This is a genomic window from Salipiger sp. D13 (genome assembly GCF_003703915.1).
GTDB lineage: Bacteria > Pseudomonadota > Alphaproteobacteria > Rhodobacterales > Rhodobacteraceae > Salipiger > Salipiger profundus.
This window is the reverse complement of sequence record NZ_ML112592.1, coordinates 1-54587: the sequence shown is the minus strand read 5'-3', so window position 1 is coordinate 54587 and position 54587 is coordinate 1. Positions and strand designations below refer to the sequence as shown.

At 69.2% G+C, this 54587-nt stretch carries 57 protein-coding genes, 1 tRNA gene, 1 pseudogene and 1 riboswitch (1 of these 60 running past the window's edge); of the genes and pseudogenes, 36 read left to right on the top strand and 23 right to left on the bottom strand.

The window, feature by feature from the left end; genetic code table 11:
* Positions 1-481 carry the 3' portion of a hypothetical protein gene (locus tag D6860_RS06995; RefSeq protein WP_229743234.1) on the top strand. It extends 32 nt beyond the left edge of the window, so only the last 481 of its 513 coding nucleotides appear in the window; its start codon lies beyond the left edge, outside the window; the stop codon is at positions 479-481.
* Between the two features lie 7 nt (positions 482-488).
* Here the strand turns inward: D6860_RS06995 and D6860_RS06990 are convergent, their stop codons facing one another.
* Positions 489-944, bottom strand: coding sequence for a DUF4174 domain-containing protein (locus D6860_RS06990; protein ID WP_229743235.1), 456 nt, complete (start codon positions 942-944; stop codon positions 489-491).
* Between the two features lie 148 nt (positions 945-1092).
* Between D6860_RS06990 and D6860_RS06985 the strand changes: the two genes are divergently transcribed.
* The 6 genes from D6860_RS06985 (at position 1093) to D6860_RS06960 (ending at position 7098) form a co-directional block, all read left to right on the top strand.
* Positions 1093-2025: a hypothetical protein gene (locus D6860_RS06985; RefSeq protein ID WP_076622132.1), complete on the top strand. Its 933-nt coding sequence runs from the start codon at positions 1093-1095 to the stop codon at positions 2023-2025.
* On the top strand, positions 1988-4117 hold the full coding sequence (gene scpA, locus D6860_RS06980) for a methylmalonyl-CoA mutase (protein WP_076622131.1): 2130 nt from the start codon (positions 1988-1990) through the stop codon (positions 4115-4117). Before D6860_RS06985 ends, scpA begins: the two co-directional genes overlap by 38 nt.
* A gap of 124 nt (positions 4118-4241) precedes the next feature.
* Entirely contained in the window at positions 4242-4865 is a 624-nt protein-coding gene (locus D6860_RS06975) for a VOC family protein (RefSeq protein WP_076622130.1), read from the top strand.
* A gap of 10 nt (positions 4866-4875) precedes the next feature.
* Positions 4876-5355: a GNAT family N-acetyltransferase gene (locus tag D6860_RS06970; protein WP_076622129.1), complete on the top strand. Its 480-nt coding sequence runs from the start codon at positions 4876-4878 to the stop codon at positions 5353-5355.
* A 41-nt stretch (positions 5356-5396) separates the two neighbouring features.
* Entirely contained in the window at positions 5397-6080 is a 684-nt protein-coding gene (locus D6860_RS06965; RefSeq protein ID WP_017468623.1) for a molecular chaperone DjiA, read from the top strand.
* Between the two features lie 10 nt (positions 6081-6090).
* Positions 6091-7098, top strand: a complete 1008-nt coding sequence (locus D6860_RS06960; RefSeq protein ID WP_076622128.1) for an endonuclease/exonuclease/phosphatase family protein — start codon at positions 6091-6093, stop codon at positions 7096-7098.
* A gap of 187 nt (positions 7099-7285) precedes the next feature.
* Here D6860_RS06960 and hisA read toward each other — a convergent pair whose 3' ends face one another.
* The gene (gene hisA / locus D6860_RS06955; protein ID WP_017469034.1) at positions 7286-8008 is read right to left on the bottom strand and encodes a 1-(5-phosphoribosyl)-5-[(5-phosphoribosylamino)methylideneamino]imidazole-4-carboxamide isomerase; all 723 of its coding nucleotides are present in this window, start codon (positions 8006-8008) and stop codon (positions 7286-7288) included.
* A gap of 134 nt (positions 8009-8142) precedes the next feature.
* On the opposite strand from hisA, the gene D6860_RS06950 reads away from it, so the two are divergent.
* Positions 8143-8529 (top strand): DUF2147 domain-containing protein, encoded by a 387-nt coding sequence (locus tag D6860_RS06950; protein WP_076622127.1) that lies wholly within the window; start codon positions 8143-8145, stop codon positions 8527-8529.
* A gap of 44 nt (positions 8530-8573) precedes the next feature.
* Here D6860_RS06950 and hisH read toward each other — a convergent pair whose 3' ends face one another.
* The 4 genes from hisH to fabA all read right to left on the bottom strand — a co-directional run bounded on the left by hisH (position 8574) and on the right by fabA (position 12102).
* Positions 8574-9209 (bottom strand): imidazole glycerol phosphate synthase subunit HisH, encoded by a 636-nt coding sequence (gene hisH, locus D6860_RS06945; protein WP_017469559.1) that lies wholly within the window; start codon positions 9207-9209, stop codon positions 8574-8576.
* Between the two features lie 77 nt (positions 9210-9286).
* Complete coding sequence (locus D6860_RS06940) at positions 9287-10078, bottom strand: enoyl-ACP reductase FabI (RefSeq protein WP_076622126.1); 792 nt, start codon at positions 10076-10078, stop codon at positions 9287-9289.
* Positions 10079-10107: 29 nt separating this feature from the next.
* Positions 10108-11337 (bottom strand): beta-ketoacyl-ACP synthase I, encoded by a 1230-nt coding sequence (gene fabB / locus D6860_RS06935; RefSeq protein ID WP_076622125.1) that lies wholly within the window; start codon positions 11335-11337, stop codon positions 10108-10110.
* Between the two features lie 255 nt (positions 11338-11592).
* A complete protein-coding gene (gene fabA / locus D6860_RS06930) occupies positions 11593-12102 on the bottom strand; it encodes a bifunctional 3-hydroxydecanoyl-ACP dehydratase/trans-2-decenoyl-ACP isomerase (protein ID WP_076622124.1) in 510 nt (169 codons plus the stop codon).
* A 190-nt stretch (positions 12103-12292) separates the two neighbouring features.
* Between fabA and irrA the strand changes: the two genes are divergently transcribed.
* Together irrA and D6860_RS06920 are read left to right on the top strand one after the other, a co-directional pair.
* Positions 12293-12712: an iron response transcriptional regulator IrrA gene (gene irrA, locus D6860_RS06925; RefSeq protein ID WP_017467888.1), complete on the top strand. Its 420-nt coding sequence runs from the start codon at positions 12293-12295 to the stop codon at positions 12710-12712.
* A gap of 120 nt (positions 12713-12832) precedes the next feature.
* Entirely contained in the window at positions 12833-13516 is a 684-nt protein-coding gene (locus D6860_RS06920; RefSeq protein WP_017467889.1) for an FAD-binding oxidoreductase, read from the top strand.
* Positions 13517-13547: 31 nt separating this feature from the next.
* Here the strand turns inward: D6860_RS06920 and D6860_RS06915 are convergent, their stop codons facing one another.
* Entirely contained in the window at positions 13548-14417 is an 870-nt protein-coding gene (locus D6860_RS06915; protein WP_076622123.1) for a hypothetical protein, read from the bottom strand.
* Between the two features lie 182 nt (positions 14418-14599).
* Between D6860_RS06915 and miaB the strand changes: the two genes are divergently transcribed.
* The 18 genes from miaB (at position 14600) to D6860_RS06825 (ending at position 31669) form a co-directional block, all read left to right on the top strand.
* Positions 14600-15907: a tRNA (N6-isopentenyl adenosine(37)-C2)-methylthiotransferase MiaB gene (miaB, locus tag D6860_RS06910; RefSeq protein WP_076622122.1), complete on the top strand. Its 1308-nt coding sequence runs from the start codon at positions 14600-14602 to the stop codon at positions 15905-15907.
* A gap of 232 nt (positions 15908-16139) precedes the next feature.
* Positions 16140-16751 carry an OmpA family protein gene (locus D6860_RS06905; RefSeq protein WP_017467705.1) on the top strand — a complete coding sequence of 204 codons (612 nt, stop codon included), beginning with the start codon at positions 16140-16142 and terminating at the stop codon, positions 16749-16751.
* A gap of 11 nt (positions 16752-16762) precedes the next feature.
* Positions 16763-17080, top strand: coding sequence for a hypothetical protein (locus D6860_RS06900; protein WP_017467706.1), 318 nt, complete (start codon positions 16763-16765; stop codon positions 17078-17080).
* Between the two features lie 151 nt (positions 17081-17231).
* Positions 17232-18212, top strand: a complete 981-nt coding sequence (locus tag D6860_RS06895) for a PhoH family protein (protein ID WP_076622121.1) — start codon at positions 17232-17234, stop codon at positions 18210-18212.
* A 98-nt stretch (positions 18213-18310) separates the two neighbouring features.
* Positions 18311-18790, top strand: a complete 480-nt coding sequence (ybeY, locus tag D6860_RS06890; RefSeq protein WP_076625214.1) for an rRNA maturation RNase YbeY — start codon at positions 18311-18313, stop codon at positions 18788-18790.
* Positions 18791-18826: 36 nt separating this feature from the next.
* On the top strand, positions 18827-19786 hold the full coding sequence (locus D6860_RS06885) for a hemolysin family protein (protein WP_076622120.1): 960 nt from the start codon (positions 18827-18829) through the stop codon (positions 19784-19786).
* Entirely contained in the window at positions 19779-21311 is a 1533-nt protein-coding gene (gene lnt / locus D6860_RS06880) for an apolipoprotein N-acyltransferase (protein ID WP_076622119.1), read from the top strand. The genes D6860_RS06885 and lnt overlap by 8 nt, the downstream gene beginning before the upstream one ends.
* A gap of 37 nt (positions 21312-21348) precedes the next feature.
* A riboswitch (SAM-SAH riboswitch) is annotated at positions 21349-21397 on the top strand.
* Positions 21398-21400: 3 nt separating this feature from the next.
* Entirely contained in the window at positions 21401-22579 is a 1179-nt protein-coding gene (metK, locus tag D6860_RS06875; RefSeq protein ID WP_076622118.1) for a methionine adenosyltransferase, read from the top strand.
* 98 nt (positions 22580-22677) lie between these two features.
* A complete protein-coding gene (locus tag D6860_RS06870; RefSeq protein WP_076622117.1) occupies positions 22678-23391 on the top strand; it encodes a tRNA (guanine(46)-N(7))-methyltransferase TrmB in 714 nt (237 codons plus the stop codon).
* Between the two features lie 127 nt (positions 23392-23518).
* Entirely contained in the window at positions 23519-24865 is a 1347-nt protein-coding gene (aroA, locus tag D6860_RS06865) for a 3-phosphoshikimate 1-carboxyvinyltransferase (RefSeq protein ID WP_076622116.1), read from the top strand.
* A complete protein-coding gene (locus D6860_RS06860) occupies positions 24862-25368 on the top strand; it encodes a hypothetical protein (RefSeq protein ID WP_076622115.1) in 507 nt (168 codons plus the stop codon). Before aroA ends, D6860_RS06860 begins: the two co-directional genes overlap by 4 nt.
* Before the next feature lie 57 nt (positions 25369-25425).
* Positions 25426-26055 carry a (d)CMP kinase gene (locus D6860_RS06855; RefSeq protein ID WP_076622114.1) on the top strand — a complete coding sequence of 210 codons (630 nt, stop codon included), beginning with the start codon at positions 25426-25428 and terminating at the stop codon, positions 26053-26055.
* Positions 26052-27044, top strand: coding sequence for an aldo/keto reductase (locus D6860_RS06850; RefSeq protein WP_076622113.1), 993 nt, complete (start codon positions 26052-26054; stop codon positions 27042-27044). The genes D6860_RS06855 and D6860_RS06850 overlap by 4 nt, the downstream gene beginning before the upstream one ends.
* A 229-nt stretch (positions 27045-27273) precedes the next feature.
* Entirely contained in the window at positions 27274-28950 is a 1677-nt protein-coding gene (rpsA, locus tag D6860_RS06845) for a 30S ribosomal protein S1 (RefSeq protein ID WP_076622112.1), read from the top strand.
* A gap of 327 nt (positions 28951-29277) precedes the next feature.
* Positions 29278-29559: an integration host factor subunit beta gene (gene ihfB, locus D6860_RS06840; protein ID WP_076622111.1), complete on the top strand. Its 282-nt coding sequence runs from the start codon at positions 29278-29280 to the stop codon at positions 29557-29559.
* An 8-nt stretch (positions 29560-29567) separates the two neighbouring features.
* Complete coding sequence (locus tag D6860_RS06835; protein WP_076622110.1) at positions 29568-29918, top strand: lipopolysaccharide assembly protein LapA domain-containing protein; 351 nt, start codon at positions 29568-29570, stop codon at positions 29916-29918.
* A gap of 114 nt (positions 29919-30032) precedes the next feature.
* Entirely contained in the window at positions 30033-30704 is a 672-nt protein-coding gene (locus tag D6860_RS06830) for a phosphoribosylanthranilate isomerase (RefSeq protein WP_076622109.1), read from the top strand.
* A 134-nt stretch (positions 30705-30838) separates the two neighbouring features.
* Entirely contained in the window at positions 30839-31669 is an 831-nt protein-coding gene (locus D6860_RS06825) for a transglutaminase family protein (protein WP_076622108.1), read from the top strand.
* Between the two features lie 127 nt (positions 31670-31796).
* On the opposite strand, the gene ykgO is transcribed toward D6860_RS06825, so the two are convergent.
* The gene (gene ykgO / locus D6860_RS06820) at positions 31797-31922 is read right to left on the bottom strand and encodes a type B 50S ribosomal protein L36 (RefSeq protein WP_007792261.1); all 126 of its coding nucleotides are present in this window, start codon (positions 31920-31922) and stop codon (positions 31797-31799) included.
* An 87-nt stretch (positions 31923-32009) separates the two neighbouring features.
* Positions 32010-32084 (bottom strand) — tRNA-Val (locus D6860_RS06815).
* 203 nt (positions 32085-32287) lie between these two features.
* Here D6860_RS06815 and D6860_RS06810 point away from each other — a divergent pair.
* Complete coding sequence (locus D6860_RS06810) at positions 32288-33154, top strand: N-formylglutamate amidohydrolase (RefSeq protein WP_076622107.1); 867 nt, start codon at positions 32288-32290, stop codon at positions 33152-33154.
* A gap of 10 nt (positions 33155-33164) precedes the next feature.
* Here D6860_RS06810 and lpxK read toward each other — a convergent pair whose 3' ends face one another.
* The 7 genes from lpxK to rbfA all read right to left on the bottom strand — a co-directional run bounded on the left by lpxK (position 33165) and on the right by rbfA (position 39141).
* Complete coding sequence (gene lpxK / locus D6860_RS06805; protein ID WP_076622106.1) at positions 33165-34157, bottom strand: tetraacyldisaccharide 4'-kinase; 993 nt, start codon at positions 34155-34157, stop codon at positions 33165-33167.
* Positions 34157-35392 (bottom strand): 3-deoxy-D-manno-octulosonic acid transferase, encoded by a 1236-nt coding sequence (locus D6860_RS06800; protein WP_076622105.1) that lies wholly within the window; start codon positions 35390-35392, stop codon positions 34157-34159. The genes lpxK and D6860_RS06800 overlap by 1 nt, the downstream gene beginning before the upstream one ends.
* Positions 35393-35397: 5 nt before the next feature.
* Positions 35398-35640, bottom strand: a complete 243-nt coding sequence (locus D6860_RS06795; RefSeq protein WP_076622104.1) for a DUF4170 domain-containing protein — start codon at positions 35638-35640, stop codon at positions 35398-35400.
* Between the two features lie 145 nt (positions 35641-35785).
* On the bottom strand, positions 35786-36568 hold the full coding sequence (locus tag D6860_RS06790; RefSeq protein WP_076622103.1) for an inositol monophosphatase family protein: 783 nt from the start codon (positions 36566-36568) through the stop codon (positions 35786-35788).
* Positions 36555-37901, bottom strand: a complete 1347-nt coding sequence (locus D6860_RS06785) for a TldD/PmbA family protein (protein ID WP_076622102.1) — start codon at positions 37899-37901, stop codon at positions 36555-36557. The genes D6860_RS06790 and D6860_RS06785 overlap by 14 nt, the downstream gene beginning before the upstream one ends.
* A gap of 98 nt (positions 37902-37999) precedes the next feature.
* Positions 38000-38740 (bottom strand): phosphodiester glycosidase family protein, encoded by a 741-nt coding sequence (locus D6860_RS06780; protein ID WP_083697725.1) that lies wholly within the window; start codon positions 38738-38740, stop codon positions 38000-38002.
* 5 nt (positions 38741-38745) lie between these two features.
* Complete coding sequence (rbfA, locus tag D6860_RS06775; RefSeq protein WP_017469257.1) at positions 38746-39141, bottom strand: 30S ribosome-binding factor RbfA; 396 nt, start codon at positions 39139-39141, stop codon at positions 38746-38748.
* 87 nt (positions 39142-39228) lie between these two features.
* Between rbfA and dapB the strand changes: the two genes are divergently transcribed.
* A complete protein-coding gene (gene dapB / locus D6860_RS06770) occupies positions 39229-40044 on the top strand; it encodes a 4-hydroxy-tetrahydrodipicolinate reductase (RefSeq protein WP_076622101.1) in 816 nt (271 codons plus the stop codon).
* A gap of 145 nt (positions 40045-40189) precedes the next feature.
* On the opposite strand, the gene D6860_RS06765 is transcribed toward dapB, so the two are convergent.
* On the bottom strand, positions 40190-40426 hold the full coding sequence (locus tag D6860_RS06765) for a DUF1674 domain-containing protein (protein WP_076622100.1): 237 nt from the start codon (positions 40424-40426) through the stop codon (positions 40190-40192).
* A 71-nt stretch (positions 40427-40497) separates the two neighbouring features.
* On the opposite strand from D6860_RS06765, the gene D6860_RS06760 reads away from it, so the two are divergent.
* The 4 genes from D6860_RS06760 to D6860_RS06745 all read left to right on the top strand — a co-directional run bounded on the left by D6860_RS06760 (position 40498) and on the right by D6860_RS06745 (position 45916).
* Positions 40498-41760 (top strand): RsmB/NOP family class I SAM-dependent RNA methyltransferase, encoded by a 1263-nt coding sequence (locus D6860_RS06760; RefSeq protein WP_076622099.1) that lies wholly within the window; start codon positions 40498-40500, stop codon positions 41758-41760.
* 94 nt (positions 41761-41854) lie between these two features.
* The gene (locus D6860_RS06755) at positions 41855-43603 is read left to right on the top strand and encodes a heparinase II/III family protein (RefSeq protein ID WP_093411763.1); all 1749 of its coding nucleotides are present in this window, start codon (positions 41855-41857) and stop codon (positions 43601-43603) included.
* A 23-nt stretch (positions 43604-43626) separates the two neighbouring features.
* Complete coding sequence (purH, locus tag D6860_RS06750; RefSeq protein ID WP_076622098.1) at positions 43627-45216, top strand: bifunctional phosphoribosylaminoimidazolecarboxamide formyltransferase/IMP cyclohydrolase; 1590 nt, start codon at positions 43627-43629, stop codon at positions 45214-45216.
* Between the two features lie 112 nt (positions 45217-45328).
* On the top strand, positions 45329-45916 hold the full coding sequence (locus tag D6860_RS06745; RefSeq protein WP_083697724.1) for a transglutaminase-like cysteine peptidase: 588 nt from the start codon (positions 45329-45331) through the stop codon (positions 45914-45916).
* A gap of 84 nt (positions 45917-46000) precedes the next feature.
* On the opposite strand, the gene D6860_RS06740 is transcribed toward D6860_RS06745, so the two are convergent.
* The 5 genes from D6860_RS06740 to dapA form a co-directional block, all read right to left on the bottom strand.
* Positions 46001-47314 (bottom strand): M16 family metallopeptidase, encoded by a 1314-nt coding sequence (locus D6860_RS06740; RefSeq protein WP_076622097.1) that lies wholly within the window; start codon positions 47312-47314, stop codon positions 46001-46003.
* Positions 47311-48681 (bottom strand): M16 family metallopeptidase, encoded by a 1371-nt coding sequence (locus tag D6860_RS06735; protein ID WP_076622096.1) that lies wholly within the window; start codon positions 48679-48681, stop codon positions 47311-47313. The genes D6860_RS06740 and D6860_RS06735 overlap by 4 nt, the downstream gene beginning before the upstream one ends.
* Before the next feature lie 187 nt (positions 48682-48868).
* Positions 48869-49396: a DUF3035 domain-containing protein gene (locus tag D6860_RS06730; RefSeq protein WP_017467526.1), complete on the bottom strand. Its 528-nt coding sequence runs from the start codon at positions 49394-49396 to the stop codon at positions 48869-48871.
* A gap of 53 nt (positions 49397-49449) precedes the next feature.
* Positions 49450-49926 carry a signal peptidase II gene (gene lspA / locus D6860_RS06725; RefSeq protein ID WP_017467525.1) on the bottom strand — a complete coding sequence of 159 codons (477 nt, stop codon included), beginning with the start codon at positions 49924-49926 and terminating at the stop codon, positions 49450-49452.
* A gap of 194 nt (positions 49927-50120) precedes the next feature.
* On the bottom strand, positions 50121-50996 hold the full coding sequence (gene dapA, locus D6860_RS06720) for a 4-hydroxy-tetrahydrodipicolinate synthase (RefSeq protein WP_076622095.1): 876 nt from the start codon (positions 50994-50996) through the stop codon (positions 50121-50123).
* A 131-nt stretch (positions 50997-51127) separates the two neighbouring features.
* Here dapA and D6860_RS06715 point away from each other — a divergent pair, with 131 nt between their 5' ends.
* A complete protein-coding gene (locus D6860_RS06715) occupies positions 51128-53077 on the top strand; it encodes a lytic transglycosylase domain-containing protein (RefSeq protein ID WP_076622094.1) in 1950 nt (649 codons plus the stop codon).
* A gap of 57 nt (positions 53078-53134) precedes the next feature.
* On the opposite strand, the gene D6860_RS06710 is transcribed toward D6860_RS06715, so the two are convergent.
* The gene (locus tag D6860_RS06710; RefSeq protein ID WP_076622093.1) at positions 53135-53686 is read right to left on the bottom strand and encodes an LOG family protein; all 552 of its coding nucleotides are present in this window, start codon (positions 53684-53686) and stop codon (positions 53135-53137) included.
* Between the two features lie 102 nt (positions 53687-53788).
* On the opposite strand from D6860_RS06710, the pseudogene D6860_RS25200 reads away from it, so the two are divergent.
* A pseudogene (locus D6860_RS25200) lies at positions 53789-54587 on the top strand (hypothetical protein); the annotation flags it as partial.

Sequence of the window (54587 nt, the reverse complement as noted above, 5' to 3'; positions counted from 1 at the left end):
GCTGCTGGCGGTGCCGCTCATGCTGTCGGCGTGCTTCTACGGCACCGAGGGGCAGCTGCGCGGAAAACTGTCCGACACGCTCTACCTGCGCGATACGCTCTACTTCCGCGACCGCCTGGGCTGCACGGCGGCCCTGTTCTCGATCTACACGCGCCATCCGAGACCCCGGGTGATGCGGGCCGGCGACGTGGCCGCGGCGCTGTCGCTGCTCGACCGGGGCAAGCCGGTGGCCTTCGAGACCGGGCTCAGCCCCGACGGTATCTCGCGCGCGGTGCTGGAACACGAGACCCGCAGCGGGCTGGGAATCGTCTCGGCCGGGGTGTCGGGGGCGACGCAGTGCCTCGAGCCGGCGCTCGAGGAACCGCTCTACAGGGCCATGCTCGACCCGCAGGTGGTCACGGTCTACGACCCGCAGGCAAAGGTGCTGGCGCTGATCGAATGGTCCGAGAAACGCGCCTGGGTGCTGCGCTCCTTCGACTGAGGGCGGCTCACTCGGCGGGCGGTTGCGGCGCGTTCAACCGGTCGCGCACCTCCTGCTGGCGCAGCGGCTGCTTGTCGATCGAGCGCGAGATTTCCCGCACGTGCCAAGGTGCCGGCTTGCGGAACAGGATCGTGCCGTCCTTGGCGATGAGCGCGAGCATGAAGCCGTTCGGGCGCAGCGCGCGGCGGATCGGCGAGCGGGCCGACGGGTCGGTGTCGGTGATGACCACCACGTCGCGGTCGACCAGCGCATCGAGTCGGTCGGTGACGAGTTGCATCTGCTGCACGAAACGCGGGTCCGCCGGGTTGTCGGCGAAGACCACGAGCGGCCGCTTGATCCAGAGGAAGTCTTCGAGTGTCGCCTCGCCAGCCGGGCGGATCGTCTCGGCCTCGGGGGTCTCGGCACCCTGTGCCGCACCGAGGCCGGCGGTGAGGGTCAGCCCCGCGAGCAGGGCGAGAAGCATGCGGCGTGTCATGCCTCAAGATATAGGCGCGCCGACCGGCGTCGCACAATGTTTCGCGGCGTCTGCGTCGAAATTTTCCTGTCTTAACCGCTTTCTCACCGGGAGGGCCGCATGATGACGCGATCCCTTCACACGGAGACGGCGGTTCATGGACATCATCCTGCACCCGGGCGCGCACCGCACGGGCACGACCACGTTCCAGTCCTACCTGCGGGGCGCAGAGGGCGCCCTGACGGCGCAGGGGCTGGTGGCGTGGGAGCCCCGGCGCACCCGCAAGGGGCTGTTTCACGGGCTCTTCGATCCGTGCCCCTGCGCCTGTCCGACGGGCAGGGCGGAGGGGCGCGTACGGCTCGCACTTTCGTCCGCCACGCGGCAGGGGGCCAAGGCGCTGATCGTGTCGGAAGAGAACATGCTCGGCACCCCGCGGGCCTGCCTGCGCGCGCGGCGGCTCTACCCGGACGCGGCGACGCGGCTGGCGCGGATGGGCGCGGCCCTTGGCGCGGTGCGGCGCGTGGTGCTGCAGATCCGCTCGCCAGAGATGTGGTGGGCCTCGACGCTGGCCTTCCTGCTGCCGCGTGGTGCCCCGCTGCCCGATCCATCAACGCTTGCCACGCTGGCAGAGGCCCGGCGCAGCTGGCGGCACGTCATCGGCGACATCCGCGCGGCGCTGCCCGAGGCCGAGATCGTGGTCACCCCCTTCGAGCGGCTGGTCTCGCGCCCCGATCTTCTGCTGCGCTGCGCCACCGGGCAGGCCGGCCCGGCGCTGCCGCCGGGGGGCATCTGGACGCACCGCAGCCCGCGGCTCGCAGAGCTGCGCGCGGTGCTTGCGGCGCGCGGCGAGGACCCTTTGCGGCTGCCCGAGGGCGAGGGGCGCTGGATGCCGTTCACGCCCGCGCAGGCAGCGGCGCTGCGCGAAAGGTATTCCGACGACCTGTTCTGGCTGCACGCCGGGGCGGGTGGTCTGGCCCGACTGACAGAGGACCCGGAGCACGGAGAGGACAGCGCAGCCTGGCCCCCGGCTCCACCAAGGAGAGGACAGGACGATGACAGCCAAACTGGACAACTGGCAGGCACTCGCTGAAAAGGAACTGAAGGGCCGCCCGCTGGAGGGCCTGAACTGGAAGACGCTCGAGGGCATCGAGGTCAAGCCGCTCTATACCCCCGCCGACATCGAGGGGCTGCCGCAGATCGACGAGGTTCCGGGTGTCGAGCCATTCACCCGCGGCGTGCGCGCGACCATGTACACCGGCCGTCCGTGGACGATCCGGCAGTATGCGGGCTTTTCCACCGCCGAGGAGTCGAACGCCTTCTACCGCAAGGCGCTGGCCGCCGGTCAGCAGGGCGTGTCGGTGGCCTTCGACCTCGCCACCCATCGTGGCTACGACAGCGACCACCCGCGCGTCGTGGGCGACGTGGGCAAGGCCGGCGTCGCCATCGACTCGGTCGAGGACATGAAGGTTCTCTTCGACGGCATCCCGCTCGATCAGATCTCGGTCTCGATGACCATGAACGGCGCGGTGATCCCGGTGCTGGCGAACTTCATCGTCACCGGTGAAGAGCAGGGCCACGACAAGTCGGTGCTGTCCGGGACCATCCAGAACGACATCCTGAAAGAGTTCATGGTGCGGAACACCTACATCTATCCGCCCGAACCCTCGATGCGCATCATCTCGGACATCATCGAGTATACCTCGAACGAGATGCCGCGCTTCAACTCGATCTCGATCTCCGGCTACCACATGCAGGAAGCGGGCGCGAACCTCGTGCAGGAGCTCGCGTTCACGCTGGCCGACGGCAAGGAATACGTGAAGACGGCGATGGATGCCGGCATGGACATCGACAAGTTCGCCGGCCGGCTGTCGTTCTTCTTCGCCATCGGCAAGAACTTCTTCATGGAGATCGCCAAGCTGCGCGCCGCGCGGATGCTGTGGTCGCGCATCATGACCGAGCTCGGCGCCAAGTCGTCGCGCTCGAAGATGCTGCGCACGCACTGCCAGACCTCGGGGGTGTCGCTGGCCGAGCAGGATCCCTACAACAACGTCATCCGCACCGCCTACGAGGCGATGAGCGCGGTGCTCGGCGGCACCCAGTCGCTGCACACCAACGCGCTCGACGAGGCGATCGCGCTGCCGACCGAGTTCTCGGCCCGGATCGCGCGCAACACCCAGCTCATCCTGCAGGAAGAGACCGGCGTGACCAAGGTCGTCGACCCGATGGCCGGCTCCTACTACGTCGAGAAGCTGACCGCCGACCTTGCCGAGGCCGCGTGGAAGCTGATCGAGGAGGTCGACGAGATGGGCGGCATGACCAAGGCGGTGGCCTCGGGCATGCCCAAGCTGCGCATCGAGGAGACCGCCGCCCGCCGGCAGGCCGACATCGACCGCGGCGACGACGTGATCGTCGGCGTGAACAAGTATCGGCTCGAGAAGGAAGACGAGCTCGACATCCTCGACATCGACAACGCCAAGGTGCGTGACGGTCAGGTCAAGGCGCTCGAGCGCATCCGCGCGACGCGCGACCAGGCCGCCTGCGACGCGGCGCTGGCCGAGCTCGAGCGGCGGTCGAAGGAGGGCGGCAACCTGCTGGAAGCCGCGGTGGAAGCAGCCCGTGCCCGGGCCACGGTCGGAGAGATCAGCATGGCGATGGAAAAGGTGTTCGGCCGTCACCGGGCCGAGGTGAAGACGCTCGCGGGCGTATACGGTGCCGCCTACGAGGGCGACGAGGGCTTTGCCGCCATCCAGAAATCCGTCGAGGATTTCGCCGAGGCAGAAGGCCGCCGTCCGCGCATGCTGGTGGTCAAGATGGGCCAGGACGGCCATGACCGTGGCGCCAAGGTCATCGCCACCGCCTTTGCCGACATCGGCTTCGACGTCGACGTCGGCCCGCTGTTCCAGACCCCGGAAGAGGCGGCGCAGGACGCGATCGACAACGACGTGCACATCGTCGGCATCTCGAGCCAGGCGGCGGGGCACAAGACCCTTGCGCCGCAGCTCGTCAAGGCACTGAAGGAGCAGGGGGCCGAGGATATCATCGTGATCTGCGGCGGCGTGATCCCGCACCAGGATTACCAGTTCCTGTATGACGCCGGGGTCAAGGCGATCTTCGGACCGGGCACCAACATCCCCGACGCGGCGCAGGACATCCTGAAGCTCATCGGCTCCTCGCGGGGCTGACGCGCCGCTGTTGTGACGTGTTTGGCGCGGGCCGGGGCAACCTCCGGCCCGCGATGCGTTTTTGCATTTGCTTGCCGGGGGCCGTGCCCTATCGTTCCACAGCTGAACGAACGACGGGCGGGGCATGACGCTGAAGCTGGAACTGGACCACATCGCGGTGCTGGGCGAGAGCCTGGAAGAAGCCGTCGCCCACGCCGAGTCGGCGGTGGGGATGCCGTTGCTGCCCGGCGGCACCCATCCACGCTACGGCACCCACAACCAGCTTCTCGGGCTGGGCGGCGTCTACCTCGAGGCGCTGGCCATCGACCCCGCAGCCGAGCCGCCGACCGAACCACGCTGGTTCGGGCTCGACCGCTTCAAGGGGCCGGCGCGGCTCGACAAGTGGATCTGCCGGGTGCGCGACATGGACGAGGCGCTGGCGGCGCTGCCGATGGCGGGCCGCCCGGTCGAGCTGTCGCGCGGGCGGCTGCGCTGGCTGATGTCGGTGCCCGGGGACGGGATGCTGCCCTATGACGGCATGTTCCCGGCGCTGATCCAGTGGCTGAGCCCGGTGCCCGCCGGGGCGATCCTCTCGGCGTCGGGCGCGCGGCTCACCGGTCTCGAGGTCATCCATCCCGAGGCCGAGGGGCTCGAGGCGCTGCTGGCGCCATATCTCGATGCGCCGCTGGTCCGGTTCGCGACCGGCGCCCGCCCCGCGCTGCGTGCCGAGTTGCGCACCCCGCAGGGCCAGCTTCGCATCCTGCAATGACCGTCCCGCGATGATCGTGCGCCCGGCCCGCGCGGAGGACGCCGCGCCGCTCGTGGCCCTCTGGAACCCGTGGATCCGCGACACGGCGATCACCTTCACCACCGACGAAAAAACCGAGGCCGGACTCGCGGCCGACATCGCCGCGCGCGGTCCCGCCTTCGTGGTGGCGGAGGACGGCGGCGCGCTCCTGGGGTTCGCGACCTTCTTTCCGTTCCGCGCGGGGCCGGGCTACGCCTGGACGAAGGAACACACGGTCATCCTCGCCCCCGAGGCAAGAGGTCGCGGGGCGGGACGCGCGCTCATGGCGGCGCTCGAAGACGAGGCGCAGCGGCAGGGGGTGCATGCGCTGATGGCCGGGATTTCGGCGGAAAACCCTGCAGGCGTGGCGTTTCACGCCGCCATCGGCTTTCACGAGGTCGCACGGCTGCCGCAGGTCGGTCGGAAGTTCGACCGCTGGATGGACCTTGTGCTGATGCAGAAATTTCCGTGATCCGTCCTGACACCGCCGCGCAGAGCGCGTAAACTCCGCCCATGTCGATCTGGACCCGCATATCCGAGGCGCTTTCCGCGCTGGCCAAGGGCGAAGGGCTGGGCGCGGTCTTCGACCGTCTCCGCCAGCCGCCCGAGCGCACCGTTGCCTTCACCATCGCGGTGATCGCGCTGTCTGCGAAGATGGCCAAGGCCGACGGCCGGGTCACGCGCAACGAGGTGGCCGCCTTCCGCGAGATCTTCTCGATCCCGCCGGAAGACGAGGCCGCCGCTGCGCGGGTCTTCAACCTCGCGCGGCAGGACGTGGCCGGCTTCGAGGAATACGCGCGCCGCATCCGCCGGATGTTCGACGGCAACAAGGGGCCGATCTGCGACCTGATGGAGGGGCTCTTCTACATCGCGGTGGCCGACGGTCAGTATCACCCGGACGAGGCCGAGTTCCTCGAGCGGGTGGCCGAGATCTTCGAGATCCCGGCGTCGCAGTTCCGTGCCATCCGCAGCCGCTTCGTGCCCGATGCAGAGCCCGATCCCTACGCGGTGCTGGGCGTCTCGCACGACGCGCCGCTCGCCGAGATCCGCCGCCAGTGGCGGCAACTCGTCCGCGACAGCCACCCCGACGTGATGCAGGCGCGCGGCGTGCCGGAAGAGGCGGTGAAGCTCTCCGAGAAGCGCCTCATCGACATCAACCGCGCCTGGGAGGAAATCTCGGCGCAGCGGGCCGCCTGAGCGCGAGCCGGTGCGGCTGGCCACCTACAACGTCGAATGGTTCGACGCGCTCTTCGACGACGCGGGAACGCTGCTGGCCGATGACCGCTGGTCTGCCCGGCATGACATAACGCGGGCGCAGCAGATCGAGGCGCTCGGCATCGTCTTCACCGCCGTCGATGCCGATGCTTGGATGATCGTCGAGGCCCCCGACAGCAACACCCGCCGCAACACCACCCGGGCGCTGAACGCTTTTGCCGAGGCCTTCGACTTGCGCACGCGGGCCGTGCTGACCGGTTTCCTGAACGGCACCCAGCAGGAGATCGCGCTGCTCTACGACCCGGCGGTGCTGACCGTGCGGCATGCGCCGGAGGGCACGCCCGGGGGTGAGGTGCCGCGCTTCGACGGGGTGTTCCGAATCGACCTCGACATCGACGAGACCGAGGACCGCGTGACCTTTTCGAAGCCACCGCTCGAGGTCGCGGCGGTCACCGCCCGGGGGCACGAGCTGCGGCTGATCGGTGCGCACCTGAAGTCCAAGGCGCCGCATGGCGCCGAGACCCGCGACCAGATCATGCGGCCGGGGATCGCCAACCGGCGCAAGCAGTTGGCGCAGGCGATCTGGCTGCGGCGGCGCGTCCGCACGCATCTCGAGGCCGGCGACAGCGTGATCGTGATGGGCGACCTGAACGACGGCCCGGGTCTCGATGAATACGAGCATCTCTTCGGGCGCAGCTCGGTCGAGATCGTGCTGGGCGACGGCGGGCCACGGCTCCACGATCCGAACGCCGTGGCGACGCTGGGCTCGAAGCTTGGGCCGCATCCGACCTCGGCGCGGTTCTACCTGAAGGGCGAGAAGCGGTTCCTGCAGGCGATGCTCGACTACATCATGGTGTCGCCGGACCTCGCGGCGATGGGGCCGCGCTGGCGGATCTGGCACCCGTTCGACGATCCGGTCTGCTGGAAGACGCCGGAATTGCGCGAGGCGCTTCTCGTGGCATCGGACCATTTCCCGGTGTCGCTCGACATCGACCTGTGAGGGCAGGGGCGGTGGGTTGGTAAACCCACCCTACGAGGCGCTGCGACAGGTCTCATGGGCGGGTTTCGATCATCGCCGGTCGGGACGCGGCTGCCGGGGCAGCTCGTGCAGGCCGTCGGACCGCAGCGCGATGGCGTAGGGCGAGTTTGCAACCCACCCCCGTCCGGGATGAACGGATAACCGGAGGTCAGACCTTGAGCAGCTTCAGCGCTTCCTTGAGGTCGATGGCCCCGTCGTAGAGCGCGCGGCCCGAGATGGCGCCATTGAGCGTGGCGCCGCAGTCGCGCAGCGCGCGCAGGTCCTTGAGCGACGAGACGCCGCCCGAGGCGATCACCGGGATCGTCACCGCGTTGGCAAGCGCTGCCGTGGCCTCGATGTTGGGGCCCTGCATGGCGCCGTCGCGGTTGATGTCGGTGTAGATGATCGCGGCGACGCCGGCGTCCTCGTAGCTCTTGGCGAGCTCCACGGCATCGACGTCGGTGACCTCGGCCCAACCCTTGGTGGCGACGCGGCCGTCGCGGGCGTCGATGCCCACGGCGATCTTGCCGGGGAAGGCGGCTGCGGCCTCGCGCACCAGCGCCGGGTTCTCGACCGCCACGGTGCCGAGGATGACCCGCGCCAGCCCCTTGTCGAGCCAGCGCTCGATGGTGGCCATATCGCGGATGCCGCCACCAAGCTGCGCCGGGGTGTTGGTCGTGGTCAGGATCGCCTCGACCGCGGCGGCGTTCACCGGCTCGCCGGCGAAGGCGCCGTTCAGGTCAACGAGGTGCAGCCATTCGCAGCCGGCCGCCACGAACTCCAGAGCCTGCGCGGCGGGGTCGTCGTTGAAGACGGTGGCCTTGTCCATGTCGCCGCGAAGCAGGCGCACGGCCTTGCCGTCCTTGAGGTCGATGGCGGGATACAGGATCATGATGTCTGCTCAGCTTCGATTTTTTCCCATAGTCGCATGACGTGAGGTCTTGTGCAATCCGACCCCGCGTCATTGTTGAACGGAAACGGGCGCTTGCCGCAGGCTCGGGGCCATCTCGACGGAGGAGGAGAGAGATGAGAACCACGATACTGGCGGCGGCGCTTGCGCTTGTCGCGGGGGCGGCCGCGGCCGACCCGGTCGAGGGCGTCTGGATGACCCAGCCCGACGACAACGGCAACTACGCGCATGTGACGATCGCGCCCTGCGGGGCCGAGATCTGCGGGGTGCTGGGCAAGGGGTTCGACAGCGCCGGCAGCCCCATCGCCTCGCCCAACATCGGGCGGCAGATGATCTGGGGCATGGAGCCGCGCGGCGGCGGCGAGTATCGCGGCGGCAAGATCTGGGCGCCGGATCGCGACAAGACCTACAACGCGCGGATGACGCTCGGCGGCAACCGCCTCAAGGTCGAGGGCTGCGTGCTCGGAATCTGCCGTGCCCAGACATGGCGGCGGGTGCAGTAACGGGCGAAAGGGACGGGGCCCTTCAGCCCCGGCCCGCTCCCCGGTCAGGGGCGCCAGTTGAGGAAGTTGGCGATCATCTGCAGGCCGGTGGCGGCGCTCTTCTCGGGGTGGAACTGCAGGCCGATGACCGTGTCCTTGCCGACGATGGCGGTCACGTCGCCGCCATAGTCGACATGCGCCAGCCGCTGTCCCGGATCGACCAGGCGCATCTGGTAGGAATGCACGAAATAGGCATGGTCCCCGGTCGAGATGCCGTCGAGCACCGGGTGGGGCGTGTCGATCACCAGGTCGTTCCAGCCCATGTGCGGCACCTTCAGCGACGGGTCCGAGGGCACGATCCGCTCGACCTCGCCGTCGATCCAGCCCAGCCCGTCGGTCTCTTCGTACTCGTGGCCCTTGCGCGCCAGAAGCTGCATGCCGACGCAGATGCCGAGGAACGGCACACCGCGGGTCTCGACCGCCTCGACCATCGCCTCGAAGCAGCCCGAGCGGCGCAGCGCGGTGGCGCAGGCGGGGAAGGCGCCATCGCCGGGCAGCACGATGCGGTCGGCGTTCGAGACGGTGTGCGGATCGGTGGTCACGGTGACCTCGCCCGCGCCGGTCTCGGCCGCCATGCGCTGGAACGCCTTCTCAGCCGAGTGCAGGTTGCCGCTTTCGTAATCGATGATCGCCGTCAGCATGGCAGGGCTCCTTTCGCCCGCGACAGGCGGGCAGGGGCGTATGGGCCGACCCGCGCCGGGGCGCGGGCCGGAGCCGTTCAGAGGTTCTCGTACTGCGGCATGCCGAGCACGTGGAAGCCGCCGTCGACGTGGATGATCTCGCCGGTGGTGCAGGCGCCGGCGTCCGAGCAGAGGTAGACCGCCGTGCCGCCGACCGCCTCGAGCGTCGCGTTGGCGCCCATGGGGGCGTTCTGGTCGGTGTGCTTGTAGGTCTTGCGGGCCCCGCCGATGGCGGCCCCGGCCAGCGTCTTCATCGGGCCGGGCGAGATCGCGTTCACCCGGATGCCCTCGCGCCCGAGATCGTTGGCAAGGTAGCGCGTCGCCGATTCCAGCGCCGCTTTGGCGATGCCCATGACGTTGTAGTTGGGCACCACCCGCTGCGAGCCGTCATAGGTCAGCGTCAGCATCGTGCCGCCGTTCTCGACCATCAGCGGATGCGCCCGGCGGGCGACGTCGATGAAACTGTAGCAGGAGATGTCGAGCGAGTTCTTGAAGTTCGTGCGGCTGGTGTTGAGGATCCGCCCCGTGAGCTCGGACTTGTCCGAGAAGGCGATGGCATGCACCACGAAGTCGATGGTCGGCCAGCGCGCGCCGAGCTGCTCGAAGGCGGCATCGAGCGAGGCGTCGTCGGTGACATCGACATCGACCATGAAATCGCTGCCCACGCTCGCCGCCAGCGGCTCGAGGCGCTTGCCGAAGGCTTCGCCCTGGTAGGTGAAGGCAAGCTCCGCCCCCGCGCCGTGCAGGGCCTGCGCGATGCCCCATGCGATCGAGCGCTCGTTGGCTACGCCCATGACCAGCCCGCGCTTGCCCTTCAGAAGCTCCGACATGTTTTCAATCCGTTGTTCTTATTGGTTGTTCAGTCACGGTAACGGCTCAGCAGCATCGAGCCGTTGGTGCCGCCGAAGCCGAAGGAGTTGGTCATGACCGTGTCGAGTCCCGCCGCGTCCTTGTATTCGGTGGCGATCTCTTCCGGCTTCAGCGCCGGGTCGAGCGTGTCCACGTTGATCGAGGGGATGATGAAATCGTCGCGCAGCGCCAGCAGGCAGTAGATCGCCTCCTGCGCGCCGGTGGCGCCCTGGCTGTGGCCGGTCATCGACTTGGTCGAACTGACCGGGGGCGTGCTGCCGTCGCCGAAGACGCGGCGCACCGCCTCGATCTCGCCGACGTCGCCGACCGGGGTCGAGGTGCCATGCGCGTTGATGTAGCCGACCGAGCGGTCCTCGGGCAGGGTCTGCAGCGCCAGCCGCATCGCCCGCTCGCCGCCCTCGCCGGAGGGGGCGACCATGTCGTGGCCGTCCGAGGTCGCGGCGAAGCCGGTCACCTCGGCGTAGATCTTCGCGCCGCGCGCCTTGGCGTGCTCGAGATCTTCCAGCACGACGATGCCGCCGCCGCCCGAGATCACGAAGCCGTCCCGGCCCTTGTCGAACGCGCGCGAGGCCTTCTCGGGGGTGTCGTTGTACTTGGACGACATCGCGCCCATGGCGTCGAACAGGCACGACAGCGTCCAGTCGAGCTCTTCGCCGCCGCCGGCGAACATCACGTCCTGCTTGCCCATCATGATCTGCTCGGCGGCGCTGCCGATGCAGTGCAGCGAGGTCGAGCAGGCCGAGGTGATCGAGTAGTTGATGCCCTTGATCCTGAAGGCGGTCGACAGGTTCGCGGAGATCGTCGAGCACATCGCCTTGGGAACCGCGAAGGGGCCGACACGCTTGGTGCCGCCGCTCTTGAGCACGGTCTGGTGGGCGGTGAGCAGGGCCGAGGTCGACGGCCCGCCGGAGCCGGCGATGAGGCCGGTGCGCGGGTTCACGACCTCTGCCTCCTCGAGCCCCGAATCCGCGATCGCCTGCTGCATGGCGATATGGGCGTAGGCGGCGCCCGGTCCCATGAAGCGCAGCGTGCGCTTGTCGACGTGTTCCTTCACGTCGATGTCCACGGCGCCCGCGATCTGGCTGCGGAAGCCGTGTTCCTTCATCTCTTCGTTCGCGGTGATGCCTGAGCGGCCCGCCTTCAACGAGGCGAGCACCTCTTCGGCATTGTTGCCGATGGACGATACGATGCCCAGTCCGGTGACGACGACGCGGCGCATATGGCCTCCCTTTCTTGGTTGGGCGCTATCTAGGACATGCGGGCGGGGGGACGCAAGCGGAGGATGCGGCCACCCTCGGGCCATCCTGCCCCCGGCAAAGGGTCTCCGCCCCGCAAGGGGGCCGGGAAACCGGTCGCTGTGGCCCGGCCCTTCTTCTCTTTGAAAATACCTCCGCCGGAGGCATGCCGGACGCCGGGCCCGGGCACCGCGCCGGTGGGGCGCGGCCCGTTGGAGCCGGTCCCCCGCGCGCCGGGCTCAGCTTTCGCTGAGCGCGACCTTCATGTCCTTGACCTGGTAGATGACCTCGCCATCCGCCTCGACGATGCCGTCGGCGACGCCCATGGTCAGGCGGCGGGTCTGCACGGCCTTGGTGAAGTTGACGTAGTAGGTCAGCATCTTGCGCTCGGGGCGCACCATGCCGGTGAGTTTCACCTCGCCCACACCAAGCGCGTAGCCGCGCCCCTGCCAGCCGCGCCAGCCGAGGTTGAAGCCGGTGAGCTGCCAGAGCCCGTCGAGCCCGAGGCAGCCCGGCATGATCGGGTTGCCGGGAAAGTGGCACTCGAAGAACCACAGGTCCGGGGTGATGTCGAATTCCGCCACCACGTGGCCCTTGCCGTGCGGGCCGCCATCACCGGAAATGTCGGTGATGCGGTCCATCATCAGCATGGGCGGGGCGGGAAGCTGCGCGTTGCCGGGGCCGAAAAGCTCGCCGCGGGCGCATTTCAGCAGGTCGTCCTTGCCGAAGCTGGTGGGGTAGTCGGCCATGTTTGGCGGGCCCTTGTTCCGTGGGTTTCAGATCGGGGCCTCCCTTACCACCCGCCGTGCGCGGCATGCAAGCCTGCCGCGGGGGAGGGCACCCGCGTCGTCGTGGCGCGGACCACGGGGTATTTTCGTTTGAAATCGGGGCGCTCTCTCCGCTATATGAGGAACGATGCGTAAACAGCCGGAAACAGAGATGACCACAGAGGCCGTTCAGAAGGGCACCGACTGGCTCAGCGGGGCCGGTCTGCGTCCGACCCGTCAGCGCGTCGCGCTGGCCACCTTGCTGGTGGGCGATGGCCGCAACCGCCACGTCACCGCGGAAAGTCTCTTCGCGGCGGTCAAGGCAGAGGGTGAAAGCGTTTCGCTCGCGACCGTCTACAACACGCTGCGGGCCTTCTGCGACGCCGGCCTCATGCAGGAAGTGACGGTCGACGGCACGCGCAGCTACTTCGACACCAACACGCACGATCACCCGCATTTCTTCTGGGAGGACGACGGCCACCTGACCGACGCCCCGGCCGAGGATATGGTGATCTCGCGGCTGCCCGACGCCCCCGACGGGGCCGAGATCGCGTCGGTCGACGTGGTGATCCGGCTGCGCAAGCGCAGCTGATCCGGCGCGGCGCTTTCCCGCGCCGCTGATGGCTGTCTCCGACACGTGAACGCGGCCGCCACCGCCGGCGCGGAACCCGTCGGCTTGCGGGTTCGTTTGCCTCTCAAAGGAGGCACCCACATGACCACCAAGCTGAAGATCCGAGCTGTCGAGAGCGTCACCCACGACACCCGCAAGATCACCTTCGACAAGCCCGAGGGGTTTTCCTACGAGGCCGGCCAGGCGGCGCATATCGCGCTCGACGAGGATGGCTGGCGCGACACCTGGAAGTCCTTCACGATGACGTCGCTGCCCGAGGATGACCATCTCGAGTTCGTCATCAAGAGTTATCCCGAAGAGGCCGAGGGGCACGATGGCGTCTCCGAGCGCATCGCAAGGCTGCAGCCGGGCGACACCATGGTCTTCAAGGACGTCTGGGGGGCCATCGACGACGAGGGCGACGGCGTGTTCATCGCGGGCGGTGCCGGCGTGACGCCCTTCATCTCGATCCTGCGCGACAAGCTCGACAAGACCGGCTCGCTCGAGGGCAACACGCTGATCTTCTCGAACAAGACCGAGCGCGACATCATCCTGCGCGACGAGTTCGACAAGATGCCGGGGCTCAAGACGCGCTACATCGTCACCGACGAGCCCGACAGCCCCTTCTACGGCGAGCAGATCGACGGGGAGCTGCTGAAGGAATACGTCTCGGCGGACGACACCTGCTACGTCTGCGGCCCGATGCCGATGCTCGACGACATGAAGACGCAACTGCAGAAACTCGGCGTCGCCGAGGAGCGCATCATCATGGAACAGTTCGACTGACCTGAGCGGAAGGCCCCGCCCGGGGCCTTCTTCAGAACCACTGTCCCGGTTCCATCAGCCCCAGGTCCAGCAACTGACGCGAATGCCATTCGAACGGCGTGGAATTGTGCCAGCGGAAGCTGTGGATGTCGGAGCTGCTGCCGGGGTTGCGCTTGAGCGCCTTGGCGGTGCGGAACGACACCAGCGCCGCGGTCAGGTTGTTGTGCCAGGGGCAGGCGTAGGTGTTGTATTCCTCGTCGCTGAAAGTGTGATCGTCGCGCAGCCTCAGCCCCGGCTTCGCCCGGAACAGCGAAATGCGGTCGATCTTGCGCCGCGCGGGCGGGACATGCTCTTCGTAGCGCCAGCGCAGGCCGCCGAAGAAATCCAGTTGCCGCTGCTTCGGGTGGTTGTGCTTCTGCGGATCCTTGCGTGCCAGCGCGTAGTAACCCGAGCGGTCCATCCATGCCTCGTCGAGCGACACCGCGTCGGGATGCCGGTCGAGGTCGGAGGCGTAGAGGTCGATGACATAGGTCAGCATGGCGTCGCGGCGTTCCTCGGCGTGGAACGCCAGCATCTCCGAGACCGTGCGGGTCTCGCAGAACGGGTAGAACAGGTATTCCGCGTTGTAGCAGTAGAACATCCACTGGCCCGGCGCGGCGTCGCTGACCGCGTCGACCGCGCGCGGCACGGCCCGGTCTGCGGCCGGGTCGTGGTCGATCCGGTGGACGCGATCGCGCAGGTCCGGTGCCAGCGCGAATTGCGGGGGCATGAAGGCCAGCACGCATCGAAACCCCGACTGCAGGTGGTGGCGCAGCGTGGTGTCGATCTCGGCCGCGTCCTCGCAGAAGACCATCGCGACGGGGCCGGTGCCGAGCGCCGCTTTCGAGCTCCTGAGAAAGGCGTCGAGGCCGGGGTGGTGCATGGGCGGTTTCTCCGGGCGGGGTCGCCGCAGGATTCCGTGAAAGTCGCGCCCGATGCAAGCCCGGCGCGGTCCGGGGAGGGAAACGCGGGGCAGGGGCCGCGACCCGCCGCGTCGCTCCCCTTTTCACGGGCCGCGTTTTGCGCTATCCGCCGCGACTTGAACCGCGCCACCGGGAGCACATCATGACCCAGCCCAAGAAGCTCTACATCAAGACCTACGGCTGCCAGATGAACGTCTACGACAGCGAGCGCATGGCCGAGGCCATGGGCGGGCAGGGCTACGTCCAGACGGACCGGCCCGATGACGCCGACATGATCCTGCTGAACACCTGCCACATCCGCGAGAAGGCCGCCGAAAAGGTCTACTCGGAGCTGGGCCGCTACAAGGGCCTCAAGGCCGAGCGCCCGGATCTCAAGATCGGGGTGGCGGGCTGCGTCGCGCAGGCCGAGGGCGAGGAGATCGTCCGCCGCCAGCCGCTTGTCGACATGGTGGTCGGCCCGCAGAGCTATCACCGGCTGCCCGACCTGCTGGCCCGCACGAACAACGGCGCCAAGGCGCTCGACACAGACTTCCCCGAGGAGGACAAGTTCGAGCACCTCAAGGCCCGGCCCAAGGCGAAGCGCGGCCCGACCGCGTTCCTCACGGTGCAGGAAGGCTGCGACAAGTTCTGCGCCTTTTGCGTGGTGCCCTACACCCGTGGTGCCGAGGTGAGCCGCCCGGCGGCCCGCGTGATGGACGAGGCGCGCGACCTCGTCGAGCGCGGCGTGCGCGAGATCACCCTGCTGGGGCAGAACGTCAACGCCTACCACGGCCACGACCGGGGGCTCGCGGGGCTCATCCGCGAGCTTGCGACCATCGACGGGCTCGAGCGCATCCGCTTCACCACCTCGCATCCGAACGACATGGACGACGCCCTGATCGCCGCCCACGGCGACTGCGAGAAGCTGATGCCCTACCTGCACCTGCCGGTTCAGGCGGGCTCGGACCGTATCCTCAAGCGGATGAACCGCCAGCACACCGCCGAGCAATACCTGCGGCTCATCGAGCGGCTGCGCGCGGCCCGTCCCGACCTGCACCTGTCGGGCGACTTTATCGTCGGCTTCCCGGAAGAGACCGAGCAGGACTTCCGCGACACGCTCGCGCTGATCGAGGCGGTGGAATACGGCTCTGCTTTCTCGTTCAAGTACTCCGAACGGCCCGGCACGCCGGCCGCCGAGCGCGCGCAGGTGCCCGAGGAGGAAAAGGACGACCGCCTGCAGCGGCTACAGGCGCTGCTCACGCAGCAGCAGCGCCGCCTGCAGGACGCGATGGTCGGCCGCGAGCTCGGCGTGCTTTTCGAGAAGCCGGGCCGGATGGCCGGCCAGATGGTCGGCAAGTCCGACTACCTGCACGCGGTTCACGTCGAGGCCGAGGGGCTGTCGCCGGGCGACCTGCGCCGCGTGCGCATCGTGGATAGCGGGCCGAATTCGCTGCGCGGCGAGCTGGTCTGAGACCCGGTCGCAAGGGGCGGCCGCACCGGCGCCGCCCCTCCGTCGCGGCCTTGCGAACAATGCTGTGGGCGGGGCTTGTTTGTCCCGGCATTAACCACAATATGTAGTAGATTTCGCTTCACAGAACGGAATTCTCTGATAATCTCTTGGTTTATAGTATGTTTGCACCGTTCCGCCGATCTCCGGCTCCGGGGCATCTGGGGAACCACTTTTAGAACAAGGGACAGAGGCTGTGGCGAATTGCATTTCCAAAGCCCTCCGCGGCATCTTCGGTGCCGTGGCGATCGCCGGCCTCGCTGCCACCGCGGGGATCAGCCCTGCCGCGGCCGGCAGCGACGGCTTCAAGGAACCGACCATCTCCACGCAGAGCACGCGCACCATCAAGGGTGAGCGCTACGTTCCGGGGATCTCGATCTCGCCCGACGGCTGCGAGATCTGGGTGATGGACGACGGCGTCGAGGGCTACGCCGTTTCGCGCATGACCCCCGACGGACGGCCGGTCTGCCGAGATATCAACGTCTGCGGCACGCTCAACACCGACCAGTATTTCGCCACCGACAAGTACAACATCCACGCCGGCGGCCGCGACCGCCTGCGCCAGTTCTTCCAGAGCGCCAGCGCCTTCGGCTTCATCATCGTCGGCCACACCGACGCGCGCGCCAGCAAGGAATACAACATGCGGCTGAGCTACAACCGCGCCAACGCGGTGGCCCAGGTCGCCCGCGCCTCGGGCGCCCGCATCGTCGACGTGCGCGGCTACGGCGAGGACTACCCGGTCGCGACCAATCGCACGGCCGAGGGCATGGCGAAGAACCGCCGCGTCGAAATCCTGTGTGTGCGCTGAGGAGACCGGCCATGAAACTTGCTAAACTCGCTCTCGCGCTCGGCACCGTCGCCGCGCTCTCCGCCTGCGCCACCGACGTGCCGATCGGTCCCGACAAGAGCAAGGACCTCAACCTCATCGACCGTGACGACCTCAGCCAGCTCAAGTGGGGCGTCTGGGTCGATCCGGACGGCTGCGACAACTGGATCGCCGATGACGGGGTCGAGGGCTATCTCGCCCGCCGCTACGACCGCTACGGCAAGCCGGTCTGCTCGGGCGTCGCGCCGCCGACCGTCGCGTCGGGCAACTTCAAGCAGGGCTCGACCAGCGTCATCGGCGACCCGCTCTGATCCTGTCGCACACACTGCCATGTTACCGGCCGCGCGGTTGCCCACCGCGCGGTCTTTCTGCATTTGGCGCAGGCAACGCGGTGGTGCGGGGCTTGCCCTTCCGCCGCCCGCTTGGCACGATTGAGACAGACTCGAGGCGCAGGAGACATGCGTGACCACAGGCACCCTCACAGAAGCCATCCTTGAATTCCCGGACAACCGGCTGCTGATCGACCTTTGCGGCGAGTTCGACCGCAATCTCACCGACATCGAGACCCGCACCGGCGTGCAGATCCTGCGCCGGGGCAACCAGCTGGCGATCCACGGCCCGGAAGACGCACAGACCGCCGCGCGCGACGTGCTCACCGCGCTCTACCAGCGGCTCGAGCAGGGGCGTGCGGTCAGCCGGGCCGACATCGACCGCGAGTTCCGCCTCGCCCCCGAGGAAGAAGACTCCGAGGCCCAGCTCGAGATGTTCGACGGCGGCAAGGTCGAGATCAAGACCCGCAAGAAGCTGATCGAGCCGCGCACCGACGCGCAGAAGGCCTACGTGCGGTCGCTCTACGGCAACGAGCTCGCCTTCGGCATCGGCCCGGCGGGCACCGGCAAGACCTATCTCGCCGTGGCGGTTGGCGTGAACATGCTGATCACCGGCGCCGTCGACAAGATCATCCTCTGCCGCCCGGCGGTGGAAGCGGGCGAGCGGCTGGGCTTCCTTCCGGGCACGCAGGAAGAGAAGGTCGACCCCTACATGCAGCCGCTCTACGACGCGCTGAACGACTTCCTGCCCGGCAAGCAGCTCGCCAGGATGCGCGAAGAGAAGACCGTAGAGATCGCGCCGCTGGCCTTCATGCGCGGCCGCACCCTGTCGAACGCCTTCGTGGTGCTCGACGAGGCGCAGAACGCCACCACCATGCAGATGAAGATGTTCCTGACCCGCCTGGGCGAGGGCTCGCGCATGGTCATCACCGGCGACCGCACGCAGGTCGACCTGCCGCGTGGCGTGCCCTCGGGCCTGTGGGATGCCGAGCGGCTGCTCAAGGGCATCGAAAAGATCGGCTTCAACTACTTCACCGGCAAGGACGTGGTGCGTCACCCGCTTGTCGCGGCGATCATCGAAGCCTATGAGAACGACGCCGAGGGTGCCGCCTGACAGGGCGGTCCCCGGTTTCTTCTGGCCGGAAATATCCCGGGGGTGAGGCACGCATGTGCCGAGGGGGCAGCGCCCCCTGCGACCCCGGCGGAGACATGATGCTCACCGATCTCATCTGCGAAGACGACCGCTGGGAGGCCCTGGGCCTCGAGGACCTCGCCGAGCGCGCCGCCCGCGCGGCCCTGAGCCATGTCGGGCTCGATCCCGACGGCTTCGAGATTGCCGTCCTCGCCTGCGACGATGCCCGCATCGCGGCACTCAACGCCGATTTCCGCGACAAGCCAAAGCCCACCAACGTGCTGTCCTGGCCGTCGGAGGAGCGCACGCCCGACCGGCTTCCCGAGGGCGACCCGGAGATGCCGGAAGAGCTTGGCGACATCGCCATCGCCTACGAAACCTGCCTGCGCGAGGCCCGCGATCAGGACAAGACACCGGCCGACCATCTCACCCATCTGATCGTTCACGCCACCCTGCATCTGCTGGGCCACGACCATGTGAGTGACGAGGAAGCCACGGTGATGGAAACTCTCGAGACAGAAATACTTGGCAAAATGGGTATCGCGAACCCATATTCCTAAGACTTGGGGTTCGGCCCCGCCAACGGAAAAGGATCTATGGGCGACACCGACGGCTCGTCTATGGCGGCGCACAGCGCGCGGCCAGGAGCATACGAACAAGGCGGCGACGGATTTTTCCGCCGTCTTTTCAGAGCGTTCAAACCGGCGCCGGATCAGGTCGCCCCGGTGGACAATACCCCCGTGCCTCAGGCCATGACCCCTCCTCCGGGGCTCATGAACCTGCGCCGCATGCGCGTCGAGGACGTGGCGATTCCCAAGGCGGACATCGTGGCGGTGCCTGACACCAGCACGAAATCCGAGCTTGTGAAGGTTTTCCGCGAAAGCGGCATGACCCGCTTGCCGGTCTACTCCGGCACGCTCGACACGCCGATCGGCATGGCGCACCTCAAGGATTTCTCGCTGCGCCACGGCTTCAACGGCAACGGCGACGAGGATTTCGACCTCACCAAGATCCTGCGCCCGCTGGTCTTCGTCCCGCCCTCCATGCCCATCGGCGTGCTGCTCACCAAGATGCAGACCGAACGCCGGCACATGGCGCTGGTGATCGACGAATACGGCGGTGTCGACGGGCTCGTGACCATCGAGGACCTGATCGAACAGGTCATCGGCGAGATCGAGGACGAGCACGACATCGACGAGGGCCGCAACTTCTTCCGCGAGAAGACCGGCAGCTGGCTGGCGCTCGCGAAGACGCCGCTCGAGGAGTTCGAGGCCGACACCGGCATCGCGCTCACTGCCGACGAGGACATTGACGAGGAAGAGATCGACACGCTCGGTGGCCTCGTGTTCATGCTGGCGGGGCACGTCCCCGCCCGGGGCGAGGTGATCCCGCATCCGGCGGGCATCGACTTCGAGGTCGTCGACGCCGATCCCCGCCGCATCAAGCGGTTGCGCATCCGTCCGCACACCACGGTCGCGGCGCTGCCCGCCCCCGAGCCGAAGCCGGCGGCCGTGCCGCAGGCCCAACGCTCCGAGACGGAGGCGCCGCGTGCTTGACGTCGCGCGCCGGCGGCTCGACGGGCTGCCGGGCTGGGCAAGGCTGACGCTGGCCGTCGCGGCTGGCGCGGTCATGGGCTTCGGGCAGGCGCCCTTCGATCTGCCGTGGCCGGCCTTCGCCGGCCTCGTCGCGGCCTTCCTGCTGTTCGACGCGGCGCGGGGCACCCGCGGCGCGCTGGCGGCGGGCTGGGGCGTCGGGCTGGGCTACTTCGGGCTGGTGCTGTCCTGGGTGGTCGAGCCGTTCCAGGTCGACGCGGTCACGACGGGCTGGATGGCCCCCTTCGCGCTGTTCTTCCTCGCGGCGGGGCTGGCGCTGTTCTGGGCGCTCGCCTTCTGGGGCGCGGCGCAGGTGCGGCGGCGGCGCCGGCTCTTCGCGCTGGTCGTGCTCTGGGCCACGGCCGAGCTGGCCCGCGCCTATCTCTTCACCGGCTTTCCCTGGGCCATGGTCGGCTCGCTCTGGACGCCCGTCGACGCGATCCAGTGGGTCGCGGTCATCGGTCCGCACGGGCTGACCTTCGTCACCCTCGGGGCGGCGGCGCTGCTCGCCGTTGCCCTGCGCGGGGGCGCCGCGAAGGCGTGGCGCCCGGCGCTTGCCGGGGGCGCGCTGCTGGCCGTTCTGGTCTTTGGCGGGATGGCGCTGGTGCCGCCGCTGCAGGATCTCGACGGCCGGCCGGTGGTGCGGCTGGTGCAGCCCAACGCCCCGCAGCGCCAGAAGTGGGACCCGGCCTGGGTGCCGACCTTCTTCGACCGGCAGGTCGAATTCACTGCCGCCCCGTCTCACCAAGACCTCGCGCGCCCGGCGCTGACCGTCTGGCCGGAGACCGCGCTGCCGATGCTGCTGAACCGCGCCGACCGCGGGCTCGAGATCGCCACCGACGCGGCCTTCCCGGGGCGGCTCGTGGTCGGCATCCAGCGCGAAGAGGCCGGTGACTACTACAATTCGCTGGTTCTGGCGGAGCAGGGGCCCGAGGTGCTGCAGGTCTACGACAAGCACCATCTCGTGCCCTTCGGGGAATACATGCCCGCCGCGTGGTTCTTCAGCCATTTCGAGATCGGCGGGCTCGCGCAGCGGGCGGCGGGCGGCTACGCCGCGGGCCCGGGGCCGCGCACCATCGACCTGGGCGAGGAACTGGGACGGGCGCTGCCGCTCATCTGCTACGAGGCGGTCTTTCCGCAGGACCTGCGGTCGCCGCAGCGCCCCGATTTCCTGCTGCAGCTCACCAACGACGCATGGTTCGGCACGTTCTCGGGGCCCTACCAGCATCTCGCGCAGGCGCGGGTGCGGGCCATCGAGCAGGGGCTGCCGATGGTGCGCGCCGCCAACACCGGCGTCTCGGCGGTGATCGACGGGGCCGGGCGCGTGCTCGACCGTCTGCCGCTGGGCGAGGCCGGCTATCTCGACACCGCGCTGCCGCCGCCGCTGCGGGTGACCCCCTACAGCCGCACCGGCGACCTGCCGGCGCTCGGCCTGTTTCTTGTGCTCGCCCTCGCGGCTTTCTGGCGCGTCCGGCGCGTTTCCGATTGACGCCCCTGTCGGCACGCCGTAGCCATAGTGCGTTACATCCCCGTCACAACGGCTTCCTGGCGTGACGGTCGGTACCCAATGGAGCGCAAATGTCCCGACAAAACTACACTTTCACCTCGGAGTCCGTGTCCGAGGGTCACCCTGACAAGGTCTGTGACCGTATTTCCGATGCGGTGCTCGATGCGCTGCTCGCGGAAGACCCGCTGGCGCGCGTCGCCTGCGAAACCTTCGCCACCACCAACCGCGTGGTCATCGGGGGCGAGATCGGCCTGTCCGATCAGGCCAAGCTCTCCGAGTACATGCAGGCGATCCCGGACATCGCGCGCGCGTGCATCCGGGACATCGGCTACGAGCAGGACAAGTTTCACTGGGAAACGGTCGAGATCACCAACCTGCTGCACGAGCAGTCGGCGCATATCGCGCAAGGCGTGACCGGCGAGCGCGGCGACGAGGGCGCCGGCGACCAGGGCATCATGTTCGGCTACGCCACCAACGAGACGCCGGAGATGATGCCGGCGCCGATCCTGTTCTCGCACGCGGTGCTCAAGCGGCTCGCCGAGGCGCGCAAGTCGGGCGAGGCGCCGATGCTGGGGCCGGACGCGAAGTCGCAGTTCTCGGTCCGCTACGAGAACGGCAAGCCGGTGGGCGTGACCTCGGTCGTGCTGTCGCACCAGCACCTCGACCCGGATCTCAGCTCGGCCGACGTGCGCGCGATCGTCGAGCCCTACATCCGCGAGGTCCTGCCCGAGGGCTGGCTCACCGACGCGACCGACTGGTGGGTGAACCCCACCGGCACCTTCGTGATCGGCGGGCCCGACGGCGACGCCGGCCTTACGGGGCGCAAGATCATCGTCGACACCTACGGCGGCGCGGCGCCGCACGGCGGCGGCGCCTTCTCGGGCAAGGACCCGACCAAGGTGGACCGCTCGGCGGCCTATGCCTCGCGCTACCTCGCCAAGAACATCGTCGCGGCGGGGCTGGCCGAGCGCTGCACCGTGCAGCTGTCCTATGCCATCGGCGTGGCGAAGCCGCTGTCGATCTACGTCGACAGCTTCGGCACCGCCGAGGTCGACCCGGCGGCCATCGAGGCGGCGATCCCCAAGGTCATGGACCTGACGCCGCGCGGCATCCGCACTCATCTCGACCTCAACAAGCCGATCTACGAGCGCACCGCGGCCTACGGCCACTTCGGGCGTGCGCCCGACGAGGACGGCGGTTTCTCGTGGGAGCAGACCGACCTTGCCGAGGCGCTGAAGAAAGAGATCTGAAGCGCAAAGGCGTCGAAGGACAACAGGGGCGGCCGTCGCGGGCCGCCCTTTTTCGTGCGGGATTGCCCTGCGCGGGGCTTGGCGCTAAACGCGCGGCCATGACCACGTCGAACAAGCATCCCGGCGCCCCCTGGCGCAATTTCTACGGCCGCGTGAAGGGCAAGACCCTCAAGGCGTCGCAGGAGGCCTATCTCGAGGAAGATCTCGGCGCGCTGTCGCCGGGACCGGTGGACTGGGACGTGAACCCGGACCGGGTGCCGCTCGACACGGGGCGGCTCTTCGACGGCAAGCCGCTGTGGCTCGAGGTGGGCTTCGGCGGCGGCGAGCACATGGTCCACCAGGCGGCGCAGAACCCGCAGGTCGGGATCGTCGGCTGCGAGCCCTACATCAACGGCGTCGCGATGTTGCTGGGCAAGATCCGCCGCGCCGGCGTCGGCAACGTGCGGGTCTACCCGGGCGACGTGCGCAACCTCTTCGACGTGCTGCCGGACGGCTGCATCGAGCGGGCCTTCCTGCTCTACCCGGACCCCTGGCCGAAGAAGAAGCATCACCGCCGGCGGTTCGTGACGCAGGAGCACCTCGAGCCGCTGGCCCGGGCGATGACGCCGGGCGCGATCTTCCGCGTGGCCACCGACATTCCGGACTACGTGCGGCAGACGCTGGTCGAGGTGCCCAAGGCGGGCTTCGAGTGGCTGGCCGAGCGGCCTGAGGACTGGCGCGAACCCTGGGACGACTGGCTGTCGACCCGCTACGAGCAGAAGGCGCTGCGTGAGGGCCGGGTGCCGCATTACCTGACGTTCCGCCGGGTGTGAGCGGGAGAGAGGGGGCGCTGCCCCCTCGGCCTTGCGGCCTCACCCCCGAGGGTATTTGGAAAGAGAAGAAGACAGGGGCGCGGGGCGCTGCTATCAGCGCCCGTGAGCGATAACAGGAGAGGGTGTCATGTCGAGCCACGGGGAAGCCATTCCGATGATTGCGCGCCGGTCGCAGGGTCTGCGCGGCGAGGCGCATGTGCCGGGGGACAAGTCGATCTCGCACCGGTCGCTGATCCTCGGGGCGATGGCGGTCGGCGAGACGAAGGTCACCGGCCTGCTCGAGGGGCAGGACGTTCTGGACACCGCGAAGGCGATGCGCGCCTTCGGCGCGGAGGTCGAGAAGCGCGGCGACACATGGCACGTGCAGGGCGTGGGGGTCGGCGGGTTCTCGGAGCCGGGGCAGGTGATCGACTGCGGCAACTCCGGCACCGGGGTGCGGCTGATCATGGGGGCGATGGCGACCACGCCGATCGCCGCGACCTTCACCGGGGACGCGAGCCTCAACAAGCGGCCGATGGCGCGGGTGACCGATCCGCTGGCGCTGTTCGGGGCACAGGCGCATGGCCGGTCCGGCGGGCGGCTGCCGATGACCATCCTCGGGGCGCGCGATCCGCTGCCGGTGCGCTACGCGACGCCGGTGCCGTCGGCGCAGGTGAAATCGGCGGTGCTGCTGGCGGGGCTGAACGCACCGGGGCAGACCGTGGTGATCGAGCGCGAGGCGACGCGCGACCATTCCGAGCGGATGCTCACCGGGTTCGGCGCCGAGGTGGTCACCGAGGACACGCCCGAGGGCCGGGTCATCACCCTGACCGGACGACCGGAGCTGAAGCCGCAGGTCATCGTGGTGCCGCGCGATCCGTCCTCGGCGGCCTTCCCGGTCTGCGCCGCGCTGATCACCGAGGGCTCGGACGTGCTGGTTCCGAACATCGGGCTCAACCCGACGCGGGCGGGGCTGTTCTTCACCCTGCAGGAGATGGGCGCCGACCTGACCTTCGAGAACCCGCGCGAGGAGGGCGGTGAGCCGGTCGCCGACCTGCGCGCCCGCTTCTCGCCGGATCTCAAGGGCATAGAGGTGCCGCCCGAGCGCGCGGCGAGCATGATCGACGAGTACCCGGTGCTTTCGGTGGTCGCGGCTTTTGCCGAGGGGCGCACCCACATGCCGGGCGTCCGCGAGCTGCGGGTGAAGGAGAGCGACCGGATCGACGCCATGGCGCGCGGGCTGCGTGCCAACGGTGTCGAGGTCGACGAGGGCGAGGACTGGTGGACGGTCACGGGGCGCGGTCATGGCAACGTGCCGGGCGGCGCCGAGGTGCAGAGCCATCTCGACCACCGCATCGCCATGTCGTTCCTCGTCATGGGGCTTGGCACCACCGAGCCGGTGTGGGTCGACGACGGCGGACCCATCGCGACTTCGTTCCCGGTGTTCGAGCCGCTGATGACGGGGCTTGGTGCGGACATCGCGCGGGGCGCATGAGCCGGCTGCTGCCGGTCGTCGCGGCGCTGGCGACGGCGACCTTCCTGCTGATGGGCTGGTTTTCATGGACCGTGCTGGTGCCGGCCGCGGGCGGGCAGCTGCCGCTCGACGCGCGGCTTGCGGGCTACGACGGCGCGGCGGTGCTGGACTATCTGCGGGCACTCGATGACGGCGGGCGCGGGGTCTACCTGCTCGAGATGCGCTGGCTCGACGCGGCCTTCATGGCAAGCTTCGCGCTGTCGCTCGGGCTAGGGCTGCAGATCCTCGCACGCGGGCGGGGGCGGCTGCTGCGGGCGCTTCTGGTCCTGCCGCCGCTGGCCTATTTCTGCGCCGACTGGGCCGAGAACGCGGTGGTGCGGGAACTGCTCCTGCGCGGGGCGGAGGGGTTCCTGCCGGAGCTTGCGGCCTGGGCCTCGCGCTTCACGCAGGCCAAGGTCGGGCTCGTGCTGATTTGCGTGCTCGGTCTCGGCGCGCTCTGGCGGCGTCGTCCGTGCGAGGCTTGAAGCCTGCTCTCGGGGCCGCCATAAGCGGCGGAAGGGCCGAATTCAGGAGGCTGACCCATGAGCTTTACCATCGCCATCGACGGGCCGGCGGCTGCCGGCAAGGGCACGATCAGCAAGGCCGTGGCCGCGCATTTCGGCGTCGGACATCTCGACACCGGGCTGCTCTACCGCGCCGTGGGCCGGCGCATGCTCGACGGGGTCGAGCCGATCGAGGCCGCGCAGGCGCTCGTGGCCGAGGATCTCGAGGCCGAGGGGCTGCGCAGCCCCGAGGTGGCACAGGCGGCGAGCAAGGTCGCGGTGATCCCCGAGGTGCGCGCCGCACTCGTCGACTTCCAGCGGGCCTATGCGCGCCGCTCGGGCGGGGCGGTGCTCGACGGGCGTGACATCGGCACGGTGATCTGTCCCGAGGCCGAGGCCAAGCTCTTCGTCACCGCCAGCGCCGAGGTGCGCGCGCGGCGTCGCTTCGACGAGCTGCAGGCTGCCGGGGTCGAGGTCGACTACGACACGGTGCTGGCCGAGACCCGGGAGCGCGACGCGCGCGACGCGTCCCGCGCCGACGCCCCGTTGCGCCCGGCGGAGGATGCGGTGATCATCGACACGTCGGAGCTCGACATCGCGGCAGCCGTCGCCCGTGCGGTGGCGGCAGTGGACCTGCGTCGGGCCATTATCCAGGGAGACGGCGAATGAAACAGCGGCGGATCGGCGCGGCCGAGGTCTCGTGCCTCGGGGTCGGGGGCATGTCGTTCTCGGACATGTACGGTGCCACGACCGAGGAGAATTCCTTTGCGGTGCTGGACCTCGCGCGCGAGGTCGGGGTCACGCATATCGATACCTCGAACATCTACGGCATGGGCCGCTCGGAGACGACCATCGGCGCGTGGCTCAAGGCCAACCCCGGCGCTCGGGACGGGCTGCATATCGCCACCAAGGCGGGCATCACCAAGGACGCCGAGGGCAACCGTTGTTTCGACAACTCGCCCGCGCACATGGAGGCCGAGCTCGACGGGTCGCTGAAGCGGCTGGGCGTCGATTGCGTCGACCTGTTCTATGCCCATCGCTACCAGGCGGAGATCCCGCCCGAAGAGGTGGCCGGCACGCTCGGCCGCCTGGTGGAAAAGGGCAAGTGCCGCGCCATCGGCCTGTCGGAGATCGCGCCCGCCACCCTGCGCCGGGCACATGCCGAACACCCGGTCGCGGCGGTGCAGTCGGAATACTCGCTCTCGACCCGCGCGCCCGAGCTGGGGCTCCTGCAGGCCTGCGCGGAACTGGGCACGGCGCTGGTCGCCTTCTCGCCGGTGGGGCGCTCGCTGCTGACCGACCATCCGCTCACGCGCGAGGCGATCTCGGAGAGCGTGTTCCTGCGGACCAACCCCCGGTTCACCGAGCCGAACCTCACCGCCAACCTCGAGATGGTCGCGGGCTTCCGCGCGCTGGCCGCCGAGATGGGCCTGAGCGCCGCTGCGCTGGCCATCGCCTGGACGCTGCACAAGGGGCCGCATGTCATCCCGATCCCGGGCACCCGCTCGGTCGCGCATTTCCGCGAACTGGTCGAGGGGGCGGAGGCGTCGCTGTCGGACGCGCAGTTGGCCCGGGTCGAGCAGGTGCTGCCGATGGGCTGGTGCCACGGCGACCGCTACACGGCGGCGCAATGGGTCGGCCCGGAGCGCTACTGCTGAGCGCGCGGCGGCGGGGCAGGGCTGTTCGGGCTTGATCCCGGGCCGTGCATTGCGTATATCGCGCGCGTCAAGACAGGCATAAAGCCCGCGACGAAGAGGCGAGCAGGGTCGGCACCAAACCGGCCCTCTTTGTCATATGCGGACGTCTGAAGAGACCAACCCGTTCAAGACCGGCGGAGACAACCGCCCGGCCAGTAAAAGACAGATGTGAAAAGGATCAGAACGCCACATGGCTAACGCAACCATGGAGGAATTCGAGGCCCTCCTTAATGAAAGCCTCGAAATGGACACGCCCGATGAGGGCACTGTCGTCAAGGGCAAGGTCATCGCCGTAGAGGCAGGCCAGGCCATCATCGACGTCGGCTACAAGATGGAAGGCCGCGTCGATCTCAAGGAATTCGCGAATCCCGGCGAAGCACCCGACATCTCCGTCGGTGACGAGGTCGAAGTCTACCTCCGTTCCGCCGAGAACGCCCGCGGCGAAGCCGTCATCTCGCGCGAGATGGCCCGTCGCGAAGCCGCATGGGATCGCCTCGAGAAGGCATATGCCGACGACGCCCGCGTCGAAGGCGCGATCTTCGGCCGCGTCAAGGGCGGCTTCACCGTCGATCTCGGCGGCGCCGTGGCCTTCCTGCCCGGCTCGCAGGTCGACGTGCGCCCCGTGCGCGACGCAGGCCCGCTCATGGGTCTCAAGCAGCCGTTCCAGATCCTCAAGATGGACCGTCGCCGTGGCAACATCGTTGTCTCGCGCCGTGCGATCCTCGAAGAGAGCCGTGCCGAGCAGCGTGCCGAGGTCATCGCCGCACTGCATGAAGGCCAGACCGTGGAAGGCGTGGTCAAGAACATCACCGAGTACGGCGCATTCGTCGACCTCGGCGGCGTCGACGGCCTGCTGCACGTGACCGACATGGCATGGCGCCGTGTGAACCACCCGTCCGAGATCCTGTCGATCGGCGAGACCGTCAAGGTCCAGGTCATCAAGATCAACAAGGAAACCCACCGTATCTCCCTCGGCATGAAGCAGCTGCAGGAAGACCCGTGGGATCTGGTGGCGGTCAAGTACCCGCTGGCCTCGGTCCACAAGGGCCGCGTGACCAACATCACCGATTACGGCGCCTTCGTGGAGCTGGAGCCGGGCGTGGAAGGTCTCGTGCACGTCTCCGAGATGTCCTGGACCAAGAAGAACGTCCACCCGGGCAAGATCGTGTCGACCTCGCAGGAGGTGGACGTCATGGTGCTCGAGATCGACCAGGCGAAGCGCCGCGTGTCGCTCGGCCTCAAGCAGACCATGCGCAACCCGTGGGAAGTCTTCTCCGAGACCCACCCCGAGGGCACGCAGGTCGAGGGCGAGGTCAAGAACATCACCGAGTTCGGCCTGTTCATCGGTCTCGACGGCGAGATCGACGGCATGGTGCACCTCTCCGACCTCAGCTGGGACCAGCGCGGCGAGGAAGCCATCCAGGAGTACCGCAAGGGCGACGTGGTTCAGGCCGTGGTCACCGAGGTGGACACCGAGAAGGAGCGCATCTCGCTCTCGATCAAGGCCCTGGGCGGCGACAAGTTCGCGGAAGCCATCGGCGGCGTGAAGCGCGGTGCGATCATCACCGTCGAGGTCACCGCGATCGAGGATGGCGGCATCGAGGTGGAATACGAGGGCATGAAGTCCTTCATCCGCCGCTCCGACCTGTCGCGTGACCGTTCCGAGCAGCGCCCCGAGCGTTTCTCGATGGGTGACAAGGTCGACGTCCGCGTCACCAACATCGACAACAAGACCCGTCGTCTTGGCCTGTCGATCAAGGCACGCGAGATCGCCGAAGAGAAAGAGGCCGTTCAGCAGTACGGTTCCTCCGACTCGGGTGCGTCGCTGGGCGACATCCTTGGCGCCGCGCTGAAGGGCGACGAGTGATCCGCCGGGCCGAGTGCCCGACCGCATGAAACGAGAGGGCCCCGCCGGAGCGATCCGGCGGGGCCTTTTCCTGTGCAGGGCGGGGGTCAGCCCCGCCTGGTCGCGGCGGCGCGAATCGCGGCCCGCCCGCAACCGGGTTCCGTGGCGCTGCGGCGCAGCATCGCTGGCGGCCTGACCGCGAAGCCCGGCAGTAGCGCCAACCGAATCCCCAAACGGCTGCCATGGAAGGTTTTTCGCGCAATCTCCCGGTTTTCCTTTGAACTTCTCCGCGCTACTGTTCACGACACAGACACGGCGCGACAAGACGCCATGAGGGGATGTGTGAGGATGATCAGATCTGAATTGATCCAGAAGATCGCGGAGGAGAATCCGCATCTCTACCAGCGGGACGTGGAGCGGATCGTGAACACGATCTTCGAGGAGATCACGAATGCCATGGCCCGGGGCGACCGGGTCGAGCTGCGCGGGTTCGGCGCCTTCTCGGTGAAGAAGCGCGACGCCCGGACCGGGCGCAACCCAAGGACCGGTGAAGCGGTCGAGGTCGAGGAAAAGCACGTGCCGTTCTTCAAGACGGGCAAGCTTCTCCGCGACCGGCTGAACGGAAAGTAAGACAGGATATGCGTTACATTCGCTATGCGTTTCTGGGCGTCCTCGCCGTCGTCCTCGTTGCCATTGCCATGGCCAACCGGTCCATGGTCGACCTTCAGCTGTTGCCCGACCAGCTCGCGGCACTGCTGAGCTTCCAGGCCGGGATCTCGGTTCCGGTGTTCCTGGTGTTCTTCGCCGGTATCGTGGCCGGGCTGCTCATCGGCTTCTTCTGGGAGTGGCTGCGCGAGCACAAGCACCGCGCGGCGGCCGCCGAGCGCAAGGCCGAGCTGCGCCGTCTCGAGCGCGAGCTGAAGCGCACGCAGGCCGAGCGCGACAAGAACAAGGACGAAGTGCTGGCGATCCTCGACCAGAGCGCCTGAGCGGACGGTCGGGTCTCGCCGGGGTGGGGGCTCTGCCCCCGTCCGCGCGCTGCGCGCACGGACTCCCCCGAGGTATTTGTCGAACCGGAGAAGATCCGGTCGGAGTAAAGCGGAATGACCGACATTCGGGTGAAGATCTGCGGGCTCACGCGGCCCGGAGACGTGCAGGCCGCCGCCGAGGCGGGCGCGCGTTACGGCGGCTTCGTGTTTTTCCCCAAGAGCCCGCGCCATGTCGAGATCGCGCGTGCGCGTGAGCTGGCGCTGGAGGCGCCGCTCGGGCTGGCCAAGGTCGGGCTCGTGGTGAACGCGGACGACGCGTTGCTCGATGCGATCCTCGCCGAGGTTCCGCTCGACATGCTGCAGCTTCACGGGTCGGAGAGCGTCGCACGGGTGGCCGAGATCAAGGCGCGCTACGGGTTGCCGGTGATGAAGGCCGTCGGGGTTGCCGGAGAGGATGACCTTGAGGCGCTGGCCGACTACGGTCGGGTGGCGGACCAGCTTCTGGTGGATGCCAAGGCGCCCAAGGGCGCGGCGCTTCCGGGCGGAAACGGGCTCGCCTTCGACTGGCGGCTGGTGGCGAATCGTCGCTGGCCTTGCCCGTGGATGCTGGCCGGGGGACTGACGCCTGCGAACGTCGCGGAGGCGGTGGCGCTGACCGGGGCGCCGCAGGTCGACGTCTCGTCCGGGGTCGAATCGGCGCCGGGCGTGAAGGATCCGGCGCGCATCGCGGCCTTCGTGGCGGCCGCGCAGGCCGGAGCCGTCGAGAAAGCCGTTCCGCGGCTTTGAGCCTCGGGTCGCATCTGGTGAATTTTCGGGCGGTGGGCATGGCGCCTTTGACGTGGAGCGGCACGGGCACTGGGCCGGCGCCGCGCAGGGTGGTCTGATGCCCGTCGTGCGCTGCTGACGCGGAGTGAGCCGGAATGCGCTTTTCGGTCCGTCACGAGACCCTTTACAGCTACGAGAGCCCGGTCTCGCTTGGCCAGCATCGGTTGCGCCTGTCGCCGCGCCCGGGCGCCGGGCAGCTTTTGCAGCGGGCGCTGGTGGTGGAGCCCGAGCCGCGTGCCCGCGAGGAGCGCGAGGACAGCCATGGCAACCTCATGACGGTTCTCGACTTTGGCGCACCGAGCCGCTTGTTACGTGTGGAGAGCCGCTTCGAGATCAAGACAGCCGTGCCGCCTCCGGTGGAGGAGGCCGGACTGCCCGCGCTGCCCTGGTCCAGAGCGCCTGCCGTCCTTGCTGGTTGTCTCACGCTCGACCGGCCGCCTGGCCCGGCGGTGGTCGATTTCGCGCAGGCGCTGGCGGCGGAGCAGGGCCAGAGGCCGCTGCGGTTTCTCGACGCGCTGACGGAGACACTCTATCGCCGCACGGACCGGCGCATCCGGGACACGGGCTATGCGCAGGCGCCCGAGGAGACGCTGCTGCGGGCAGAGGGCGCCTGCCGCGACCTCGCGGTCCTGTTCATCGCCTGCTGCCGTCTCGTGGGTCTTCCCGCGCGATTCGCCAGCGGTTACCAGGCGCAGGCCGAGAGTGTCGACGGTCAGCGGCATCTGCACGCCTGGCCCGAGGTCTTCCTGCCGGGAGCGGGCTGGCGGGGGTTCGATCCGACCCATGGGCAGCGTGTCAGCGATGGCCACGTGGTGCTTTGCGCCGCGCCGGGGCAGGGCGAGACCATGCCGGTCGAGGGCAGCTATTACGGGCCCCCGGTTGCGGCAGAACTGCGCTACAGGGTGGAGATCGAGACGAGCGAATAGGATCGCCGCACCGGTCCGGTTTTACCGCATGGCGCCGCGCTCTGCGTAGGGCGTTGTCGCCGGTCTTCCAAAAACAGAAAAGGCCGCCCGAGGGCAGCCCAATCCAAAGTCCGCTTCCGTTGCCGGTTCAGCCCTGACGGGCCTTGAAACGGCGCTGGGTCTTGTTGATCACGTAGACGCGGCCCTTGCGGCGCACAACGCGGCAGTCGCGATGGCGCTTCTTGAGCGAGCGGAGCGAGTTTGCGACCTTCATTCCGGTCTCTCCTCTTGTCGCGGCGCGCGAGCGCCTGGCGTTGCAATAACCCTCGGACCGAAGCCGCGAGGGAAGTTATAAGGACCATGGTGGGCGGTACTGGGATCGAACCAGTGGCCCCTACGATGTCAACGTAGTGCTCTACCGCTGAGCTAACCGCCCGTCATGGCCTGCGCTGTTCCCGTGTCCGTTGCCCCTTGAAGTAAAGGGGCGCGGGAGAACCGCGCCGGTGGAGAGCGCTATAAAAGGAGTCGGAAGTGGTGGCAAGCAGTTTTCCGGCTCATTCTTCATGTTTCCTAAGGGCTTTCGAAACAGTCTTTTGGCAGTCGCCGAAATCGGCCTATTATCGGCGGAAAGGAGTGCGGATGCCCAAAGTCGCCTATCATCTCGAGCTGCCGGAGGCGGCCACGTCCTGCGTGGTCTTCGCCTCGCCGCATTCCGGGCGTGACTACCCGTGGAGTTTCCTTCGCGGCACCGTGCTCGACGAGCATTCGATTCGCTCGTCGGAGGATGCCTTCGTCGACCGACTGTTCGACTGTGCGCCGCAGTTCGGCGCGCCACTGCTGCGGGCGGTTGCGCCTCGGGCCTTCATCGACCTCAACCGGGCTGCCGACGAGCTCGATCCGGCGCTGATCGAAGGGGTGCGCCGGGGCGGGCACAATCCGCGAATCGCGAGCGGGCTGGGGGTTGTGCCGCGGGTAGTGGCGAACGGGCGGGCGATCTATCGGGGCAAGTTGCCCATGGCCGAGGCGGAGCGTCGGATCACCCGCTACTGGCATCCCTACCACGCGCAGCTGCGCACGCTGCTGGAGCGCGCCCGCGACCGCTTTGGCGAGGTGGTGCTGATCGACTGCCACTCGATGCCGCACGAGGCGCTCGACGGCGTGGCGCGCAACTCCGCCCGGCGGCCCGAGATCGTCATCGGCGACCGGTTCGGCGCCTCTGCCGCGCCCGAGATCGTGGCGCGGATCGAGGGCGCCTTTGCCGGGGCGGGGTTGTCGGTGGTCCGCAACACGCCGTTTGCCGGCGCCTACGTGACGCAGACTTACGGTCGTCCGTCGCGGCGCCAGCATGCCATCCAGGTCGAGATCGACCGGTCCATCTACATGGACGAAGAGCGGATCCGGCCGAACGGCAATTTCCACGCCTTCCGTCGCCTGCTGCGCGGCGTGGTGGCCGAGATCGCGGCCATCGGTCATCGCGAAGAGGAGCAGCCGCTGGCGGCGGAGTGAATGCCGCAGTTCAGTTTGGAAACAGCCGGTCGAGCGCCGCGTCGAGCGGCGCGGAATCGGAGATCTGCAGACGCACGGGCAGGCTGAGCACCTTGGGGCGGAACGCCTCGGGCAGGCGCACGGCATCTTTCTCTGTGGTCACGAGCTGGGCGCCAAGGCGGGCGGCGTCGGTTTCCAGCCGCGTCAGAAGGGCCTGCGTGAACGGCTGATGATCGTCGAGCGCGTGCGTGGCGCGCAGCTCGGCGCCAAGGCCGCGCAGGGTGGCAAAGAACTTCTCGGGGTGACCGATCCCGGCGAAGGCGAGCGTCGGCAGTCCCTCCCAGTCCATGCCGGTCTGCAATGGCTCGAGCGTGCCGGTGATGTGGGGCAGGGCGATGCTTTGCCGCCAAGCCTCTGCAAAGCGGGCCTGGGCCGGGGTCGGGCCGATGGAGAGCAGCAGGTCGGCGCGGGCCAGGCCGGGGCCCACCGGCTCGCGCAGGGGGCCTGCGGGCATGCAGCGCCCGTTGCCGAAGCCCTTGGCCGCGTCGACCACGACGATGGACAGGTCCTTGCGCAGTGCCGGGTTCTGGAACCCGTCGTCCATGACGATCACCTCGGCCCCCGCAGCGACGGCGGCGCGGGCGCCCGCAGCGCGATCCCGCGACACCCAGACCGGCGTGAAGGCGGCGAGCAGTAGCGGCTCGTCGCCCACGTCCTCGGCGGTGTGTCCCTGCAGATCGACCCGGGCAGGGCCCTCGAGCTGCCCCCCGTGGCCACGCGACACCACGTGGGTCGCCAGGCCGCGCGTGCTGAGCCGTTCCAGCAGCGCGATCACGGTGGGGGTCTTGCCGGTGCCGCCGGCGTTGAGGTTGCCGACGCAGATCACCGGCACACCGGGCGCAAGGCCGGGCGCGGCGACGCGGCGCGCGGTCAGCCGCGCGGTGAGCGCGCCGAGCGGCGCCAGCAGCCGGGCGCGCAAGCCGGGACGGTCCGGCGGGGTATACCAGAAGCGCGGCGGACGCATCAGGCCACCGCCCCGTTGCCGCTGCCGTCGCCGCCGTCGAGCCAGTCGAAGGCAAGCGCCGTGACCTCGTCGGTCAGCGCCGCGCCCTGGCTCACCACGTCCCAGCCGGCGTGGGCCATGGCGGCGGCGCGATCGGGCGCCACGAGCTGCGAAATGGCGGTCGCGAGCGTGTCGAAGTCGCGCACGATCCGCGCGGCGCCCGCCTCGACGAGCCGGGTGTAGGACGACAGGTGGTTGCGCACGTTCGGCCCGTAGAGCAGGGCGGCGCCATGGGCTGCGGCCTCGAGCGGGTCTTCTCCGCCGTGACCGGGCCGCAGCGAGCCGCCGAGAAAGACGATGGGCGCGAGCCTGTACCACAGGCCCAGTTCCGAGGCGTCCTCGGTCACCAGCACCTGGGTGTTCTCGTCGGGCATGTCGCCCCCGTCCCAGTCCGCCGCACGCAACTCGGAGCTGCGGACCAGCCCGGCGATCTCGCGGCCATCCTCGGGCGTGGCCGGGACCAGCACCAGCAGCAGACGGTGGGCAAGGCGCGTCGCCCGCATGTGCGCCTGCAGGATGTCGACGGCCTCGCCCGCGCGCACCCGTGCGGCCAGCCAGATCGGTCGGCCGGAAAGCGTCGCGGCCATTTCCTCGTGCAGGTCCTCGGAGCAGTCGAGCGGCGGCGCGGTCTCGGCCAGCGGACCGGCGCGGCGCAGGCGGCGGTCGGGGATGCCGGCGCGGCGAAGCCGCCGCAGGGCAGCATCGTCCTCGGCGAAGATGCGGTCGAAGAACGACAGCGCGGAGGTCGTGCTGTCGGGCACCCAGAGCGGCGCGGGCACCTCCCAGACATCGTCACGCGCACCGAGATGCACCAGCCGCGTGCCGCCGGCGGAGACGCGGCTGAACAGCGCGGGATAGAGCACCTGCCCGGTCCAGAAGCCGATGTCGGGGCGCCAGTGCGCGGCAAAGGCCTGCGCGTCGGCAAGCCCGTCCGTCGCCAGCGGCAGGGTATGACAGTCGGGCAAGGTCTTGCTCAGGTCGGGCAGGGCGCCCGAGGCGGTCATCAGTGCCGAGATCTCGGGCCTCTGAACCTGTATCCGTGCAATCAGCCCCGCAAGCGCGCGCGCGGTCTCGTCCCGCTCTGCGTGAGCCCAGATCAGCGGGCCCTCGGGGCGGGGTGGTGCGGGCGCCGCCGTGGCGGGGCGCCCCCGGGCAAAGGCCAGGTAGGCGGAGAGCGCGAAAGGCTTGCGGGACAAGGGGCTCAGCCGAGTTCCTCGGTGGTCGAGGCCTCGGTCTCCTCGTCACGCAGGCGATGCAGATGCGCGATGTAGTAACGCATGTGGGCATTGTCGACGGTCTTCTGGGCCTCGGCCTTCCAGGCGTCATGGGCGCTGGCGTAGTCGGGGAAGATGCCGACGATGTGCAGGTCGTCGACGTTCTTGAACACGTTCTTTTCCGGGGTCACGAGTTCGCCGCCGAAGACGAGGTGCAGTCTCTGAACCATGCTCTGTCCTTTCTCGCGATGATGCGCGCAACCTACGATCTTGCCCCGCCGCGTCAAGCGCACAGCGTCCGGTGCCGCGGGCCGGGGCCTCTGTCGCCACATTTCCGGACGCCCGGCGGACCGATTGCCGTTTATCCGCGGCGGCTCAGTGGTCGGGCCGGAGCTGGGCGAGGATGTCGTCGTGCAGGGCGGGATTCGCGGCGACGACGCCGTCGTGCAGGGGCCGGGCCGCGTTGAACCGGATCGGGGCGCCGCGCCGGTCGGTAAGCCGCGCGCCGGCCTCGGAGAGCAGCAGCGCACCGGCGGCGATGTCCCACTCCCAGGACTGGCGGAAGGTGAACATGGCGTCGAAGCGCCCTTCGGCCACGAGCCCGAGCCGGTAGGCGATCGAGGGACGGTGGCTCCGGCGGATCTCGGGGGTGCTGGCGCGCCAGTGCTCGGGCGCGAGCGTGGGCCGCGTCGCCAGCACATGCGCCGAGGCAAGCGCCGGCACGTCGCTTGCCTGCACGGGCGCGTCGTTCAGCCGGGTGCCCTCGCCACGGGCGGCGCTGTAGAGCTTGTCGCGCATCGGCAGGAAGACCACCGCCGCGGTGATCTCGCCATCGCGCGCGACGGCCAGGGAATGCGACCAGCTGTCCGAGCCCTCGATGAAGCTGCGGGTGCCGTCGATCGGGTCGACGATGAAGACATGCTCGGCGCCCAGCCGGTCGGGATCGTCGGCGCTTTCCTCGCTGAGCCAGCCGTAGCCGGGGCGCGCGGCGCGCAGGATATCGGCGAGCACGGTGTTCACCGCCATGTCGGCATCGGTCACCGGGCTGCCGTCGGCGGCCTTGTGGCGCACGTTCATCTCGGCGCCGATGTAGCGTGTCGCGGTCTCGGCCGCGGCCTGCGCCGCGCGGCTCAGCAGGGCAAGATCACTCTCCGGCAAGGGTGAGCCCCTCCACCAGCAGCGACGGCACCACCCGCGACAGCCACGGTCGCGCGTCGTTCGCGGGGGTCATGCGACGCAGGAAGTCGCGCAGGTTGCCGGCGATGGTGACGCCCGACACCGGGTAGGCGGGTTGGCCGTTCTCGACCCAGATGCCGGCGGCCCCGCGCGAGTAGTCGCCGGTGTTGGGGTTGATCGTCGCGCCGATCATCGAGGTCACGATGAGCCCGGTGCCCATCTCGGCAATCAGGTCGGCGCGGCTCTTCTCACCCTGCGTCAGCGCGATGTTCCACGGGCTCGGCGACGGCCCGCCGCTGGTCCCGCGCGCGGCGTTGCCGGTGGGCGCCATGCCGAGCTTGCGGGCATTGGCGAGATCGAGCGTGAAGCTCTTCAGCACCCCGTTCTCGACGATGGCGCGGCGCTGCGTGGGCAGGCCCTCGGCGTCGAACGGGCGGCTGCCCGAGATGCGCGGGCGGTGCGGGTCCTCGATCAGCGACAGCTCCGGGGGCAGCACCTCCTCGCCGAGCGCGCCGCGCAACCACGAGGCCCCGCGCGCGACGGCGGCGCCGTTGGCGGCGGAGAGCAGATGCGCGATGAGCGAGCCCGAGATGCGCTCGTCGAAGAGCACCGGGTAGGCGCCAGTCTTCGGCTTGCGCGGGTTCACCCGCTCGAGCGCCCGTTCCGCGGCGCGGCGGCCGATCTCCTGCGCGCTGCGCAGTTCGGCCTGGAAGGTGCGGCTGTCGCCGTCGTAGTCCCGCTCCATCGCGAGCCCTTCGCCCGCGATGGCAACGCAGGACAGCGCCCGCGAACTGCGCGTGTAGCCACCCGAGAAACCGTTGGTCGCGGCCAGGTGCACGTCGCGCCGACCGTAGCCGGCCGAGGCCGACTGCACCTGCGCGATGCCCGCAACGCCGAGCGCCGCCGCTTCGGCCTCGGCCGCATCCTGCTGCAGCTCGGCGGGGGCGGGCTCGGGCGCGGGGTCATACATCTCGAGCGCTCCGGCGTCCCGGTCGCGCGCAAGCTGGTCAGGATCGGCAAGCCCGACCCACGGGTCCTCGGGCGCCTCGCGGGCCATGGCGACGGCGCGTTCGGCCATGGCGGTGAGCGTCTCGTCCTTCTCGTCCGAGGCCGAGACCACGGCCACCCGCTTGCCGAGCAGCACCCGCAGCCCCAGGTCCGTCCCCTCCGAGCGCTCCGCCTGTTCGAGCGTGCCGCCCCGCACGTCGATCTCGATCGAGCTGCCGCGCACGGCGAGCGCGTCGGCGGAATCGGCTCCCGCGGCCTTGGCGGCGGCGAGCAGCGCCTCTGTCAGGGTGTCGAGTGGTCGGGCCATGTGTCCTCCGGGTGGGTCGCCTTCGGAGGTAGGCCGCCGGGGGCCGGGGTGCAAGGGAAAGGGGCGCAATGGCCCGCGCGGGCGCGGCCGGGAGGCGCTTACTGCGCCTCTTCCACCACGCCGACGATGGGGCCCAGCGTCCGGCCGAGATCGCGCCGCCCGGCCTCGGGCGCGTAGAGCCGCGAGACATTGCCGTCGAGGAACAGCGCCTGGTCGATCTCCAGCGTGTCGCGGAAGAAGCTGGCGAAATCGTGGAAGGTCACCGCGTTCTCGGAAATCACGAAGACCGCGCGGGTGCCGTCGTCCGAGGTGCCCACGCCGTTGCGGACGTAGCGCGAGTCGCTGTCGGCGAAGAAACGCGGGTGCAGCGCGCCGTCGATCACCAGCATCGGCCCGGACTGGGTTGCGTAATCGCACTCGGGCTTGCGGCGCAGGAAGGCGCGGGTCTCGATCACGTCCGCGCGGTCATCGCGGATGCACAGCAGCCCGTTCGGCAACAGGCCGAAGTTGCCCGGCCCCGCGTTCGAGACCACCTGCATCGCTTCCTCGCCGTCCTCGACGTAGTAGCCCACGGGGTCCCGGTCCTCGTGGTACATGCCCGCGTTCATCGCGAAGGCGAGCCGCTTGCCGTCCTCCGACAGCGCCGCATCGAGCGTGCCGAACTGGCCCCAGGGCACGCCCTCGGGATCGTAGAGGAAGGTCCGCAGGGTCTCCTGCGCGGCATCCACGGTGCAGACGGTGTAGCGGTTGCCCGCGTCCTCGGCGCCTTCGCAGGTGACCGCCCCGGCGGGGGCGGCGACCATCAGACCGAGAAGGGCGGCGGCGATCCGGCCGCGCACGGCGCCTATTCCTCCACGTCGCGGCGCACCGCGTCCTGCGAGAAGATGCGGCGGGTCTCGTCGAGCCGGTCGAAGGTCTCGTCGAGCTTGAAGCGCAGCTCGGGGGCGTATTTCAGCGTCATGTTCTTCGACACCGCCCGGCGCAGCTCGGACTTGTTGCGCTTGAGCAGCTCGAACATCTCGTCCTCGTGGCCGCCGCCGAGCGGCACCACGTAGGCGGTCGCGACCTTGAGATCGGGCGACACGGTGACCTCGCCCACGGTGATCGAGAGCCGGTTGAGCTCGGGGTCATGGATATCGCCGCGCATCAGCACGTCCGAAAGCGTCCGGCGAATGAGTTCGCCGACCCTGAGCTGCCGCTGGCTGGGCCCCGGCCCGTCGTGGAATCTGTTCTTTGCCATGCATCCCCACTTAGTGCGCGGCCGCCCCTTTGCCAAGCAGGACGCCGCGCGCTAAGGAGAGCCGGAACAAGCAAGGCGGAGAACAGGATGACCGAGAAGCCGGGTGTCGTGGTAACGGGCGTGTCGGGCCGCATGGGCCAGATGCTCGCAAGCGAGGTGCAGAAGAGCGAACGGCTGGCGCTGGTGGGCGCGCTCGAGCGCGAGGGCCACCCCTGGGTGGGCCGCGATCTCGGCGTCTGCATGGGTGGCACGGAAAACGGTGTCATCGTCACCGACGACGCGCTCGACGCCTTCGCGAAGGCGCAGGCGGTGATCGACTTCACCGCGCCGGCGGCGACGGTGGCCTTCGCCGAACTCGCCGCCCAGGCCCGCGCGGTGCATGTCATCGGCACCACCGGCCTCTCCGAGGACGACCTGAAGAAGCTCCACGTCGCCGCGCGCCACGCGGTGATCGTGCGCGCCGGCAACATGTCGCTGGGCGTGAACCTGCTCACCAGGGTCACCCGGCAGGTCGCGGCCGCGCTCGACGCCGACTGGGACATCGAGATCGTCGAGAGCCACCACAACCAGAAGGTCGACGCGCCCTCGGGCACCGCGCTCATGCTGGGCGAGGCAGCGGCCGAAGGCCGCGGCGTCGATCTCTCCGAGGTCTCCGACCGGGGCCGTGACGGGATCACCGGCAAGCGCGAGCGTGGCCATATCGGCTTCCACGCGCTCCGCGGCGGCGACGTGGTGGGCGAGCACGAGGTGATCTTTGCCACCGCCGGCGAGCGCATCAGCCTCAAGCACATCGCGTCCGACCGTGCGCTCTTCGCCCGTGGCGCGCTCAAGGCCGCGCTCTGGGGACAGGACAAGGGCCCCGGCGAATACGACATGCTCGACGTGCTGGGCCTCGACGACTGACACGGCCCACCGGCACCACATCCGAAGGGTCCGGGGCGGGTGCCCCGCCCTTCTTCTCTTTCCAAATACCTCGGGGTGAATTGGCCGCAGGCCAAGAGGGGCAGAGCCCCTGCCACGGCGCGGGCCGCGAGGCCCGCGCAACCCCTCAGAAATCGATGGCGATGCCCTTCTTCTCCCAGTCGCCGTAGCGCGCCGGGTCAAGCCCGTCGCGGCCGCCGTATTCCTTGGGCGCGGGCGCCTCGGCGGCGGCGGCCCTGCGGCGTTCCTCGGCCTCGGCCAGCGCGCGCTGTGCTGCGGGCGGCAGCTCCTTCGCCGGTGCGGTCGCGGCCGGCGCGGTGGCTGGGGTGGCAGTGTCGGATGTCTCGGGTGTCTCGTCGGTCATGGCGGCTTTCCTCGTCTTCACCCTGCTGATATAGGGCCCGCCAGCCCAGCCAGACAACCCGGGAGACACCCATGGCCGCCATTCCCACCGCCCGCGCGCAGGCCGTCGCGCTGCTCGGACAGGTGCTCGGGCAGGGCCGCCTGCTCTCCGAGGCGATGTCGGGCCCGGCGTGGGACGCGCTCGCGCCCGCCGACCGGGCCGCCGCGCAGCGCATGACCGCCGAGGTGCTGCGCAACCTCGAGCGCTGCGACCGGGTGCTGAAGCCGCATCTGCGCAAGGGTCCGCCGCTCTTCGTCCGCAACGTGCTGCGGCTCGGCACCTGGGAGCTCTGCACCGGCGGCGCCGCGCATGGCGTGGTGAACGAGGCGGTGCAGACGGTCTCGGCCGACCGCAAGACCCAGAGCATGAAAGGGCTTGTGAACGCGGTGCTGCGCAAGGTCGCCGACGACGGTCCCGCCCAATGGGCCAAGCTGCGGGTGCCGCGCCTGCCGCGCTGGCTGCGCGATCCGCTGGTCTCGGCCTGGGGGCCGCAGGCTGTCTCGGGGATGGAGGCCGCGCATCTCGCCGGCGCGCCGCTCGACCTCACCGCCCGCGGCGACGCGGCGGGGCTGGCCGAAGCGCTCGGGGGCGAGTTTCTGCCCACCGGCTCGGTGCGGCTTCGCGAGGCGGGGCAGGTCACGGCGCTGCCAGGTTACGCCGACGGCGACTGGTGGGTGCAGGACGCCGCCGCCGCGCTGCCCGCGCGGCTCCTGGGCAATGTGTCGGGGCAGAGGGTGCTCGACATGTGCGCCGCGCCCGGTGGCAAGACCCTTCAGCTCGCCGCCGCCGGCGCGCAGGTCACCGCGCTCGACCTCTCCGAGGCCCGCATGGGGCGGCTGCGCGACAACCTCGCCCGCACCGGGCTGGCGGCCGAGGTGGTGGTGGGCGACGCGCTCGAGCACGAGGGCCGCTACGACGCGATCCTGCTCGACGCGCCCTGTTCCGCGACCGGCACCATCCGCCGTCACCCCGATCTGCCGCATGCGAAGCAGGGCGACGGCATCTCGGAGCTGATCGGCCTGCAGGCGGCGATGATCGACCACGCGCTGGGGCTGCTGGCGCCCGGCGGGCGGCTGGTGTTCTGCACCTGCTCGCTGATCCCCGACGAGGGCGAATGCCAGATCGAGGAGGCGCTGTCCCGTCATCCCGGCCTGGCCGTGATGCGCCCGGAGGTCGCCGGGATCGAGGACGACTGGCGCTCGCCGGAAGGCGGGTTGCGGCTTCGTCCCGATTTCTGGGCCGCGCGGGGCGGCATGGACGGCTTCTACATGGCAATCCTGCATCAGCCCGAATAAGCCGCATCGCGGCACGGTGACTTGACGTGACCGCTTGGTTAGGATTCCGGCCGAACGCAGCCGCAATTTCCGCGGACGAGGGGCACGGGAGCGCATGTCGACACAAGGAAGCTGGTCCGCCGCGGCGACGCGGTTCCTGAACCGCTTTCACGCGCGCATGGCGGCGCGCGCCCGACCTGCCACCGCCTTTGTCTCGCAGCCCGAGCCGCGCAGCACCGGCAGCTATTCGCGGGGGCGCCAGCTCTGCGCCGGCAACCTGATGTTCGCGGGGCACCTCGTCGAGGCCCCGGGCGCGATGATCTGGGATATCGATCCGCCGGACGCCGCCTGGGAAGAGGAAATCCACGGGTTTCGCTGGCTCGACGACCTTGCGGCGGTGGGCGACGCGCGTGCGCGGCTGGTGGCGCAGGACTGGCTCTGGGGCTGGATCGAGCGTTACGGCAACGGGCGCGGCGACGGCTGGACCCCCGAGGCCGTGGGGCGGCGGCTCATCCGCGCGATCCACCACGCGCTCTTCGTGCTGCGCGGCATCGACCCGGACCGGTCCGCGCGCTTCTACCGTTCGCTCGCGGCGCAGACGATCTTCCTCAGCCGCCGCTGGCACAGCGCCGCCCCCGGGCTGCCGCGTTTCGAGGCGCTGACCGGGCTGCTCTACGCCGGCCTCTCGTTCGAGGGGATGGACGCACACGTCGAGCCCGCACGCGAAGCGCTGGGCGCCGAATGCGCGCGGCAGGTCGACGCGCAGGGCGGCATCCCGACCCGCAACCCCGAGGAGCTGCTCGAGGTCTTCACCTTGCTGACATGGGCGCAATCGGCGCTCGAGGATGCCGACCGCACGCCCGACGAGGAGCATCTCGCCGCGATTGCCCGCATCGCGCCGACCCTGCGCCGGCTGCGCCACGCGGACGGCGGGCTCGCGCGTTTCCAGGGCGGGGGCAGGGGCCTTGAGGGGCGGCTCGAAACGGCGCTTGCCGCCTCGGGCGTGCGGGCGCGCCATGCCGAGGGGCTGGCGATGGGCTACGCGCGGCTCTCGGGCGGGCGCACGAGCCTGATCGTCGACGCGGCGCCGCCTCCGGGGGGCGCGGCCTCGGCCGACGCGCATGCCTCGACGCTTGCCTTCGAACTGACCTCGGGCCGGCGCCCGCTGGTGGTGAGCTGCGGCTCGGGCGCGGCCTTCGGCGAGGACTGGCGTCGCGCCGGGCGGGCGACGCCGTCGCATTCCACGCTCTGCCTCGACGGCTATTCCAGCGCGCGACTGTCCGCGCCGCGCCGGGTGGGTGGCGCCGAGCGCGAATTGCTCGAGGATGCCCCCGAAAGCGTTCCGGTCGAGATCACCCATGTCGGGACCGGCCTGCGGTTCGAAGGCGCGCATGACGGCTACCGCAGGACCCACGGGCTTACCCATGCAAGGGTGCTCGAACTGGGTTTCGACGGGCGCTCCCTGAGCGGGGAAGACCTGTTGATGACCCTCGACGACGCCGACCGCAAGCGCTTCGACCGGCGCATGGACGAGGCCCGGCTTGCCGGCCTGCCATGGCAGCTGCGCTTCCACCTGCACCCCGAGGTCGACGCCGAGCTCGACATGGGCGGCCACGCGGTGTCGATGGCGCTGCGCTCGGGCGAGGTCTGGGTGTTTCGCACCGATCAGGCCACCGAGCTGACGCTCGAGCCCTCGGTCTACCTCGAAAAGGGCCGTTTGCGGCCCCGTGCCGCGAAACAGGTCGTTTTATCCGGTCGCGCGATGGAGTATGCGACGCGCATCCGCTGGTCGCTGGCCAAGGCGCAGGACACCGCAATCGCGGTGCGCGATCTGGTCACCGAGGACGCGGAGCCGACGCATTGACCTGACCTGGGAACCCGAACCGTATGCCTGACCTGCACAAAGTCTCCCGCGCGCTGATTTCCGTATCCGACAAGACCGGCCTGATCGACCTCGGCCGGGCGCTTGCCGACCGGGGAATCGAGATCCTCTCCACCGGCGGCTCGGCCCGCGCGCTCCGCGACGAGGGCATCGCGGTCAAGGACGTGGCCGAGGTCACCGAGTTCCCCGAGATGATGGACGGCCGGGTCAAGACGCTGCACCCGCGCATCCACGGCGGCCTGCTGGCGCTGCGCGACAACGACGCGCATGTCGAGGCGATGACCGGCCACGGCATCCCCGAGATCGACCTGCTGGTGGTGAACCTCTACCCGTTCGAAGAAACCGTCGCCAAGGGCGCCGACTACGCGACCTGCATCGAGAACATCGACATCGGTGGCCCGGCGATGATCCGCGCCGCGGCCAAGAACCACGGTTTCGTCAACGTGGTGACCGACGTCGCCGACTACGAGCCGCTGCTCGCCGAGCTCGATGCCAACGACGGCGCGACCTCCTACGCGTTCCGTCAGCAGCTCGCGCTGACCGCCTATGCCCGCACCGGCGCCTATGACGCGGCGGTCTCGACCTGGATGGCCGGCGCGCTCGGCGATGCGGCCCCGCGCCGCCGCGCCTTTGCCGGCGAGCTGGCGCAGACGCTGCGCTACGGCGAGAACCCGCATCAGGCGGCGGCCTTCTACCGCGACGGCAGCGACCGTCCGGGCGTGGCGACCGCCACGCAGCACCAGGGCAAGGAGCTGTCCTACAACAACATCAACGACACCGACGCGGCCTTCGAGCTGGTGTCGGAGTTCCTGCCCGGCGACGGCCCGGCCTGTGCGATCATCAAGCACGCCAACCCCTGCGGCGTGGCGAAGGGCGAGACGCTGCTCGAGGCCTACCGCAAGGCCTTTGACTGCGACCGCACCTCGGCCTTCGGCGGCATCGTGGCGCTGAACGGCAAGCTCGACGTCGAGACCGCCGAGGCGATCTCGGAGATCTTCACCGAGGTCGTCATCGCACCGGGCGCCGACGACGCTGCGCGCGAGATCTTCGCGAAGAAGAAGAACCTGCGCCTGCTGACCACCGGCGGCATGGCCAACCCGGCAGAGCCGGGGCTGACCTTCCGGCAGGTCTCGGGCGGCTTCCTCGTGCAGGACAAGGACACCGGCATGGTCGGCCTCGACGAGCTGAAGGTGGTGACCAAGCGCGCCCCGACCGAGGCCGAGATGCAGGACCTGCTGTTCGCTTGGAAGGTGGCCAAGCATGTCAAGTCGAACGCCATCGTCTACGTCAAGGACGGCGCGACCGTGGGCGTCGGCGCTGGCCAGATGAGCCGCGTGGACTCGGCCCTGATCGCCGCCAAGAAGTCCGAGCGCATGGCCGAGGCGCTTGGCCTCTCCGAGCCGCTCACCAAGGGCTCGGCCGTGGCGTCGGACGCGTTCTTCCCGTTCCCCGACGGCCTGCTCGAAGCGGCCGCCGCAGGCGCGACCACGGTGATCCAGCCGGGCGGCTCGATGCGCGACGCCGAGGTGATCGCCGCCGCCGACGAGGCGGGCCTCGCGATGGTCTTCACGGGCATGCGCCACTTCCGCCACTGACGCAGGGGCGGTTCGAAACCGATACGGAGGGCCGGGGCAATGCCTCGGCCCTTTTCGCGTTCACGGACAGCGGCACGTTGGCGCAGGGCAGGCGCCGGCGTAGACTGTGAGGATGACCGGGTTCTGTCGCATCCTTGCCGCGATGCTGGTCGCGGGCCTGTCCGCCTTGCCGGCGGCAGCCGAGGCTCCCTCGGTCTGCACGGCGCTGACCCTTCCCGTGGCGCGCGTGGAAAGCGCGCCCGCCCCCTATGCGGATTTCTGCGCCCGGGAGCCCGGTGCCTGCGACCTCGACGGCGCTCCGGTTTTGCCGTGGTCTGGGTCGTTGGCCGCGCGGCTGGTCTCGGTCAACCGGAGCGTCAACAGCGAGATCCGCTTCGTGCCGGACCAGGAGCGCGGCGGCGCCGAAGAGGTCTGGAGCTTTCCGGACGATGGTGAGGGTGACTGCGAGGACTTCGTGCTCGAGAAGCGCCGTCGGCTCATGGAGGGCGGCCTGCCGGGCGCGGCACTGACCTGCACCATCGCCTTTCACGAGGAGCAGCTCTTTGCCCACGCGCTGCTTCTGGTCGAGACCACCGCCGGCACGCTGGCGCTCGACAACCTCGACGACGCGGTGCTGTGCTGGCAGGCGGTGCCGTATTTCTTCACGCGCCGCGAGCAGCCCGACGGCAGCTGGCTGCGGTTCGAGCAGCCGTGGGAGTGACCCGTCCGGCGCCATAAGCTTGGAAAAGAAAGACGCCGGAGCAATGCGCCGGCGCCTTCTGGAGATTCCGATGGATGCTGCCCGTCAGCCCGGCGTTTCGTCCAGCCCCTCGGGTTGTCCGACCACCACGAAGCGCAGCGCGTCGGGCTTCATCAGCCGTGCCGCGACGCGGTTGATGTCGTCGAGCGTGACGGCCTCGACCTTGTCGTTGCGGGTGTTCACGTAGTCCGGCGTCAGCCCGTCGAGCTGCATTCCCACGAGGATCCGCGCGATCGGGCCGTTGCCGTCGAACCGCAGCGGGTAGGCGCCGGTAAGATAGGTCTTGGCCTGATCGAGCTCTTCCTGCGTTACGCCGTCCTCGGCCATCTTGGCCCATTCGTCGCGAATGACCGAGACGGCCTCGGCGATGCGGTCGTTGGCAGATGCGACCCGGCCGAGGTAGAGCTCGGCGTGGTCCATCGGCGCGAGGTAGGAATAGACGCCGTAGGTCAGCCCGCGCTTCTCGCGCACCTCCTTCATAAGCCGCGCCTCGAAGCCGCCTCCGCCGAGGATGGTGTTCATCACGTAAGCGGGGAAGAAGTCGGGATCGTCGCGCTTGATGCCCGCGTGCCCGAAGACCGCCACCGATTGCGGCGTGTCGAAGGGCACGACGGTGGTTCCCGCCTCGGTGCTGACCTCGACATCCTCGGGCAGGGGGGCGCCGGTCTCGGGCAGGTCGCCGAGAAGCTCGTCGATCAGCGAAGACAGTTCCTCGGGCGAGATGTCCCCGGCGGCGGCGATGTAGACCCGGTCGCGGGCAAGCGCCGCGTCATGGGCCGCCACGAGATCGTCGCGGGTGAGCGCGGTGACACTGTCCACCGTGCCATGCGTGTGGTTGGCATAAGGGTGGTCGCCAAAGACCAGCTCGTCGAAGCGGGCGTCGGCGATGGCGTCGGGATCCTTGGCATCGCTGCGGACCGAGGTGAGCACCTGCTGGCGCACGCGCTCGATCGCGGTCTCGCTGAAGCTGGGCTCGATGAGGCTCTCGCGCAGCAGGTCGACCGCCGCGTCGCGGTTCTCGGTCAGGAAGCGCGCCGAGACCGACACGGTGTCGGGGCTGGAATCGTAGCTGAACTCGGCGGCGAGCGCGTCGCGCGCCTCGGCGAAGCCGCGCGCGTCGTAGTCGCCCGCGCCTTCCTCGAGCAGCCCGACCATCAGGTTGGTCGCGCCTTCCTTGCCCTCAGGGTCCAGCGAGGTGCCGCCGCGGAACCGGATCTCGAGCGAGGTGAAGGGGATCGACGGCTCCTGGACAAGCCAGGCGGTGAAGCCGCCCGGTGTCTCGACGGTCTCGATGTCGGTGGCTGCCAGCACGGGCGTTGCGGCGCAGAGACCGAAGGCGAGGGCGAGAAGCGGCTTCATTGGGTGACCTCCTTCATCGGCGTGGCGGTTTCCTCGGCCATCAGGTAGCCGGTGACAGATTGCTTGCGGTCGAAGACCTTCTTCGCGGCCTCGACGATCTCTTCGGGCGTGATCGACTGCAGCACCTCGGGCCATGCCTGCACGTCCTCGACCGTCAGCCCCGAGGTGAGGGCGCTGCCGTAGCGGCGCGACAGCGACTGCACGTTGTCGCGGGCATAGATGCGGTCCGCGCGCAGCTGGAACTTGATCCGTTCGAGCTGCTCGGGGTCGACGCCGGTCTCGATGAAGTCGGCGAGTGTCTCGTCGAGCGCGGCCTCGGCCTCTTCGAGGCTCACGCCGGTCGAGGGGACCACGACGAGCCCGAAGCTCGAATCGTCGTAGGAGGTGCCGTCGTAGAAGGCGCCGGTGTAGACCGCGACCTTGCGGTCGAACTGCAGCTCGCGCGTCAGCACCGAGGTCTGCCCGCCGCCGAGCACCTGGTCGAGCAGGGTGAGCGCCGCGGCCTCGCGCTGATCGCCGGGATCGCGTTCGGGGGCGAGGTAGCGGCGCATGACGTAGGGCTGCGCCACGCGCGGGTCCCGGAAGATCAGCCGCCGCTCGGCGGTCTGCTCCGGTTCCTGCGGACGGGCACGGGGGGCGCCGACCTCGGGGTTGGCCTCGAGCGGGCCGTAGTGCTCCTCGGCCAGCGCCTTCACCTCATCGGGGGTCACGTCGCCGGCCACGATGAGGATTGCGTTGTTGGGGGCATAGAAGCGGTGGTAGAAATCATAGGCCGCGTCGAGGTCGAGCGTCTCCATCTCGTCGCGCCAGCCGATGATCGGAATGCCGTAGCGGTGGTTGAGGTAGAGCGTCGCGCCCAGCTGCTCGCGCATGAGCGCCGAGGGGTCGTTCTCCACCCGCATGTTGCGCTCTTCGATGATGACGTCGCGCTCGGTGAGGATGTCCTCCTCGTCGAGCCGGAGGTTGACCATGCGGTCGGCCTCCATCTCCATCATCAGCCCGAGACGATCCGCCGCGACACGCTGGTAATAGGCCGTCTGGTCGTAGGAGGTGAAGGCGTTGTCGGTGCCGCCGTTCTGCGCCACGATCTTGGAGAATTCGCCCGGATCGAGCGTGTCGGTGCCCTTGAACAGCAGATGTTCGAGGAAATGCGCGACCCCGGAAGAGCCGGGCGTCTCGTCGGCGGATCCGGCGCGATACCAGACCATGTGCGACACCACCGGCGCGCGGTGGTCCTCGATCACCACGACCTCGAGCCCGTTGTCGAGCGTGAAGGTGGTGACCTGATCCTCGGTCTCCTGGTCCTGCGCCAGCACCGGCAGCGCGGTGAGGCACAGAGCGGCAAGTGCCGCGGCGAGTTTCTTCATCGGCGAACCCCGGTCAGTTTGCGGTATCTTCCCCAAACCTACGCGACGCCAGCGCCCACGCAAGCGGCGTTGGCGGTATCGTGATGCGGACGGGAGGGCGCGCGGGAGTGCGGCGAACCTCGAGGCAAGGGCAGAAACACGGCCCACGGCGGGGCAGGTGGGTTGCAAACCCACTCTGCGACGCTGCCTAGTCTTCCCAGCCTTCCGGCGGGGCAGAGGGCGTGCGGACACCGGCGCGGCGGAAGGCATCGAGCACGCCGTAGGCGTCGAGCCATTGCGCGCGGTAGGCCTTGTCGTATTCGTCCTCGGGGACGAGCTTCCAGTTGAAGATCGACTTGCGCTTGCGGAACGCGAGATCCTCGGAGGCGAGCTGACCGCGGATGTCGCCCTGCCGCCCGTAGCGCGAGGCCCGGTTGATCAGCGCCGCGTCGCCACGCGGGGCGGCGGTCTCGTCGAGGCGCGCGGGGTTGCCGCCCAGCACTGCCACGGCGTCGGCCTTGGGGGTCTGGTCGGTACGGTTCGCGGCACCGGGCGCAGGCGTGGGCAGGGCGTTGTAGCTCGGCGGCTGCTCGAGCGGCTTGTTCGGCACGATGGCGAATTCCTCGGGCTGGCCGCTGTTCGAGCGCAGCTCGTGCAGACGGATGTCGCGTTCGTCGCCGGAACACGCGGCGAGCCCGATCAGCCCCGTCATCAGCACCATGTGCGACAGCTTCATTGCCACCCTCCGGTTCTTGCCCTGTCCTGCTTTAACGTATGATCCGCGTGGCGTCACGTGCCGTTTTTCCCCGGTTTTTTGCCCGGCAGCAGCACCAGCCCGAGCGCCCCCGCGAAGATCGCGATGTCGGCCACGTTGAAGGCAAAGGGGTTCTCGATGCCGCAGCAGGACATGTTGAGAAAGTCCGCCACCGCGCCGTAAAGCAGGCGGTCGACGACGTTGCCGATGGCGCCGCCGACAAGCAGCCCGCCCGCGACGAGCCCGGGCCAGCCCGGCGGATCGCGGCGCAGCCAGACCAGCACGAAAAGCACGATCCCGAGCGCCACCGAGATCAGCACCCACTTGGTCGTCTCGCCGCCGTTCAGCAGGCCGAAGTTGATGCCGTAGTTCCACGCCATGCGGAAGTTCAGGAACGGCGGCAGCACGTCGATGGCGAGCCGCGTGTCGAGCCCCATCAGATGCACCACGACCCATTTCGAAAGCTGGTCGATCACGAAGGTGATCAGCGCCACGATGGCCACTGTCCGCATTGGGGTCTCCCGTTTCCTGCCTGCCCCGATCTAGCCTCTGCGCGGACGGATGGAAAGACGGCGCGGGCAGGAGGGGAAGGGTGGCGTTTTGCCGCCGGTGCTGCGGCGCTTTCCAGTGGAAACAAAAAGACGCGGCAGGGGCTGCCGCGTCTCGATCCGGTTGGCGCTTCGGGCCAGTTACCCCGGCGCCGCCTTCAGTTCAGCAGGCCGGCGTGGCGCAGGCCGTTGTCGATGAGCGCGCGGACCGGCTCGCTGACGGGCAGCAGAGGCAGGCGCATCTCTTCCTCGCAGAGGCCGATGCGGGACATCGCGTATTTCGCACCGCAAAGCCCCGGTTCGGCGAAGATCGACTGGTGCAGCGGCATCAGGCGGTCCTGGATCTCGAGCGCGGTGCCGTAGTCGCCGGCCAGCGTCGCCTCCTGCAGCTCCGAGCAGAGCTTCGGTGCGACGTTCGCGGTGACCGAAATGCAGCCGATGCCGCCCTGCGCGTTGAACCCGTGCGCGGTGGCGTCCTCGCCCGAGATCTGCAGGAAGTCCTTGCCGCAGGTGATCCGCTGCGCGCTGACACGGGCGAGGTCGCCGGTCGCGTCCTTCACGCCGATGATGCGCGGCAGCTTCGCCAGCTCGCCCATGGTCACCGGCAGCATGTCGACCGCCGAGCGGCCGGGGATGTTGTAGATCACGATCGGGATCTCGGCACAGTCGTGCAGCGCCTTGAAGTGCGCATACATGCCCGCCTGCGTCGGCTTGTTGTAATAGGGCGTCACCACCAGCGCGGCATCCGCACCGATCACCTTGGCGAACTGCACGAAGCGGATCGCCTCGTCGGTGCTGTTCGAGCCGGCGCCGGCGATCACCGGGATTCGTCCGTCGACCGCCTTGACCACGCATTCGATCACGGCCTCGTGTTCGGTGTGGCTGAGCGTCGGGCTCTCGCCGGTGGTGCCGACGGGCACGAGCCCGTGGCTGCCCTGCTCGATGTGCCAGTCGACGAGGCGTTTGAGCGTGTCGAAATCCACTGCGCCGTCCTTGAACGGCGTGACCAGGGCAGGCATTGAACCTTTCAACATGACACGCTCCTTTTCATTGTCCTAACGTATGCAAAGATCCGCGCCTGCCATGATTGTGAGTTGAAGCATGGAGGCGGCGCGATATCCTCTGGAGCGCGTCTATTCCTTCTCACATCGGAAATTGCAAGCTCATGTCGCGCCTCTGGGCCATCCTCCTCTTCATCATCACGAGCTTACCGGCGGCTGCCCAGCAGGAGCGGCCGCTGGCGCAAGCCATGCAGGACATGCGCGAGGGCAACTGGGCCGCCGCGCTGATCGATTCGCGTGCCGACGGGCAGGCGGCTCTCGACGTGATCCTGTGGCATTACCTTCGCGCCAGCCGGGGCGACCCGGGGCAGATCATGGATTTCATCGCCCGCAACCCGAACTGGCCGGGCATGCCTTACCTGCGGGAAAAGAGCGAGATCGCCATTTCCGAGTCCGGCGACAGCCGGATCGTTAAGGCCTTCTTCGCCGGCTACCGGCCGCAGACCGGCGCCGGCGCCCTGGCGCTGGCGCGGGCCTACCAGGCCGAGGGCGAGGCCGGCGCCGCCGAGGCCGAGGTGGTGCTGGCATGGCGCACGCTGCCGCTTTCCGCCGACGAGCGGCGGGCCTTCCTCGCGGATTGGGGCGACCTGCTGCGCGACCATCACGAGGCGCGGCTCGACATGGCGCTGTGGCAGGGCTGGGAATCGAATGCCCGTGCGATCATGCCGCTGGTCAGCGACGAGTGGCAGAAGCTCGCCGAGGCCCGCATCGGCCTGCGAGACATGGTGCCCGGGGTCGACGGGCTGATCGCGGCGGTGCCTGAGGACATGCGCAACGACCCCGGCCTTGCCTACGAGCGCTACCTCTGGCGCACCCGCAAGGGGCGGGATTCCGACGCGATTTCGCTGCTGCTCGAGCATTCGAAGAGCGCCGAGACGCTCGGCGAGCCATGGGCCTGGGCAGGGCGCCGCGACGATCTCGCCCACGAGCTGATGCTCGAGGGGAATTACCGGCAGGCCTACGAGGTCGCCTCGACGCATCACCTGACCGAGGGGACGAGCTACGCCGCCCTCGAATGGCTGTCGGGCTTCATCGCCTTGCGTTTCCTCGACGACCCCGAGACGGCGCTGGGGCATTTCCGCGGTCATGGCGAGGCGGTGGACACGCCGATCTCGCTCGGACGGGCCGGCTACTGGCGCGGCCGGGCACTCGAAGATCTGGGCGATGCAGCCGGGGCCGAGACCGCCTACATGCAGGGCGCGCGCTACCAGACGTCGTTCTACGGTCTGCTCGCGGCGGAACGGGCCGGCGTCGCGCCGGATCCGGCGCTTGCCGGCGACGAGGAATTTCCCAACTGGCGCGAGGCCCCCTTCGTCGATTCGAGCGTCTACAAGGCGGCGGTGCTGCTGCTCGCCGCCGGAGAGTTGAACCTCGGCGAGCGCTTCCTCACGCATCTGGCCGAAGGGCTCGATCGCCAGCAGATCGGCCAGCTTGGCGACATGCTCGAGGAAATGGGGCGCCCGCACGTGCAGGTCATGGTCGGCAAGCGCGCCGCGCGCTACGGCATCGAACTGCCGGGGCCTTATTACGCGCTGCATCCCGACCTCGTGAAGACCGACTTCCCGGTGCCCATGGAACTGGTTCTGGCCATCGCCCGGCGGGAATCGGAATTCGACCCGACGGTGGTCTCGGGCGCTGGCGCGCGCGGCCTGATGCAGCTCATGCCGGGCACCGCCAGCGATGTCTCGGGGTGGCTCGGGATCGACTACTCCCCCGCCTCGCTCACGGCGGACCCGGCCTACAACGCCCGGCTCGGGGCGGCTTACCTTGCGCGGCTGGCGCAGAGATTCGACGGCAACGCGGTGATGATGGCGGCGGGCTACAACGCCGGCCCCGGTCGTCCGCTGCGCTGGATGGACCAGTTCGGCGACCCCCGGAGGGGCGAGATCGACGTGATCGACTGGATCGAGATGATCCCGTTCAACGAAACCCGGAACTACGTGATGCGCGTGGCCGAGAGCCTTCCGGTCTACCGCGCGCGGCTCGGGCGCGATCCGCTGCCGGTGCCGTTCAGCGAAGAGCTGAAGGGCAGCACGCTGCGCGCCATCGACTGACGGCCCGCTGCCCGGTCGCGCTCCGGTTGGGGGCTGCCGGGCAGGATCTCAGGCGCGTCAGCAGAGCGCGCGCCGGAGGATCTCGAGCGCGCCCTCTGCGGTCTCGGCGCTCTGCACGTAGTCGAGCAGCGACTCGTCTGCGAAGTCCTCGTCGACGATGTGATGCAGCAGCGCCTTGAGCGGGCCCCAGAACCCCTCGCAGTCGAGCAGCACGATGGGCTTGTCGTGAAGCCCGAGCTGGCGCCAGGTCAGCACCTCGAAGAACTCGTCGAGCGAGCCCGCGCCGCCCGGCAGCACGACGATGGCATCGGCGTTCATCACCATCACCTTCTTACGCTCGTGCATCGTCTCGGTGATGATGAAGCGGGTCAGGTCGGTCTTGCCGACCTCGCGGTTGAGCAGGTGGGTCGGGATCACGCCGAAGGTCTCGGCGCCGCTGGCTTGCGCCGCCCGCGCCACGGTGCCCATGAGCCCGACATCCCCCGCCCCGTAGACCAGCCGCCAGTTCTCGGCAGCAAGACCCTGTCCCAGCGCCTCGGCGGCACGGGCATAGGCGGCGGAGCGTCCTGGACGCGAGCCGCAATAGACGCAGACGGATTTGGGGGGCATGTGGGGACTCGCGGAAAATTGCCGTTTTGACCGGTGATAACGGGATTGTTATACGTTCTCAACCGCGCCGCGATCTGGCGCGTTCGGGGATGGGAATTGAACATGACGTCACGGGCTCTGGGCTGGGTGCTTCTCTGCGCCGCCGTTCTGGTGGCGCTGCTGTATCTTGGCGACGCGATCGGCCCCGGTTTGAAACCGTTGTCGCTGGTGCGTCCGCAGCCGGAGGCAAACGAGGCGCCGGCGGTCACATCGCCCGAGCAGGCCCCCGAGGCGGCGCCCGCCGTGGCGTCCTCGACCGGGGAGCCCGCGCCCGTAACCACGGATGCGGACCCCGCGGGGCGGCAAGCGGCGCCGTCGGAGACCGCGAAAGCGCAAGCCGATCATGCCATGGCCTCGAACGCGGACGCGCCATCGGCCGGACTCTCTCTCTCCAGGGTCGCCCCCGACGCTCCCGTGGCGACCCGGACGCCCGATGCCCCGGAGACGCGCGACGTCCCCGAGACGGCCGACGCGGACCGCCCCGAGGCGCCGGCCGCGGCGCCCGATGCCCCGAGTTTCGACCTCGTGCGCGCCGATCCCTCCGGACAGACGCTGGTGGCGGGCAGCGCACCGCCGGGGGCGCAGGTCTCGGTGCTGCTGGACGGCGTGCCGCAGCCCGATGTCGCACCGCAGCCCGTCGACCGCTCGGGCCGCTTCGCGCTCTTCCTCGATCTGCCGCCCGCAGCCGAGCCCCGCGTGCTGCGTCTGCGCATGACCCGCGACGGGCAGGAGGTCGATTCCGTCGACGAAGTCATCCTCGCGCCCCCGCCCACGACCCCTGCCAGCGCCGGCGCCACGGCCGCCGCGGCTCGGTCCGAGCTTGCGGCGCTGAGCCGGGGGGCCGGGGCGCCGGCGTCGCCAG

Coding starts and splice junctions, on each gene's coding strand:
- D6860_RS06990 (WP_229743235.1), bottom strand. CDS start 944: ATGCTTCTCGCCCTGCTCGCGGGGCTGACCCTCACCGCCGGCCTCGGT.
- D6860_RS06985 (WP_076622132.1), top strand. CDS start 1,093: ATGGACATCATCCTGCACCCGGGCGCGCACCGCACGGGCACGACCACG.
- scpA (WP_076622131.1), top strand. CDS start 1,988: ATGACAGCCAAACTGGACAACTGGCAGGCACTCGCTGAAAAGGAACTG.
- D6860_RS06975 (WP_076622130.1), top strand. CDS start 4,242: ATGACGCTGAAGCTGGAACTGGACCACATCGCGGTGCTGGGCGAGAGC.
- D6860_RS06970 (WP_076622129.1), top strand. CDS start 4,876: ATGATCGTGCGCCCGGCCCGCGCGGAGGACGCCGCGCCGCTCGTGGCC.
- D6860_RS06965 (WP_017468623.1), top strand. CDS start 5,397: ATGTCGATCTGGACCCGCATATCCGAGGCGCTTTCCGCGCTGGCCAAG.
- hisA (WP_017469034.1), bottom strand. CDS start 8,008: ATGATCCTGTATCCCGCCATCGACCTCAAGGACGGCAAGGCCGTGCGC.
- D6860_RS06950 (WP_076622127.1), top strand. CDS start 8,143: ATGAGAACCACGATACTGGCGGCGGCGCTTGCGCTTGTCGCGGGGGCG.
- hisH (WP_017469559.1), bottom strand. CDS start 9,209: ATGCTGACGGCGATCATCGATTACGAAAGCGGCAACCTGCACTCGGCT.
- D6860_RS06940 (WP_076622126.1), bottom strand. CDS start 10,078: ATGTCGGAGCTTCTGAAGGGCAAGCGCGGGCTGGTCATGGGCGTAGCC.
- fabB (WP_076622125.1), bottom strand. CDS start 11,337: ATGCGCCGCGTCGTCGTCACCGGACTGGGCATCGTATCGTCCATCGGC.
- fabA (WP_076622124.1), bottom strand. CDS start 12,102: ATGGCCGACTACCCCACCAGCTTCGGCAAGGACGACCTGCTGAAATGC.
- irrA (WP_017467888.1), top strand. CDS start 12,293: ATGACCACAGAGGCCGTTCAGAAGGGCACCGACTGGCTCAGCGGGGCC.
- D6860_RS06920 (WP_017467889.1), top strand. CDS start 12,833: ATGACCACCAAGCTGAAGATCCGAGCTGTCGAGAGCGTCACCCACGAC.
- D6860_RS06915 (WP_076622123.1), bottom strand. CDS start 14,417: ATGCACCACCCCGGCCTCGACGCCTTTCTCAGGAGCTCGAAAGCGGCG.
- miaB (WP_076622122.1), top strand. CDS start 14,600: ATGACCCAGCCCAAGAAGCTCTACATCAAGACCTACGGCTGCCAGATG.
- D6860_RS06900 (WP_017467706.1), top strand. CDS start 16,763: ATGAAACTTGCTAAACTCGCTCTCGCGCTCGGCACCGTCGCCGCGCTC.
- ybeY (WP_076625214.1), top strand. CDS start 18,311: ATGCTCACCGATCTCATCTGCGAAGACGACCGCTGGGAGGCCCTGGGC.
- D6860_RS06885 (WP_076622120.1), top strand. CDS start 18,827: ATGGGCGACACCGACGGCTCGTCTATGGCGGCGCACAGCGCGCGGCCA.
- metK (WP_076622118.1), top strand. CDS start 21,401: ATGTCCCGACAAAACTACACTTTCACCTCGGAGTCCGTGTCCGAGGGT.
- D6860_RS06870 (WP_076622117.1), top strand. CDS start 22,678: ATGACCACGTCGAACAAGCATCCCGGCGCCCCCTGGCGCAATTTCTAC.
- aroA (WP_076622116.1), top strand. CDS start 23,519: ATGTCGAGCCACGGGGAAGCCATTCCGATGATTGCGCGCCGGTCGCAG.
- D6860_RS06860 (WP_076622115.1), top strand. CDS start 24,862: ATGAGCCGGCTGCTGCCGGTCGTCGCGGCGCTGGCGACGGCGACCTTC.
- D6860_RS06855 (WP_076622114.1), top strand. CDS start 25,426: ATGAGCTTTACCATCGCCATCGACGGGCCGGCGGCTGCCGGCAAGGGC.
- D6860_RS06850 (WP_076622113.1), top strand. CDS start 26,052: ATGAAACAGCGGCGGATCGGCGCGGCCGAGGTCTCGTGCCTCGGGGTC.
- rpsA (WP_076622112.1), top strand. CDS start 27,274: ATGGCTAACGCAACCATGGAGGAATTCGAGGCCCTCCTTAATGAAAGC.
- ihfB (WP_076622111.1), top strand. CDS start 29,278: ATGATCAGATCTGAATTGATCCAGAAGATCGCGGAGGAGAATCCGCAT.
- D6860_RS06835 (WP_076622110.1), top strand. CDS start 29,568: ATGCGTTACATTCGCTATGCGTTTCTGGGCGTCCTCGCCGTCGTCCTC.
- D6860_RS06830 (WP_076622109.1), top strand. CDS start 30,033: ATGACCGACATTCGGGTGAAGATCTGCGGGCTCACGCGGCCCGGAGAC.
- D6860_RS06825 (WP_076622108.1), top strand. CDS start 30,839: ATGCGCTTTTCGGTCCGTCACGAGACCCTTTACAGCTACGAGAGCCCG.
- ykgO (WP_007792261.1), bottom strand. CDS start 31,922: ATGAAGGTCGCAAACTCGCTCCGCTCGCTCAAGAAGCGCCATCGCGAC.
- D6860_RS06810 (WP_076622107.1), top strand. CDS start 32,288: ATGCCCAAAGTCGCCTATCATCTCGAGCTGCCGGAGGCGGCCACGTCC.
- lpxK (WP_076622106.1), bottom strand. CDS start 34,157: ATGCGTCCGCCGCGCTTCTGGTATACCCCGCCGGACCGTCCCGGCTTG.
- D6860_RS06795 (WP_076622104.1), bottom strand. CDS start 35,640: ATGGTTCAGAGACTGCACCTCGTCTTCGGCGGCGAACTCGTGACCCCG.
- D6860_RS06785 (WP_076622102.1), bottom strand. CDS start 37,901: ATGGCCCGACCACTCGACACCCTGACAGAGGCGCTGCTCGCCGCCGCC.
- rbfA (WP_017469257.1), bottom strand. CDS start 39,141: ATGGCAAAGAACAGATTCCACGACGGGCCGGGGCCCAGCCAGCGGCAG.
- dapB (WP_076622101.1), top strand. CDS start 39,229: ATGACCGAGAAGCCGGGTGTCGTGGTAACGGGCGTGTCGGGCCGCATG.
- D6860_RS06765 (WP_076622100.1), bottom strand. CDS start 40,426: ATGACCGACGAGACACCCGAGACATCCGACACTGCCACCCCAGCCACC.
- D6860_RS06760 (WP_076622099.1), top strand. CDS start 40,498: ATGGCCGCCATTCCCACCGCCCGCGCGCAGGCCGTCGCGCTGCTCGGA.
- D6860_RS06755 (WP_093411763.1), top strand. CDS start 41,855: ATGTCGACACAAGGAAGCTGGTCCGCCGCGGCGACGCGGTTCCTGAAC.
- purH (WP_076622098.1), top strand. CDS start 43,627: ATGCCTGACCTGCACAAAGTCTCCCGCGCGCTGATTTCCGTATCCGAC.
- D6860_RS06745 (WP_083697724.1), top strand. CDS start 45,329: ATGACCGGGTTCTGTCGCATCCTTGCCGCGATGCTGGTCGCGGGCCTG.
- D6860_RS06740 (WP_076622097.1), bottom strand. CDS start 47,314: ATGAAGCCGCTTCTCGCCCTCGCCTTCGGTCTCTGCGCCGCAACGCCC.
- D6860_RS06735 (WP_076622096.1), bottom strand. CDS start 48,681: ATGAAGAAACTCGCCGCGGCACTTGCCGCTCTGTGCCTCACCGCGCTG.
- D6860_RS06730 (WP_017467526.1), bottom strand. CDS start 49,396: ATGAAGCTGTCGCACATGGTGCTGATGACGGGGCTGATCGGGCTCGCC.
- lspA (WP_017467525.1), bottom strand. CDS start 49,926: ATGCGGACAGTGGCCATCGTGGCGCTGATCACCTTCGTGATCGACCAG.
- dapA (WP_076622095.1), bottom strand. CDS start 50,996: ATGTTGAAAGGTTCAATGCCTGCCCTGGTCACGCCGTTCAAGGACGGC.
- D6860_RS06715 (WP_076622094.1), top strand. CDS start 51,128: ATGTCGCGCCTCTGGGCCATCCTCCTCTTCATCATCACGAGCTTACCG.
- D6860_RS06710 (WP_076622093.1), bottom strand. CDS start 53,686: ATGCCCCCCAAATCCGTCTGCGTCTATTGCGGCTCGCGTCCAGGACGC.